This window comes from uncultured Friedmanniella sp. (assembly GCF_964244285.1).
GTDB lineage: Bacteria > Actinomycetota > Actinomycetes > Propionibacteriales > Propionibacteriaceae > Microlunatus.
On sequence record NZ_CAXTHT010000004.1, the window covers coordinates 400,889 to 442,662 of the forward strand.

13 protein-coding genes (1 of these 13 cut by a window edge) are annotated in these 41,774 nt (G+C 73.0%); 8 read left to right on the forward strand and 5 right to left on the reverse strand.

Translation table 11 applies throughout. The features are described from left to right. On the reverse strand, window positions 1–459 hold the start of the coding sequence (gene glgP, locus ACFE7W_RS13075) for an alpha-glucan family phosphorylase (protein ID WP_375425233.1). It extends 2,124 nt beyond the left edge of the window; 459 of the gene's 2,583 nt are visible here — the first part of the coding sequence; its start codon is at window positions 457–459; its stop codon lies off the left edge, out of view. A gap of 114 nt (window positions 460–573) precedes the next feature. Here glgP and ACFE7W_RS13080 point away from each other — a divergent pair, with 114 nt between their 5' ends. The 3 genes from ACFE7W_RS13080 to glgB are packed head-to-tail and all read left to right on the forward strand — an operon-like array spanning window position 574 to window position 6,350. After that, window positions 574–2,625, forward strand: a complete 2,052-nt coding sequence (locus tag ACFE7W_RS13080) for an alpha-1,4-glucan--maltose-1-phosphate maltosyltransferase (protein WP_375425234.1) — start codon at window positions 574–576, stop codon at window positions 2,623–2,625. Window positions 2,626–2,630: 5 nt separating this feature from the next. Next, window positions 2,631–4,187 carry an aminoglycoside phosphotransferase gene (locus ACFE7W_RS13085; protein WP_375425235.1) on the forward strand — a complete coding sequence of 519 codons (1,557 nt, stop codon included), beginning with the start codon at window positions 2,631–2,633 and terminating at the stop codon, window positions 4,185–4,187. 6 nt (window positions 4,188–4,193) lie between these two features. After that, entirely contained in the window at window positions 4,194–6,350 is a 2,157-nt protein-coding gene (glgB, locus tag ACFE7W_RS13090) for a 1,4-alpha-glucan branching protein GlgB (RefSeq protein WP_375425236.1), read from the forward strand. Window positions 6,351–6,546: 196 nt separating this feature from the next. On the opposite strand, the gene ACFE7W_RS13095 is transcribed toward glgB, so the two are convergent. After that, window positions 6,547–7,482 carry a tetratricopeptide repeat protein gene (locus ACFE7W_RS13095; RefSeq protein ID WP_375425237.1) on the reverse strand — a complete coding sequence of 312 codons (936 nt, stop codon included), beginning with the start codon at window positions 7,480–7,482 and terminating at the stop codon, window positions 6,547–6,549. Between the two features lie 64 nt (window positions 7,483–7,546). Between ACFE7W_RS13095 and pgm the strand changes: the two genes are divergently transcribed. The 5 genes from pgm to ACFE7W_RS13120 all read left to right on the forward strand — a co-directional run bounded on the left by pgm (window position 7,547) and on the right by ACFE7W_RS13120 (window position 12,284). Further along, window positions 7,547–9,178 carry a phosphoglucomutase (alpha-D-glucose-1,6-bisphosphate-dependent) gene (pgm, locus tag ACFE7W_RS13100; protein WP_375425238.1) on the forward strand — a complete coding sequence of 544 codons (1,632 nt, stop codon included), beginning with the start codon at window positions 7,547–7,549 and terminating at the stop codon, window positions 9,176–9,178. Between the two features lie 95 nt (window positions 9,179–9,273). Continuing rightward, window positions 9,274–10,383, forward strand: coding sequence for a spore photoproduct lyase family protein (locus tag ACFE7W_RS13105; protein WP_375425239.1), 1,110 nt, complete (start codon window positions 9,274–9,276; stop codon window positions 10,381–10,383). 97 nt (window positions 10,384–10,480) lie between these two features. After that, on the forward strand, window positions 10,481–11,680 hold the full coding sequence (locus ACFE7W_RS13110; RefSeq protein ID WP_375425240.1) for an anion permease: 1,200 nt from the start codon (window positions 10,481–10,483) through the stop codon (window positions 11,678–11,680). 10 nt (window positions 11,681–11,690) lie between these two features. Then, window positions 11,691–11,975: a hypothetical protein gene (locus tag ACFE7W_RS13115; RefSeq protein ID WP_375425241.1), complete on the forward strand. Its 285-nt coding sequence runs from the start codon at window positions 11,691–11,693 to the stop codon at window positions 11,973–11,975. Window positions 11,976–11,978: 3 nt separating this feature from the next. Further along, window positions 11,979–12,284, forward strand: coding sequence for a DUF3349 domain-containing protein (locus ACFE7W_RS13120; protein WP_375425242.1), 306 nt, complete (start codon window positions 11,979–11,981; stop codon window positions 12,282–12,284). A 78-nt stretch (window positions 12,285–12,362) separates the two neighbouring features. Here the strand turns inward: ACFE7W_RS13120 and ACFE7W_RS13125 are convergent, their stop codons facing one another. From ACFE7W_RS13125 to ACFE7W_RS13135, 3 genes are all read right to left on the reverse strand, one after another. After that, complete coding sequence (locus ACFE7W_RS13125) at window positions 12,363–14,009, reverse strand: potassium channel family protein (protein ID WP_375425243.1); 1,647 nt, start codon at window positions 14,007–14,009, stop codon at window positions 12,363–12,365. 115 nt (window positions 14,010–14,124) lie between these two features. Next, window positions 14,125–14,586: a hypothetical protein gene (locus tag ACFE7W_RS13130; protein ID WP_375425244.1), complete on the reverse strand. Its 462-nt coding sequence runs from the start codon at window positions 14,584–14,586 to the stop codon at window positions 14,125–14,127. Between the two features lie 9 nt (window positions 14,587–14,595). Next, entirely contained in the window at window positions 14,596–41,739 is a 27,144-nt protein-coding gene (locus ACFE7W_RS13135; RefSeq protein ID WP_375425245.1) for a hypothetical protein, read from the reverse strand. Between the last annotated feature and the right edge of the window lie 35 nt (window positions 41,740–41,774).

The following is a 41,774-nucleotide window of genomic DNA, read 5'->3' on the forward strand; positions in this document are numbered from 1 at the left end:
CAGGCCGACGCCGATGATGGGGACGCCGAGGTCGGAGGCGGTCTTGAGGTGGTCACCGGCGAGGATGCCGAGGCCGCCGGAGTACTGCGGCAGCACCTCCGTGATGCCGAACTCCGGGGAGAAGTAGCCGATGCCCTTGGGTGCGGTCGGGTTCTCCGCGGCGTAGGAGGAGTACCAGAGGTCGCCGGTCAGGTAGTCGGCCAGGTCGGCCTGCACCACCCGCAGGCTCTTGAGGAACTTCTTGTCCTTCGAGAGCATCTGCAGCCGCTCCCCCGGCACGTCGGCCAGCAGCCGGACCGGGTCACCCCCGCTCGCGTCCCACAGCTCCGGGTCCACCGAGCGGAAGAGGTCCTCGGTGTCGGAGTGCCAGGCCCAGCGCAGGTTGCGGGCGAGGTCGCCGAGAGGTTTGAGGACCTCGGGCAGGACGGGACGGACGGTGAACCGACGGATGGCGCGCACTCGGACAACCTAGGACATGTCCGCCCGTTCGCGCTCGCTGCTCGACAACCCCGGACCGGCGTCGCAGGAGGCGCGGCTGAACGACTGTCGGGCCGCACCGCTAGGTTGGGTCAGGTGACAGTGACCACCTCTTCCGCCGCAGGCACGCCGTTCGGCCGCATCCCTGTGACCAAGGTGTCGCCGGTGATCGAGGGGGGCGCCTACCCGGCCAAGGCCGCGGTGGGCGAAGCCATCCCCATCCGCGCCACCGTCTTCCGCGAGGGCCACGACGCCGTGAACGCCCACGTGGTGCTGACGGACCCGTCCGGGGCGGAGCGGGTGGAGCCGATGGCGCCGAGCACCCCGCTCGGCTTCGACTGGTGGGCCGCCGAGGTCACGCTGGAGACCGAGGGCGCCTGGACCTTCCGGGTCGAGGGCTGGGACGACCCGTGGGCCACCTGGGTGCACAACGCCGAGATCAAGATCCCGGCCGGGATCGACGTCGCCCTGGTCGGCACCGAGGGCAAGGCGCTCCTCGAGGCCGGCGCCCGGGCCGCGACCGAGGCGGACGACGACGAGGCCGCGACGCAGCTGCAGGACGCGCGGGCCGCGCTCGACTCCGACCAGCAGGTCGAGGACCGGCTCGAGGTGGTGCTGGCCGAGGACGTCCGCGCGGCCATGGCCACTCACGGACCCCGGCTGCTGCTCTCCCCCAGCCCGGAGTACCCCGTCTTCGTCGACCGCCGGACCGCCGTCTTCGGGTCCTGGTACGAGTTCTTCCCCCGGTCCCAGGGCGCCTCCTACGATCCCGAGACCCAGACGTGGGTCTCGGGCACCTTCGACTCCTCCTACGAGCGGGTCGAGGCGGCGGCGGCCATGGGCTTCGACGTCATCTACCTGCCCCCGATCCACCCGATCGGCACGGCGTTCCGGAAGGGCCCCAACAACACCCTGACCCCCGGCCCCGCCGACCCGGGCTCGCCCTGGGCGATCGGCAACGTCGAGGGCGGCCACGACGCCATCCACCCCGACCTCGGTGACTTCGACTCCTTCGACCGCTTCGTGGCCAAGGTGAAGTCGCACGGGATGGAGGTGGCGCTGGACTTCGCGCTCCAGGCCTCGCCCGACCACCCGTGGGTCAGCGACCACCCCGAATGGTTCTCGGCTCGGCCCGACGGCTCGATCGCGTACGCGGAGAACCCGCCGAAGAAGTACCAGGACATCTTCCCGATCAACTTCGACCGGGACAAGGAGGGCATCTACGCCGAGAGCCTGCGCCTCCTGAAGCTGTGGATGAGCCACGGCGTCCGGATCTTCCGGGTGGACAACCCGCACACCAAGCCGGTCGACTTCTGGGCGTGGCTGCTGGCCGAGGTCCGCCGCACCGACCCCGACGTCCTCTTCCTGGCCGAGGCGTTCACCAAGCCGGCGATGATGCACGCCCTGGGCAAGGCGGGCTTCCAGCAGGGCTACACCTACTTCACCTGGCGCAACGAGAAGTGGGAGCTCGAGGAGTACCTGACCGAGCTCACCGGGGAGTCCGACAGCTTCTTCCGGCCCAACTTCTTCGTCAACACCCCCGACATCCTGCCGATGTACCTCCAGACCGGCGGCCGGACGGCGTTCACGATCCGGGCGGTGCTGGCCGCGACCCTCGCGCCCACCTGGGGGGTCTACTCGGGCTTCGAGCTCTTCGAGAACGCGCCCCTGGGCCAGGGCCGCGAGGAGTACCTGGACTCGGAGAAGTTCCAGTACCGGCCGCGCGACTGGTCGGGCGCGGAGGCGAGCGGGCAGAACCTCAACCTGCTGCTCGGCACCCTCAACGCCATCCGCCGCGAGCACCCGGCGCTGCAGCAGCTGCGCAACCTGCACTTCCACCACGCGCCGAACGCCGACGTGGTCGTGTTCTCCAAGCGGGCCGGCGACGACGTGGTGCTGGTGGTGGTGAGCGTCGACCCGCTGAACACCCACGAGTCCGAGATCGTCCTGGACATGGCCGCGCTGGGTCTCGGGACCGCCGACGTCTTCCTGGTCCACGACGAGCTGACCGGGCAGACCTTCCGCTGGGGGCAGCGGGCGTTCGTCCGCCTGACGGTGGACGACCCGGCGCACATCCTGACCCTCGTCCGTCCCGGTCGGCGGAGCTCCGGGCAGCCCAGCGCCGCCCCGGCGCCCGAGGAGCAGTGACGCCGGTGCCGCCCACGACGTCTCTCGCTCCCGAGACCGCCGACCACCTGCTCGCCCACCTCTCCGCGGCCCGATGGTTCGGCGGCAAGGGCCGCCGGGCGGTGGTGATCGGCCTGACCCCGCTGCCGTGGCTCACCTCGACGGCGGAGTACCTCGACTCCGCCCACGGCCTGGCGGTCCGGCCCGAGGTGCTCGAGGTCGGCTACCCCATGGACTCCGGCTCGGGCAACGGCGGTGACCCCGGCCCGCGGGAGCTCTACCAGCTCGTCGTCGCCTACCGGCACGCGCCGCAGCCAGACCTGCAGCACGCCGAGATCGGACGTTGGACCGATCCCGAGCTCGGCGCGGTGGTGGCCTACGACGCGATGCAGGACCCGGAGGCCTCGTCGGTGGTGCTGCAGTCGCTGCTCGCCGAGCGCACCCTGCGACAGCCGGAGGCCCAGGTCGGGTTCCACCTCAGCGCGGCCGAGGGCCTGAGCGCGGACCTGCCGGCCTCGGTGTTCAAGGGCCAGCAGAGCAACACCTCGGTGATGTTCGGCGAGGTCGCCATGCTCAAGGTCTTCCGGCGGCTGGAGCTGGGCCGCAACCTGGACATCGAGGTTCACGACGCGCTGTCGCGGACTTCCATGGCTGACGTCGCCAAGCTCTACGGCTGGGTCGACGCCAGCTGGAGCCACACCGACCCCGCCACCGGCCACACCGAGACCCTCGACGCGGACCTGGCGATGGTGGTGGAGAAGCTCGCCGACGCCACCGACGGCTGGGGCCTGGCCCTGGACGTCCTCGGCCGGGGGACGAGCTTCGCCGAGCCGGCGCGGGAGCTCGGTCACGCGCTCGCCGAGACGCACGCGGCGCTGCGGACCGCCTTCCCCAGCGGTCTCCAGCCGGGCGCCGAGGTGGCCCAGGTGATGACCGACCGGCTGGGCGTCGCCGCCGCGATCGCTCCGGCTTTGGAGCCCTACGTCGCGGGGCTGCAGCACCTGTTCGCCGACCTGGGGGCGACGGAGCTGACCACCCAGCGGGTGCACGGGGACTTCCACCTCGGCCAGACCCTGCACACCCCCACGGGCTGGAAGATCATCGACTTCGAGGGCGAGCCGGCCAAGACCCTCGTCGAGCGTGCGGCCCCCGACAGCGTGTGGCGCGACATCGCCGGCATGCTGCGCTCCTTCGACTACGCGGCCGCCAGCGTTCCCGGCCCCGGGAGCCGGGAGTGGGCGCAGGAGTGCCGGACGGCCTTTCTCACCGGTTACGCGGGCGGTGAGCTGACGGCGGACGACGCCGAGACGCTGCGGGCCTACGAGGCCGACAAGGCCGTGTACGAGGTGGTCTACGAGGTGCGCAACCGACCGGAGTGGGTGGCGATCCCGCTGGGCGCCGTCGGCACGCTCGTCGGCGAGATCCAGCACGACCAGGCGCGGGACGCCGATCAGGACCAGGCGCGGGACGCCGATCAGGACCAGGCGCGGGACGCCGATCAGGACCAGGCGCGGGACGCCGATGAGGACCAGGCGCGGGACGCGACGCAGCGTCGCGGTGCGAGCAACCAGGTGAAGGAGTAGCGGGACATGGCGTTCGATCTCAGCGGTGGTCTGACGGGATGGGACCTGACCGGTTTCCACGCCGGCCACGACACCGAGTGCTGGCGCCGACTGGGCGCGGCGGAGACCACGGTCAGCGACTCCGAGCGCGGCGAGCTCACCGGCACCCGGTTCTCGGTCTGGGCCCCCAACGCGCAGACCGTGCGGCTGGTGGGCGACTTCAACCACTGGAACGGCGACTTCGGACAGATGCACCTCGTGCCGGGCTCCGGGGTCTGGGCCCTGTTCGTCGAGGGCGTGGGCACGGGGGCGCTGTACAAGTTCGAGGTGCTCGGCGTCGACGGCGTCTGGCGGCTCAAGGCCGACCCGATGGCCCGCTTCTGCGAGGCGGCGCCGCACACCGCGTCGATCGTCCACCAGTCCCAGTACCAGTGGCAGGACGACGAGTGGCTCTGGTACCGGGGCCAGAAGGCGCAGCACGCCGAGCCGGTCAGCATCTACGAGGTGCACCTGGGCTCGTGGCGGCACGGCCTGACCTACACCGAGCTGGCCACCCAGCTGGTGGAGTACGTCACCTGGCAGGGCTACACCCACGTCGAGCTAATGCCCGTCGCCGAGCACCCGTACGAGGGCTCCTGGGGCTACCACGTCACCGGCTACTTCGCGCCGGTCTCCCGGTTCGGCAGCCCTGATGAGTTCCGCCACCTCGTCGACGCGCTGCACCAGGCCGGCGTCGGGGTGATCGTGGACTGGGTCCCCGGCCACTTCGCCACCGACCCGTGGGCGCTGCAGCGCTTCGACGGCACCGCGCTCTACGAGCACGAGGACCCGAAGCTCGGCTGGCACCCCGACTGGGGCTCCTACATCTTCAACTTCGGTCGCAACGAGGTGCAGAGCTTCCTCATCTCCAACGCCTACTACTGGCTGGAGGAGTTCCACATCGACGGGCTGCGGATCGACGCCGTGGCCTCGATGCTCTACCTGGACTACTCCCGCAACGAGGGACAGTGGATCCCGAACAAGTACGGCGGCAACGAGAACCTCGAGGCCGTCTCGCTGCTGCAGCGGGTCAACCAGCACAACTACCAGCGCAAGCCCGGGATCATGATGATCGCCGAGGAGTCCACGTCCTGGCCCGGCGTCACCCGGGCGGTCGACGCGGGCGGTCTGGGCTTCGGCTTCAAGTGGAACATGGGCTGGATGAACGACTCGCTGCGCTACCTCGGCCGCGAGCCCGTCTACCGGCAGTACCACCACCACGAGATGACGTTCGCGATGGCCTACGCGTACTCGGAGAACTTCATCCTGCCGATCAGCCACGACGAGGTCGTGCACGGCAAGGGCTCGATGTTCGAGCGGGCACCCGAGGACGACTGGCGCAAGTTCGCCACGCTGCGGGCGTTCTACTCCTTCATGTGGTCCCACCCGGGCAAGCAGCTGCTCTTCATGGGCACCGAGTTCGGCCAGCGGCGGGAGTTCTCCGAGCAGCGCAGCCTGGACTGGGAGGAGTCGGGCAGCTGGGGGCACCGCGGCGTCCAGCGGCTGATCAAGGACATGAACGAGATCCAGCGGGCCAACCCGGCGCTGTACGCGGCCGACAGCGACCCGTCCGGCTTCTCCTGGATCAGCGCGGACGACCAGGGCGGCAACGTCTTCTCGTTCCTGCGTTTCGACGGCGAGGGCCAGATGATCGCCTGCGTCAGCAACTTCTCGGCCGAGCCCCGGTCGGACTACCGGATCGGGCTGCCGGCCGAAGGCATCTGGACCGAGATCTTGAACACCGACTCCGACGTCTACGACGGGTCGGGCAGGTTCGGCAACCTCGGCCAGGTGGTCGCCGGACAGGTCCCCTCCCACGGATATCCCGCGTCCGCGGCGGTCACCATCCCGCCGCTCGGCTCGGTCTGGCTGCGCTTCCTGCCGGTCACGTCGGAGGAGCAGCCCGACACCGCCTCGGTCGACCGCGGCGTCCAGGCGGCAGCGAAGCAGGCCTCACCGGCTCGAAAGAAGGCCAAGACCGCACTGGCGGCGACCGACGACTCCTCCTCGACGGCGCCGAAGCGCTCCCGCAAGCCGAAGGCGGACTCCAAGCCGTCCCAGCCGGCCGCCACGGCCGGCACCGCCTCCTCCGGTACGGCCGCCGCCACCTCGACCACCGACGACACCAGCACCCCCACCGCCTGACCCAACCCCCCGGCCCGCCCTAGCAGCCCCGGAACTCACCCGACGGTCACTTCACACCCCTGCGGTCCGCGACACAGCCCTCCGGGCGGGCGCAACGCGCCTCGCAGGGGTGTGAAGTGACCGTCGGGTGAGCCCCCCGCACGAGGGCGGCTGTGGGCGGGCAGGGCAGGCGAGGCGGGGCCGGGCGGGCGAGGGGTCAGAAGAGGGCGGCCATCAGCTGACGGCGGCCCTTGAGGACGCGCTCGTCGGTGTTGCCGAGGGTCTCGAAGAGGTCCAGCAGCCGGACGCGGGCGGCGTCGCGGTCAGCACCTGCCCGGCCGCGGACCAGGCCGAGCAGCCGGGTGAAGGCCTCGTCGACCAGGCCACTCAGCATCTCCACGTCCGCGGCGGCGAGCTGGTCGGCCAGGGCGTCCGAGGACGCGGCCGCCGCCAGGGCGGCTGGGGGGTCGAGGGTGGCGGCGCGGGCGAACAGGCCGGCCTGGGCGCGACCGGCCTTGGCCTCGGCGTCGTTGGGGTTGGCGGCCAGCAGCGTGTCGAACTCGGCCACGGCGGCGGCGAAGTCGCCGCGCTCCAGCGCCTCGTCTGCGGCGGCGAACCGCGGGTCGGCCGCAGCCTCGTCGGCGGCGTCGTCCGGGACCGCCCCGCCCACCGGCTCGGCCCGGCCGACGATGCCGTTGGCCACGGCGGCGGTGAGCAGCTGGTCGATCGCCGCCTGCACCTCGGCCGGGGGCAGCACTCCCTGGAAGAGCGGGGCGACCCGACCGCCGATCAGGGCGATCACCGTGGGCACGGCCTCCAGCTGCAGCGCCTGCACGATCCCCGGCGCGGTGTCGACGTTCAGCCGGGCCAGCAGGAACTTGCCACCGGCCGCGTTGGCGATCGCGGCCAGCGCGTCGCTCAGCTGCTGGCCGCTGGCGACCCGGGGCGAGTACAGCTCGACGACCACCGGGTGCTTGACCGAGCGTTGGATCGTCTCGGCCTCGAAGGTCTGCTCGGTCACCTCGACCACGTAGCCGGCGCCCGTACCCGCCCCGGAACGGCCGGGCGGGGCCGCGCTGGGCGCAGCCTTGGCACGGGCAGCGAGGGCGGAGAGGTCGACGGCTCCGGCGCGGGAGAAGCTGGACGAAGTCATGGCCCCATCCTGCCGCACCAGCCCGGCCGAGCCCGAACCCGTCCGTGTGGGCAGAATGGCCGGCATGGCCCACAGTCGCGCCGGTCAACCGGCCCTTCCCGAAGACCTCATCGACGTCGATGCCGTCGTCTCGGCGTACTACGACCTGCTCCCCGACCCGACGGACCCCGACCAGCAGGTCGTCTTCGGCACGTCGGGCCACCGGGGCTCGAGCCTGGACGCCGCGTTCAACGACCCGCACATCGCCGCCACCACCCAGGCGATCGTGGAGTACCGGGCCAGCCAGGGGATCACCGGACCGCTCTATCTGGGCAAGGACACCCACGCCCTGTCCGGACCGGCCTGGCGGACCGCCATCGAGGTGCTGCTGGCCAACGGGGTGAACGTGCGCTGCGAGGGCGACGACGACTACACCCCCACCCCCGCGGTCTCCCGGGCCATCGTGGTGCACAACGCGACGGCCTCCCCGGCCCAGCAGGCCGACGGCATCGTGGTCACCCCCTCGCACAACCCGCCCCGCGACGGCGGCTTCAAGTACAACCCCCCGCACGGCGGACCGGCCGACTCCGACGCCACCAGCGTGATCGCCGCCCGGGCCAACGCCCTGCTGGCCGACCCGACCGCGATCAGGCGGCGCCCGTTCGCGGCGGTGAAGAACGACCTGCACCGCTTCGACTACCTCAGCGCCTACTGCCAGGACCTGGCCAACGCGCTGAACCTGGACGCCGTCCGCGAGGCCGGGGTACGCATCGGGGCCGACCCGATGGGTGGCGCCAGCGTCCAGTACTGGGGCTACATCGCCGAGAACCTCGGGCTGGACCTCACGGTGGTGAACGAGAAGGTCGACCCGCAGTGGGCCTTCATGACCCTGGACACCGACGGCAAGATCCGGATGGACTGCTCGTCGCCGAACGCGATGGCCAGCCTGATCGGCAACAAGGACGCCTACGCCATCTCCACCGGGAACGACGCCGACGCCGACCGGCACGGCATCGTCACCCCCGACGCCGGCCTGATGAACCCCAACCACTACCTCGCCGTCGCCATCCAGTACCTCTACGGCCACCGCGACGGTTGGAAGCCCGACGCCGCCGTGGGCAAGACGCTGGTCTCGTCCTCGATGATCGACCGGGTCGCCGCGGGTCTCGGCCGGACGCTGCTCGAGGTGCCGGTGGGCTTCAAGTGGTTCGTGCCGGGGCTGCGCAGCGGCGACATCGCCTTCGGCGGCGAGGAGTCGGCGGGCGCGTCCTTCCTGGCCCTGGACGGCAGCACCTGGACCACCGACAAGGACGGCATCCTGCTGGCCCTGCTGGCCAGCGAGATCACCGCCGTGACGGGGAAGACTCCCAGCGAGCACTACGCCGCGCTGACCGCCGAGCACGGCTCCCCCGCGTACGCGCGGGTGGACGCCCCGGCCAACCGGGAGCAGAAGGCCAAGCTGGCCAAGCTCGACCCGTCGGCGGTCGATGCGACCGAGCTGGCGGGTGAGCCCATCACCGCCAAGCTGACCAGGGCCCCGGGCAACGACGCGGCGATCGGCGGCCTCAAGGTGACGACGGAGTCGGCCTGGTTCGCCGCCCGACCCTCGGGCACCGAGGACGTCTACAAGATCTACGCCGAGTCCTTCCGCGGCGCCGACCACCTCCGCCAGGTGCAGGACGAAGCGCGCGCCGTCGTCTCGGCCACCCTGGGCTGATCCCCTGCCGACTTGTCAGAAACCAGTTGTCCTCCGGGGTAACCCACTTCTGACAAGTCGGAAGATCGAGAGGGCGGGAAACGTTGTCAGGGGTGATGTCAGCAGCCACGATCGACCTGCCCGCCACCCCCACCCCCAGCCGGATCTGGACCCCCAAGCGCGTCCTGGTCACCCGCTCCGCCGCGGACCTGCCGCACACCGCCGAGATCCTGCGGCGCTGTGACGCGGCCGGGGTCGGCGACGTCACGATGCTCGCGAACGACCGGCTGACCGGCCTGCGCGGCGAGACCGAGCGCGAGACGTACGCCCGGTCGAAGACGACCCTGGCCGTGGTGGTGGCGCCGCCCAGCCAGCTGAAGCCCCAGCCGATCCCGCCCAGCGCTGACTGGCGGATCGACCTGGCCAAGGGCTGTCCGGCCCACTGCCAGTACTGCTACCTGGCCGGCTCGCTCTCCGGTCCGCCGGTCACCCGGGTCTACGCCAACCTGGACGACGTGCTGGCCCCCATCGCCACCCACGCCGGCCGGGGCACCATCACCAGCGGCACGCAAGCGCGCGGCCACGAGGGCACCACGTTCGAGCTGTCCTGCTACACCGACCCGCTCGGGATCGAGCACGTCACCGGCTCGCTGGCCGAGGCCGTCCGTCGGGTGGGGGCCGGCCGGTACGGAGACGACGTCTCGCTGAGGTTCACCACCAAGTTCGACGACGTGGCCGAGCTGGCCGGCCTCGACCACCGCCGCCGCAGCCGGGTCCGGTTCTCGGTCAACGCACCGGACCTGGCCCGCCGCTTCGACGGCGGCACCGCTCCGCTCGCGGGTCGGCTGAGCGCGCTCCGGACGCTCGCCCAGGCCGGCTACCCGGTCGGCCTGACCATCGCCCCGGTGATGGCCTACGCGGGCTGGCAGGCCGGCTACGGCGACCTGCTCGACCAGGTCGGGACCGCGGTGGCCGGTGTCCCGGACCTCGACCTGACCGCAGAGATCATCACGCACCGGTTCACCCCGGCCAGCAAGGACGTCCTGCTGGGCTGGTACCCGCAGACCAAGCTCGAGATGGACGAGGACGTCCGGACGCAGAAGCGCTCGAAGTTCGGCGGGGTCAAGTACGTCTACCCGCGGGCCACCATGGCCGAGATGCGGGCCTGGTTCACCACCGAGCTGCCCTCTCGGCTGCCCGCTGCGCCCCTCCTGTACTGGACCTGAGTCGCAACCTCTTCACCCAGATGAACTCTCGGTGAACCTATCCCTCGAGGGCCCTTCCTGGTTGGACCGGGAAGGGCGGAACGCCCAAGATTTTCCTGTGACCGAACCCCTGTTCATCTTGGCCATCGTCATCGTGACGGCACTGGCCTTCGACTTCACCAACGGCTTCCACGACACCGCGAACGCGATGGCCACCTCCATCGCCACCGGTGCCATCAAGCCCAAGGCCGCCGTGGCGCTGTCCGCGGTGCTCAACCTCGTCGGCGCCTTCCTGTCCATTCAGGTCGCTCTGACGGTGAGCAACAAGGTGGTGGCGATCCAGGGCACGAACGGCGCCCCCATCCCCGCCCTGATGGGCACCCCGATCCTGACCATCGTGTTCGCGGGCCTGGTCGGCGGGATCCTCTGGAACCTCGCCACCTGGCTGCTCGGGCTGCCCTCCTCCTCCTCCCACGCCCTGTTCGGGGGCCTGATCGGCGCGGCGATCGCCAGCCTCGGCTTCGGCGGCGTGAAGTGGGACGGCGTGGTCTCCTCGATCATCATCCCGGCGGTCGCCGCGCCGATCGTGGCCGCGCTGGTCGCCGCCGTCGGGACCCGCGTCATCTTCGCCCTGGTCAGCAAGGTCCCCGAGGAGCGGCGCGACCGCTCGTTCCGCTGGGGCCAGATCGGCTCCGCCTCGCTGGTCTCCCTCGCGCACGGCACCAACGACGCCCAGAAGACGATGGGCGTGATCACCCTCGCCCTGATCGCCTACGGCAGCTGGACCGACGTGCACTCCATCCCGCTCTGGGTCAAGGCCGTCTGCGCCCTGGCCATCGCCGGCGGCACCTACATCGGCGGCTGGCGGGTCATCCGCACGCTGGGCAAGGGCCTGGTCGAGATCTCCTCTCCCCAGGGCATGGCCGCCGAGACCGCTTCCGCCGCGGCCATCCTGTCCTCCAGCCACCTCGGTCTGGCCCTGTCCACCACCCACGTGGCCACCGGCTCGATCCTGGGCACCGGCCTCGGCCGCAAGGGCGCCCTGGTCCGTTGGGCCGTCGCCGGTCGGATGGTCATCGCCTGGCTCATCACCCTGCCGGCCGCCGCCATCGTCGGGGCCCTGTGCTGGGAGCTCTCGCACGTCATCAGCGGCTCGCTCGGCGTCGGCATCGTCTTCGCCATCCTGATCGCGGCTGCTGGGCTGATGTTCCGTCACTCGCGCAAGACCCCCGTCACCGCCGACAACGTCAACCACGAGTGGAAGGGTGGTCTGGCTCCGGTCGACGAGCCCGCCGCCCGCCAGACCGTGAACGCCTGAGGAGGCCGGCATGACCGACATCTTGATCAAGTCCCTCGACGCGCTCTGGCAGGTGGCCCTGGTGGGCCTCGTGCTCGGCGCCGGGCTGCCCGCGCTCTTCGCCCTGGGCGTCCGCTCGCTCAACACCGGTCGGCTCGTGACGGCCGGCGGTTCTGGCGCCGGTGCTGAGGATGCGACGAGCACCGCGTCCGCGGCCGGCAAGGCCGGAGCGGCCGTCTGCTTCGCGATCTGCATCCTCGCGGTGGCCTTCGGTATCGTGGTCATCGTCTACGGCAAGCAGCTGTTCGGAGTCTGAGCCATGTCGATGCCTGCATTCCTGTCCTCCGTGGTCGGCTGGCTCCGTGCCGGCTACCCCGAGGGCATCCCGGAGAACGACTACATCCCGCTGGTCGCTGTCCTGGCCCGCCGCCTCTCCCAGGAGGAGGTCCAGGAGGTGGCCGCCGCGCTGGCCCAGTCCGGCGACATGCCGATCGGCAACATCGACATCGGCACGCTGATCACCAAGGTGACCAACGAGCTGCCGCGCGAGGAGGACGTCACCCGCGTCCGCTCCAAGCTGGCCCTGGGCGGGTGGCCGCTGGCCGACCCCCGCCCGGCCCTCTGAGAACTGGTCGGAACTTCTTTCACCAGACCGGTAATGACCGGCCCCCGGGCCACGATGTAGCAGCTGAAGCCGGACGACTTACCTGAACCCCCGAGCAGGCAAATCGTCCGGCTTCGCTATGTCTCGAGCCGGGGTGTCTCGAGCCGGGATGTCTCGGGCTCGGTCGGGGTGAGCCGGGCGGACCGGTGACTTGGTGGCCCGCAGCATCCGGGCCAGGCCGGCCCGGGTGGCCACCAGCGCCAGCCGGTCCCCGCCCACCGCCGGCCGGTCGCTCCAGTCCCAGCGCCACTTCTCCCCCGGCGCGGCCACCGCCAGCAGTTTCGACGCCCCTTCCTCGGCCAGGCTGCTCAGCAGCCGGCCCGGCGCCGACGAGGCCGGGTTGACGGTCACCTCGGTGAACAGCAGCACCCGCCGGCCCACCGGGAAGATCACCTCGCGCCGCCGGCCCAGCGCGGCGGCCGCGAACGCCGGAGCCGCCAGCATCGACACGCTCCGGGTCGCCCCCAGCTCGAGCCGCCGCTCGACCCGCGCCGCCAGCTCGTGGTCGAAGACCCGGGCGACCACCCGGACCCGCGGGTTGACCCCCTTGGCGAGCAGGGCGATCTCCAGGTTCGCCGCCTCGTCGTCGGTCACCGCCAGCACGGCCACGGCCCGTTCGATGCCGGCCACGGCCTGCGCGCCGGCGTCGGTGGCCGGCGCGATCACCACGGGGATCCGTAGCTGCCGCGCCTGGAGCACCCCCGGCGCGTCTTCGGACCGCTCGATCGCCACGACCGGGACGCCGCGGGCCTTGAGCCGGGCCGCGACGGCGCTGCCCACCCGGCCGAGGCCGCAGACCACGACGTGGCGGCGCGGCTTGCCCCGGACCCCGCCCGTGAACGCCGCCAGCCGGGCGCTGATCAGGGCGTCCACGATCAGGGCGGTGATGCCGGCCGAGAGCAGCAGCCCGAACGCCTGGATCAGCACCGCCCCGAAGCGGAAGGCGACGGGTAGCGCGCTGAGATCGCCGCCGCCAGTGGCCGTGGACGCGGTCAGCGCGAGGTAGAGCGCGACCAGCCAGCTGTTGCCGCCGAGGTGGAAGTAGAGCGTGCTCAGGGCGGTCAGCGCGACCAGGCCGATGCCGACGGTACGGGCACGACGGTCCAGCAGCCGTCGCAGCGCCCCGACCAGGCCGCTGCGACGGGCGTCGCTGCGCGACTGCGGCACCAGCTCGGTGCCCAGCACGATGTCGCCGTCGCCGACGGGCAGCACGGCCTCGATGCCGGTCAGCTTGGTGTTGCCGATGACGGCGAGCCGCTCACCGGTGACCTGTTCCCGCGGTCCCGCGGCGACGGTCCGGCCGCCGATCTCGAAGGCCTGGACGTCGGCGGTGGCCAGCGCGGCCGCAACGAAGGCCGGCCCGGCCAGCTCGGCCGACGACAGCAGGGTGCAGTCCCCGATCAGCTCTGACAGCTTGCCGCCCAGCAGCGGGTGGTCATCTCGATCACCCAGCCGGACCCCGGGCGCCAGCTCCTCGATCATCAGCGCGAGCCGCAGCGCCAGCACGTCGTTGTCGCCGAGGATCACCACGGCCTTCGCGGCGCCGACGTCGACGCCGCGCAGGTCGGCCTCACCCACCCGGTGCCGGACGACCACGAGCTGCGCCCCCAGCGCGGAGATGTCGGTCACCGCGTCGAGGTCGACCGCTCCCGACGCCAGCACGACGAGCTGCTCCCCGGCGCGCACCAGCTCCTACACCAGCCGGACGGCCGTGGTGTCGGCACCCACCACCACGATGTGCTGGCGGGAGGTCGCGGGTGCCGTCATGGCCGTCATGCTAGGCCGGTCGGGCGTCCGGGGCTCAGGCCTTGGCGATCGCCCCGCGCCGGGCGGACAGCACGCACTGGACCTGCTGGTCGACCTTCACGTCACTGGCCACGGTCCACTTGTGCTCCGAGCCGGGTTCGGCGCCCTTGACCACAGCCACGCCCCGGGCCACCACGTCCGAGCCCTGCGGCACGATCCAGGAGACCACCACGACGAGGTCGCTGGACTTGCCGCTGGTGTTCTTCACCGTCCCGTTGGCCTTCACGGGCCCCTTGGCGGCGCTGCAGTCGGCCATCGTGGTGTCGGCCGCGATGCCCTTCTCCTTCTTGAGCGTGGGCACGGCGGTGAGCTTGGGCGGCGAGATCACCCCGGTCGACGCCGGGGCGGGCGCCGGGGCCGGCTGCTGGTCGGCCTTGCTGCTGGTACAGCCGGCCAGGCCGGCGACAGCGAGTCCCGCGGCGGCGGTGGCCGCGGCCATGCTCCTCAGTGATGTCATCGCGATCGACTACTCCTTCTTCTTCTTCCCGAGTCTTGTCCGCAGCCCGAGAACCAGGCCGCCTGCCAGCACCAGGAGCAGCCCCAGCACCGGAAGTCCAGGGCCGAACGGCGACCCGGTGTTGGGCAGGGTGGTCCCTGGCCCGGCACCGGACCCGTTCCCTACATCGCCGTTCCCGCCCCCACCGTTACCGTTGCCGCCACCCCCGCCATCTCCCCCGCGCAGCAGCAGGGTGAACGCCGAGCTGCTGAGCACGCCGGAGCCGGGCAGCCCGGCGGCCCGGACCGCGGCCGAGTTGCGGATCTGGCCGGCCGCTTCGTCGTCGTCGGTGATCGTGTACGGCTTCGACAGGCACACCAGCTGCTGGCCCGGTGCCAGCACGGTCGTCGGGCAGCTGGTACCCACTCCGGCGCCGCGCAGCATCGCGTCGTCGATCCGGACCCCGGTCAGGGTGAGGGTGCCGGTGTTGGTGACCGTGAACCGGAACCGGACCCGGTCCCCGGCGTCGACCCGACCGTCGCCGTTGTGGTCCTGGACGGGCAGCGCGTCCTTCTCGAGCGTCGCCGCGGCGGACCCTTGAGTGGCGGTACTGGTCCGGGCCGGCGAGGAGACCACGTTCCGGCCTCCCGGTCCGGTGCCGGTCGCCGTGGCCACGTTGGCGACGGCGCCGGCGTCCACGTCGGCCTGGGTGATCACGTACTCGGCGTCGGCGGCGCACTCGGTCGAGGTGCCGGCCCTCAGCGTGGTGGAGTCACAGCTGACCGGGCCGGCCTTGGCGTCGGACACGCCGACGGTGGTGACCAGGCTCGCCCCGGAGTTCGTGACGGTGAAGGTGTAGGCGATCGTGTCGCCCACGCCGACCACGCCGTCGTGGTTCTCATCGACCGGCTGGCCGGCCCGCTTGACCAGGGTCAGGCTGACCTCGGTCCCGACGGGCACGCTGACCGAGGACGCCGGGGAGGTCACCGGGCTGGCCTCCGAGCCGGTGGCCGCCGTGGCCGTGGCCGTGTTGTCGACCGTGCCGGCCCGCTCGTCGTCGACGGTGATCGTGTAGTCCGCGCTGCAGGTGGTGCTCGCCCCGGGCGCGAGGGCGGTCACCGCGCAGCTGGCCGGACCGTCGAGCCGGGCGTCCTGGACCTGCAGGTCGGTCAGGGTGGTCACGCCGGTGTTGCTCAGCGTGAAGGTGTAGCCGACGGTGTCGCCCGCCCCGATCGAGCCGTCGCCGTTGGTGTCGGCCGGCGTCGCCTGCTTGAGCAGGCCCAGGGCCGCCCGCGGGGACAGGGTCCGCGTCGCCGTGTCGCTCGCGGACTGCTGCGCCCCGTTGCCGTCGGTGGCCGAAGCCGTGCCCGGGTCGCTCACCGCACCGGCGTCGATGTCGGTCTGGGTGAGGGTGTAGGTCACGGTGCAGTCGAGGCTCGCCCCCGGTGCGAGGGTGGTGGCCGGGCAGGTCGCCGTCCCGGGCAGCGCGTCGGTGACCGCGACCCCGGTGAGGGTCGAGGTGCCGGTGTTGGTCACGGTGAAGGTGAAGACGACGGTGTCACCGGCGTCCACGCCGTTGCCGTCGAGGTCGACCGGCGTACCGACCCGCGCGGCCAGCGCGATCCCGCCGGTCCGGGGCACCTCGCTGGTCGTGCTGTCCGACGGCGAGCTGACGGCGGCGCCCGCGGGCCCGCTGGCCTCGGCGGTGGCGGTGTTGGTCACCGCGCCGGCGTCGACGTCGGCGGGCGTGAGGACGTAGGTCGCGGTGCAGGTGGTCGAGGCGCCCGGGGCCAGCGTGGTCTGCGGGCAGCCGGCCGGGGTGGTCAGCAACGCGTCGGAGATGCCCAGGCCGGTCACGGTCACCGGGCCCGTGTTGGTGACGACGAACCGGTACCCGATGGTGTCCCCCGGATCGGTCACGCCGTCGCGGTTCGCGTCCACCGGGGCGCCCGCGGACTTGTCGAGGGTCAGCGACGCGGTCGAGGTGAGCGGCGTGGCCACCGTGCCCGGGTTGGAGCGGACCGGCGCGCCGGTGGGGTCGGTGCCGTCGGTGACCACCGTGGTCACCACCCGGCCGGCGTCCACGTCGGCCTGGGTCACGGCGTAGGTGGCGGTGCAGGTGGCCGAGGCGCCGGGGGCCAGCGAGGTGGCGTCGCAGCTGAAGCCGGAGGGGAGCCTCGCGGAGCGGGTGTCCAGCCGGTCCACGGTCACCGCGCCGGAGTTCGTGACCACGACGGTGTAGGTGATCGTGTCGCCGACGTCGGTGACCCCGTCACCGTTGCTGTCGTCTGGACCCGACGCGGACAGCTCCAGGCCGAGCGTGGCGGTGCGGTCGAGCGTGGTCTCGGTGCTGTCGCCGGGCGCCCCCACCGGGTGGCCGGCCGCGTCGGTGCCGCTGGCGTTCGCGGTGTTGAGGACCGAGCCCGCGTCCACGTCGGCCTGGGTGAGGACGTACGCGGCGGTGCAGACGACGGTGGCGCCCGGTGCGACGTCGGTGGCCGGGCAGGTGACGCCCGCGATCCGCGCGTCGGTCACGGTGAGGCCGGTGACCGAGGAGGTCCCGGTGTTGGTGACGGCGAAGGAGTACCGGAGGAGGTCCCCGGCGTCGGCCCGCCCGTTGCCGTTCACGTCGACCGGCGCGCCGACCGTCTTGTCCAGGGCCAGGCCGGACGCGCTGCTGATGGCGGTGTCGGTCGTGTCCCGGTTGGAGGTCGTCGGGCCTGCGGGGCCGGTGCCGGTGGCCACGGCGGAGTTGCGCACGGTGCCGGCGTCGACGTCGGCCTGGGTCAGCACGTAGGTCGAGGTGCAGGTGGTGCTGGCCTGGGGAGCCAGCGTGGTGGCCCGGCACGTCGGGTCGGTGAGGGTGGCGTCGACGCTCACCCCGGTCAGGGTCACGGCGCCGGTGTTGGTCAGCAGGACGGTGTAGCTGACGGTGTCGCCCGCGTCGGTGACGCCGTTGCCGTTGGCGTCCACCGGGACCCCGGCCCGCAGGTCCAGGGCCAGCGCGGCGCTCGAGCTGGTCGGGGTGTGGGTGAGATCGCTCACCGAGGTCACCAGGGCGCCGCGCGGGGTGGTGCCGGACGCGTTCGCGGTGTTGTCGACCGCGCCGGCGTCCACGTCGGCCTGGGTGATCCGGTAGCTGGCGGTGCACGTGGTGCCCGCGCCCGGGGCGAGCGCGGTGCTCGGGCAGCTGACGGTGCCCACCTTGAGGTCGGCGACGGTGACGCCGGTGAGGCTGACCGTGCCGACGTTGGTGACCGCGAACGTGTAGGCGATGGTGTCCTGGGCGTCCACCCGGCCGTTGCCGTTGACGTCGACCGGCGTGCCGGCCCGCTTGTCGAGGCTGATAGCGCCCTGCTCGGCCAGCGGGCTGGTCGCGCGGTCGCCGTTGGAGGTCACCGTCGTCCCGCCCTGACCGGTGCCGGTCGCCGTGGCGCTGTTGCTCACCGCGCCGGCGTCCAGGTCGGTCTGGGTCAGGGTGTAGGTGACGGTGCAGGTCGTCCGGGCGCCCGGGGCCAGCGTGGTGGCCGCGCAGCGGACGGTGCCCGGCAGCGTGTCGGTGACGGAGACCCCGGTCAGGGTCGCCCCACCGGTGTTCACCAGGGTGGTGGTGTAGGTGATGGTGTCGCCAGCGTCGAGCCTGCCGTCGCGGTTGGCGTCGGCCGGGGCGGCCGCGGACAGGTCGAGCTGCAGGGTGGCGACGACGGCGACCCGGGTGCTGGTGCTGTCCGGGGCCGAGCGCACGGACGCACCGGCCGGACCGGTCGCGGTCGCGCTCGCGGTGTTGTCCACGGTGCCGGTGTCGAGGTCGGCCTGGGTGATGACGTGCGAGGCGGTGCAGACCACCGTCGCGCCCGGGGCCGCGATGGTGGCACCGCAGGTGATGGTGCCCACCGACGGGTCGGCGATGGCCACCCGGGTCAGGGTGAGGGTGCCCGGGTTGGTCACGGTGAACGTGTAGTCGATCCGGTCGCCGGCCTCCACCCGGCCGTTGCCGTCGGTGTCGGTCGGCGCCGCTGCCGCCTTGTCGAGGGCGAGCCGGGCGGTGCCGGCCAGCGGCGTCGTGGTGTCGTCGGGGTCGGAGGCGGTGCCGGCCCCGGTCGGCGTGGTCGCGGCGGCCGTGGCGGTATCGGTCACCGTGCCCGCGTCGAGGTCGGCCTGGGTGAGGGTGTAGGTGCCGGTACACGTGGTGGCCTGGCCCGGGGCCAGCGTCGTGGTGGCGCAGGCCTGCGCCCCCAGCCGCTGGTCGGTGAGCACCAGGCCGGTCAGCGTGACCAGCCCGGTGTTGCGCACGGTGGAGGTGTAGGTGACCGTGTCGCCCGCGTCCAGCCGGCCGTCGCCGTTGCTGTCGGCCGGCGCCCCGGCCCGCAGGTCGAGGCTCAACGAGCTGGCCGGGGTGAGCAGGGTGGTGGCGTCGTCCGGCAGCGCGGCGACGGCGGACCCGTCCGGTGCGGTCCCGGCCGCCTCGGCCCGGTCGGTCACCGCTGCGGCGTCGACGTCGGCCTGGGTGATCGTGTAGGTGGAGGTGCAGGTCAGGGACGCGCCCGGGGCGAGCGTGGCGGTCGGGCAGCTGACCGGGCCGAGCGCGGTGTCGCTGACCGCGACGCCCGCCACGGTGACCACGCCGTCGTTGCGGACGACGTAGGTGTAGGCGATGGTGTCCCCGGCCCCGATCCGGCCGTCCCCGTCGACATCGGTGGGGGTGCCAGCGCGCAGGTCGACCTGCAGCGAGGCCGTGGTTGCCGTCGGCGTGCTGGCGGTCACCGGCGGCGAGGTCACCGCGCCCCCGCCCGGACGGGTGCCCGTGGCGGTGGCGGTGGTGACCACGGCACCGGCGTCGACGTCAGCCTGGGTCACCACCGTCGAGCCGGTGCAGACGGTGGAGGCACCCGCGGCCAGCGTGGTGCGGGCGCAGCCGGCCGGACCCGTGAGCCGCGGGTCGACGACGCCCAGACCGCTCAGGGTGAGCGTCCCGGCGTTGGTGAGGGTGAACCGGTACGGCAGCACGTCGCCGGCGTCGAGGACCCCGTTGCCGTTGGTGTCGGTGTAGGGGCCAGCGGCCACGTCGAGGGCCAGGGCGGCGGTCCCGCTCGTCGTCGTGGTGACGGTGTCGGCCGGCGAGGTGACGGTCCGGCCGCCCGGGTCGGTGGCGACGGCGGTGGCCGTGTCGACCACCGAGCCGCGGTCCACGTCGGCCTGGGTGATGGCGTAGAGCGAGGTGCAGGTGATGGTGCCGCCCGGGGCCACCGTGGTCGCCTCGCAGCGCAGGCCCGGCACGCCCAGGGTGTCGGCCACCCGGAGCACGCTGAGGGTCACCGTGCCGGGGTTGGTCACCCGGTAGGTGTAGGCGATGGTGTCACCGGCGTCCACCGCACCGTTGCCGTTGGTGTCCGTCGGCGCCGCGGCGAGCAGGTCCAGGCCGAGCGCGGCGTCGGAGGTGAGCGGTGTGCTGGTCGAGTCCGCGGGCGCCCCGACCGGGTCCCCGGTGGTGGTGCGCGCGGTGGCGGTGGCGGTGTTGACGACCGAGCCCGCGTCGACGTCGGCCTGGGTGACCACGTACGCGCCGGTGCAGGTGGTGCTCGCCCCCGGCGCCAGCGCGGTGGCCGGGCAGCCGACGGTGCCGGCGGTCGGGTCGTCCACGACGAGGCCGGTGACGCTCACCGTGCCGACGTTGGTGACCACGAAGGTGTAGCCGATCACGTCCCCGGCGTCGGCCCGGCCGTCACCGCTGGTGTCGGCGGGCGCGCCGGCCCGCTTGTCCAGGGTGAGACCGCTGAGGGTGCTGAGCGCGGTCGCGGTGCTGTCGGGCGCCGAGCGCTGGACGGCGCCGTCCGGGCGGGTGCCCTGGGCCGTGGCAGTGTTGGTCACCGACCCGGCGTCGACGTCGGCCTGGGTCACCGTGTAGCTGCCGCTGCACGTCGTCGCGATCCCGGGCGCCAGGGTCGTGGTCGGGCAGGTCGCGGTGACCCGGCTGTCGGCCACGACCACCGCACGCAGGCTCAGCGACCCGGTGTTGGTGACCACGAACGTGTAGCGGATGGTGTCGCCGGCCGAGGTGCGGCCGTCGCCGTTCGCGTCGACCGGGGCGGCCGCGGACTTGTCGAAGGCGAGCGCCGAGGTCGGCGTGAGGGGGGTGCTGGTGCGGTCGGTGTTGGAGGTCACCGGGTCGCCGGCGGGCGAGCTGCCGCGCGCGGTGGCGCTGTCGTCGACCCGGCCGAGGTCGAGGTCGGCCTGGGTCAGGGTGTACGTCGAGGTGCAGGTGGCCTGCCGACCCGGAGCCAGGCTGGTGGCGTCGCAGCTGAGCCCTGCGCCGACCAGCGCGTCGCGGGTCGCCAGGTCGGTCACGGTCGTCGTCCCGGTGTTGGTCACCACCACCGTGTAGCCCAGGGTGTCCCCGACGTCGGTCCGGCCGTTGCCGTTCGCGTCCACCGGCGTGCCCGCGGTGAGGTCCAGCCGCAGGCTGGACCGACGCGCGGTCGGGGTGGTGGCGGAGTCAGGCGCCGAGGTGACCCGGACGCCGTCCGGCCTAGTGCCGCTCGCGGTCGCCGTGTCGACCACGGCTCCGGCGTCGACGTCGGCCTGGGTGATGGTGTACGCGACGGTGCAGGTGGTGGCGGCGCCGGGGGCGAGCGCTGCGGCCGGGCAGAGGGGCGTCCCGGTCACCGAGTCGTCGACGGTCAGGCCAGTCAGGGTCTGCACCCCGGTGTTGGTGACGAGGTAGGAGTAGTCGATCCGGTCACCGGCGTCGACCAGCCCGTTGCCGTTGGCGTCGACCGGCGTGCCGGCCCGGACGGCGAGGCCGACCGAGGCGGCGCTGCTGGTCCGGGTGGTCACGGTGGCGGCCGGCGAGGTGGCTGTCGACCCGTTCGGCGCAGTGGCCGCCGCGGTGGCGGTGTTGGTCACCCCACCCGCGTCCACCTCGTCCTGCGTGATCGTGTGCACGGCCGTGCAGGCGGCGCGCAGCCCCGGGGCCAACGTCGTGGTGTCGCAGTCCACGGCCCCCACCCGGGCGTCGCGGATCTCCAGCAGGGAGAGCGTCACCGCCCCGGTGTTGGTGGCGACGAAGGTGTAGCCGATGGTGTCCCCGGCGTCGGCCCGGCCGTCGCCGTCGACGTCGGTCGGGGTGCCGGCGGTCTTCAGCAGGCTGAGCGTGGCCGTGCCGTCGGTCGGCGTCCGGGTGGACGAGGCCGCGGAGACGACCGCCGCCCCGGCCGGGTCGGTACCTGTCGCGGTCGCGCTGTTCAGCACCGCCCCGGCGTCCACGTCGGCCTGGGTGATCGCGTACGTCGCGGTGCAGCCGGTCGAGGCGCCCGGGGCCAGCGCCGCGGTCGGGCAGGTCACGGAGCCGATCTTGGCGTCGCGGACGCCCGGGTTGGTGAGCGTCACCGTCCCGGTGTTGGTGACGGCGAAGGTGTAGGCGATCCGGTCGCCGGCGTCGACCCGGCCGTCTGCGTTGGCGTCCACGGGGGCGCCGGCGGTCTTGACCAGGCCCAGCGAGGCGGCGGCGGAGGTCGGGGTGGTGGTGGTGTCGGCCGCTGAGACGATGCGCACGCCGCCCGGCGTGGTGGCGGCCGCCGTGGCCCGGTTGTCGACGCTGCCGGCGTCGGCGTCGGCCTGGGTGATGGTGTAGGTGGCGGCGCAGGTCGCGGTGGCGCCCGGGGCCACCGTCACGGTGTCACAGACCGCCGCGGCGGCGATCAGCGTGTCGGTGATGGCCAGCGAGCTCAGGGTGACCGAGCCGGTGTTCATGACGGCGAACGAGAAGCGGACGGTGTCACCGGCGTCGACGCGGCGGTCGCGGTTGGCGTCGACCGGGGTCCCGGCCGTCTTGTCCAGGGTGAGCGAGCCGACCGTGGTCGTCGGGGTGCTCGTGGCCCCTGGGTTGGAGGTCGTCGTCGTCCCCGCCGGGGTGAGCGCGGTGGCGGTGGCCGCGTTGGCCACCGCACCCGCGTCGACGTCGGCCTGGGTGACCGTGTGGGTCAGCAGGCAGCTGGTCGCCTCGCCCGGGGCCAGCGTGGTCCGGCTGCAGGTCGGCGTACCGGGCAGGTCGTCGCCGACGGCCAGCGTGGCCAGGCTCAGGACGCCGGTGTTGGTGACCACGTAGGAGTAGGTGATGGTGTCGCCGGCGTCCACCCGGGCGTTGCCGTTGACGTCGGTCGGCGTCCCCGCGGTCATCGCCAGCAGCAGGGAGGAGGCCGTCGAGGTGGCCGTCGAGGTGCTGTCCGGGGCGGAGGTGAGCAGTCGGCCGTCGACGGTGCGCACCGAGGCGGTGGCGGTGTTGGCCACCGTGCCGCGGTCCACGTCGGCCTGGGTGATGGTGTAGCCCGCCGTGCAGGTGAGGGTGGCTGCCGGCGCCAGGGTGGTCGAGGGGCAGGCGACGGTCCCGGCCTTCGGGTCGGACACGCTCAGGGCGGTCTCGGTCGTGGCGCCGGTGTTGGTGACCGCGAACGAGTACGGGATGCGGTCGCCCGCGTCGACGCGGGAGTTGCCGTTGACGTCGACCGGGAGGCCCGCCGTCTTGTCGAGGACCACCGTGGTCACGCCGGAGGTCGCCGTGGTGGTGGAGTCCGAGCCGGAGGTGACGCGGGCGCCGTCGGGACCGGTGCCGGCCGCGGAGGCGGTGTTGGTGACGGCGCCGGCGTCCACGTCGGTCTGGGTGATCCGGTACGTCGCGGTGCAGGTGGCCACCGCTCCCGGGGCCAGCGTGGTCGCGTCACAGCGGACGGCGCCGGTGATCTTGGCGTCGGTGACCGCGATGGCCGCGACGGTCCGGCTGCCCGAGTTGGTGACCACGAAGGTGTAGGGGACCCGGTCGCCCGCGTCGACCCGGCCGTCCCCGTTCGTGTCGGTCGGGGTGCCGGCCCGCTTGTCCAGGCTCAGCGCCGCCAGGCCCGAGGTCCCGGTCGTGGTGCTGTCGGTCGCCGTCGGCACGGCGGTCCCCCGCGGGTCCACGCCGGTGGCCGTGGCGGTGTTGGTCACCGCACCGGCGTCGACGTCGGCCTGGGTGACGGTGTAGCCGGCGGTGCAGGTGAGGGTGTCCCCCGGCGCCAGCGAGGTGGCCGGGCACGGGACTCGGCCGCCGAGCCGGGAGTCGGTCAGGGTCACTCCGGCGACGGTCTGCACCCCCGGGTCGGTGAGCACGAAGGTGTACTGCAGACGGTCGCCGGCGTCGACGCGGCCGTTGCCGTTCACGTCCGCGGGGGTGCCGGCGCGCTTGTCGAGGTCGAGTCGGGCGCCGGTGTCGGTCGGCGTGGTCACCGTCGCCCGGTTGGAGGTGACGGCGGCGGTCGTCGGGTCGACGGCCCGCGCGACGGCGGCCTCGACCACGCGGCCGGCGTCGACGTCGGCCTGGGTGATCGTGTACGTGGCCAGGCAGGTCGTGCTCGCCCCCGGCGCCAGGCTCGTGGCCGGGCAGGTCAGGCCGGGGACGCCCGGGTCCTCGCTCAGCCGCAGCGCGCTGAGGGACTTGCTGCCGGTGTTGGTGACCAGGTAGCGGTAGGTGATGGTGTCGCCGGCGTCGACCGTCCCGTTGCCGTCCAGGTCGGCCGGCGTGCCGGCGGTGAGGGCGAGGGTGAGGGCGGCGCTCCGGTCGGTCGGGGTCGAGGTGGTGTCGGCCGCCGAGGTCACGGGCCGGCCCTGCGGGTCGCTCGCCGCCGCGAGGGCCGAGTTGTCGACCGTGCCGGCGTCCACGTCGGCCTGGGTCAGGGTGTAGGTCGCCGTGCAGGTGGTCGAGCGGCCGGGGAGCAGGGTGCCGGACGGGCAGCTGACGCCGGCGGTCAGCAGGCTGTCCCGGACGGCGACGTCGGACAGGGTGACCGTCCCGGTGTTGGCCACCACGAAGGAATAGGGCACGGTATCGCCGGCGTCCAGCCGGCCATCCGCGTCGACGTCGGTCGGCGTGCCGGCGGTCTTGTCGATGGTGCTCGTGGCCACTGTCGTGGTCGGGGTGTTGGTGCTGTCCGGCGCCGAGGTGACGGGTGCGTTGGTCGGGTCGGTGGCCCGGGCCGTGGCGGTGTTGCGGACCGTGCCGGCGTCCACCTCGGCCTGGGTGACGGTGTGGCTGCCGGTGCAGGTCGTGCTGGCCCCGCCGGCCAGGGTGGTCCGCACGCAGGAGGCCGGCGCGGCCAACCGGCCGTCGAGGATGCCCAGCCCGGTGACGGTGACCGAGCCGACGTTGGTGACGGCGAAGGAGTACGGCACGGTGTCGCCGGCGTCCAGCCGGCCGTCGGCGTCCACATCGGTGGGGGTCCCGGCCGTCTTGTCCAGGGTCAGGCCCTGCTGGCCCAGGACCGGGGTGGTCGTCGAGTCCGGCAGCGAGCGGACCAGGCCGCCGCCCGGCCGGCGGGCGGTGACGGTGGCGGTGTTGGCGACCACGCCGGCGTCCACGTCGGCCTGGGTGATGGTGTAGGTCGCGGCGCAGCCGATCGTCTGGCCGGGCCGCAGCGTAGTGGTGGCACACGGCGCGGTGACCAGGCTGTCGACGACGGCGAGCACGGTCAGGCTCTGGGCGCCGGTGTTGGTCGCCGTGAAGGTGAAGGCGATCGTGTCGCCGGCGTCGGTCCGGCCGTTGCGGTTGACGTCGACCGGGTCCCCGGCCTGCTTGTCCACCACCAGCGCGGCGGCGGTGGAGGTCGGCGTGGTCGTGCTCGAGGCGTTCGAGTCGACGCCCTGGCCGGACGGGGTGCTGGCCGACGCGGTCGCGGTGTTGGCCACCGCGCCGCTGTCGACGTCGGCCTGGGCGATCGTGTACGAGCCGGTGCAGGTCGTGCCGGCGGCGGGGGCCAACGTGGTGACGGAGCAGGAGGCCGGCGTCCCGAGCCGTGCGTCGGCGATGCTCAGGCCGGTGAGGGTGACCGCACCGGTGTTGGTGGCGGCAAACGAGTAGGGCAGGAGGTCGCCGGCGTCGGTGCGGCCGTTGCCGTTGACGTCGACCGGGGCTCCGACGGACTTGACCAGGGAGAGCGTCGCGACCGACGAGGTGGCCGTGCTGGTGCTCGAGGGGGTCGAGGTGCGCACCGTGCCGGCCGGGTCGGTGCCGGTCGCCCGGGCGGTGTTGTCCACCCGGCCTGCGTCCACGTCGGCCTGGCTGAGCGTGTACGTCGCGGTGCAGGTCGTCGAGCTGCCCGGGGTCAGGGTGGTGACCGGGCAGGCGGCCGGCGTGACCAGCCGCGGGTCGACCACCGCCACCGAGCGCAGCGTGACACTGCCGGTGTTGGTCACGCGGAAGCTGTAGAGGATGGTGTCGCCCGCGTCGACGCGGGAGTCGGCGTTGACGTCGGCCGGGGTGCCGGCGGTCTTGGTCAGGCTCAGCGCCCCGGCGGCGGTGACCGCGGTGGTGGTCGAGTCGGCCGCCGAGGTGAGCGTCGAGCCGTCCGGTCGGCGCAGCGCGGCGCTGGCGGTGTTGGACACCGCACCCGCGTCCACGTCGTCCTGGGTGATCACGTAGGTCGCGGTGCAGGTGGTGCTGGCCCGCGGGGCGAGGGTGCTGCTCGGGCACGCCGGCGTCACCAGCAGGTCAGTGACCGTCAGCCCGGTCAGGGTCTGGACGCCGGTGTTGGTGACCTGGAAGGAGTACAGCAGGCTGTCGCCGGCGTCCACGCGGCCGTCGGCGTTGGCGTCCACCGGGGTCGCCGCCCGCTTGTCGAAGGTCACGCTGGTCAGCGTCGAGGTCAGGGTGGTGGTGCTGGAGCTGGCCGAGACGACGGCGCCGCCCCGGGGGTCGGTGCCGCGCGCGGAGGCGGTGTTGCGCACGCTGCCCGCGTCGACGTCGGCCTGGGTGAGGGTGTAGCTCGCCGTGCAGGTGGTGCCCACCCCCGGCGCCAGGATGGTGGCCGGGCAGCTCGGCCCGCCCGGGACCAGGGCGTCGACCACGGTCAGGCCGCTCACCGTCTGGGCACCGGCGTTGGTGACCGCGAAGGAGTAGGGCACGGCGTCGCCGGCGTCGACCCGGCCGTTGCCGTTGACGTCGACCGGCGTCTGCGCGCTCTTGGTCAGGGTCAGCGCGACCAGGCTGCTGGTCGGGGTCGCGGTCGTGTCGGCGGCCGAGACCACCCGGACGCCGGCCGGGGTGCGGCCGCTCACCGTGGCGGTGTTGGCGACCGAGCCGGCGTCCACGTCGGCCTGGGTGATCGCGTAGGTGGCGGTGCAGGTGGTCGTCGCCCCCGGCGCGAGCACGGTCGCCGGGCAGGTGGCGCCGACCAGGCTGTCCGCGACGGCGACCGCGGTCAGGGTGACGTCACCGGTGTTGGTGAGGACGAAGGAGTACGGCAGGGCATCGCCGGCGTCGATCCGTCCGTCGGCGTTGCTGTCGGTCGGGGTGCCGGCCTGCTTGTCCAGGACCACCCGGGCGGTGCCGCTGGTCGGGGTGCTGGTGCTGGCGGCCGGTGAGGTGACGGTGGCGCCGGCCGGGGTGCGGCCGCTGGCCGTGGCGGTGTTGGCGACCGAGCCGGCGTCCACGTCGGCCTGGCTGATCGGGTAGCTGCCGGTGCAGCTGGTCGAGTCCCCCGGCGCCAGCACGGTCGCGGGGCAGCTGGCCGCGCCGCCGCCGCTCGCGAGCTTCGCGTCTACCACCCGCACGGTGCTCACCGTGAGCGCGCCGGTGTTGGTGACCACGAAGGTGTACGGCACGACGTCGCCCGCGGTGACCCGGCCGTCGGCGTTGGTGTCGACCGGGGTGCCGGCGGTCTTGGTGAGGGTCAGGCTGGTCGCGCTGCTGGTCGCGACGGACGCGCTCGAGGCCAGCGAGGTGACCTGCGCCCCCTGCGGGTCGCGGCCGGCGACGGTGGCGATGTTCTCGACCGAGCCGGCGTCCACGTCGGCCTGGGTGATGGTGTAGCTGGCCGTGCAGCTCGTCGCGGCCGCCGGGGACAGCGTGGTGGTCGGGCAGCCGACGGTGACCCCGGCGGCCGTGAGCCTCGCGTCGGTGACGGCCAGCCCGGTCAGCGTCGTCGTGCCGGCGTTGCTGGCCGCGAAGCGGTACGTGATCCGGTCCCCGGCGTCGACCCGGCCGTCGCCGTCCACGTCGACCGGTGTCCCGGCGGTCTTGCGCAGCGACAGCGAGGAGCTACCCGCGGTCGTCGTCGTGGTGCTCGCGTCCGGGGAGGTGACGGTCGCGCCGGCCGGGTCGGCCCCGGTCGCGTGGGCGGTGTTGCTCACCGCGCCGGCGTCGAGGTCGGCCTGGGTGATCGGGTAGGCCTTGGTGCAGGTGATCGCGGCGGCCGGCGCGAGGGTGGTGGCCGGGCAGCTGACGGCTCCGACCTTCGGGTCCACCACGGCGACGGAGGCGACGGTCACGGTACCGGTGTTGGTGAGCGTGAAGGTGTAGGTGATCCGGTCCCCGGCGTCGACCCGGCCGTTGGCGTTCACGTCGCTCGGGACGCCGGCGGCCTTGGTGAAGCCGAGGGTGGCGGCACCGGTGAGCGGTGTCGAGGTGGTGGCGGTGTTCGAGGACACCGCCAGGTCGCCGGGGGTCCGGCCCGTGGCCCCGGCGCTGTTGTCGTGGCGGCCGCGGTCGAGGTCGGCCTGGGTCAGGGTGTAGGTGCCGGTGCAGGTGGTGCTCTGCCCGGGGGCCAGGGAGACCGGGGCGCAGCCGGGCAGCTGGGCGTCCGAGGCCACCACCCGGGTCAGGGTGACGGCACCGGTGTTGGTGGTGACGAGGGTGTAGCCCACGGTGTCACCCGCGTCGATCCGGCCGGAGGCGTTCGCGTCCGCGGGCCGACCGGCCGTCTTGGCCAGGGTCAGCGTCGCGGTCGTCGAGGTCGGGGTCCGGGTGCTGGAGGCCGGCGACGTCACGGTCGCTCCCCCGGGGCCAGTGGCCGAGGCGGTGGCCGAGTTCAGCACGGCGCCGCCGTCGACGTCGGCCTGGGTGATCACGTAGGTGGCGGTGCAGGTGGTCGCGGCGCCGGGGGCCAGCGTGGTGGCCGGGCAGCTCACCGCCGCGACCTTCGCGTCGGCCACCGTGACGTTGCGCACCGTGGTGGCGCCGGTGTTGGTGACCGCGAACGTGTACGGCAGGCGGTCGCCGGCGTCGACCCGGCCGTCGGTGTTGGCGTCCACCGGGGCGCCGGCGGTCTTGGTCAGGGTCACCGTGGTGGCGGTGGCCGTCGGGGTCGCCGTGCTCGAGGCGTTGGAGGTGACGGTGTTCCCCGCCGGGTCCACGGCCCTGGTGGTGGCGGTGTTGCTCACCGCACCGGCGTCCACGTCGGCCTGGGTGATGGCGTAGGCGACCGTCGTCGTGCAGGTCGTCGACGCGCCGGGAGCCAGGGTGGTCGTCGGGCAGCTGGTCGCCGCCCCCGCACCGGTGAGCTTCGGGTCGACCACGGTCACGGTCCGCAGGGTCTGGGCCCCGGTGTTGGTGACGGCGAACGTGTACGGCACCCGGTCGTCGGCGTCGACCCGGCCGTCGGCGTTCGTGTCCACCGGGGCGCCCGCGGTCTTGGTCAGGGTCAGCGTGGCCACGGTGTTGGTCGGGATGGTCGCGGTGGAGGTGTTCGAGGCGACGACGGAGCCGGCCGGGTTGCGGCCGGTCGCGGTGGCGGAGTTGGCGACCGAGCCGGCGTCCACGTCGGCCTGGGTGAGGGTGTACGGCGTCGTGGTGGTGCAGGTGGTGGAGGCTCCCGGGGCCAGCGTGGTGGCCGGGCAGCTGGTCGCCGCTCCCCCGCCGCTGAGCTTGGTGTCCGTGATGCCCACCGAGCTCAGCGTCTGGGCGCCGGTGTTGGTGACCGCGAAGGTGTAGGGGACGCGGTCGCCCGCGTCGACGCGGCCGTTGCTGTTGAGGTCCACGGGGGTGCCGGCGGTCTTGGTCAGGCTGAGCCCGGTCAGGGTGGTCGTCGCGGTGCTGGTGCTGTCGGGGTTCGACATCGTCGTGGCCCCGGCAGGGGTCCGGCCCGTGGCGGTCGCGGTGTTGTCCACGGTCCCGGCGTCCACGTCAGCCTGGCGGAGGGTGTACGTGGCCGTGCAGGTGGTGCTGGCCGCCGGGGCCAGGCTGGTGGGGTTGCAGACCGCGGTGACGCGGGCGTCCGCGATGGCCGGGTTGGTGAGGCTGACGACGCCCGTGTTGGTGACGGCAAACGTGTACGGCACCCGGTCGCCGACGTCGGTGCGGCCGTTGCCGTTGACGTCGACGGGGGCGCCGGCGGCCTTGTTCAGCCGCAGCCCAGCCGTGGTGGAGGTCGGCGTCGCGGTCGAGGAGGTGGCCGAGGTGATCGCCGTGCCGGCCGGGTTGCGGCCCGTCGCCCTCGCGGTGTTGGCGACCGTGCCGGCGTCCACGTCGGTCTGGGTGATCACGTACGGGGTCGTCGTGGCGCAGGTCGTGCTCGCCCCCGGCGCCAGCGTGGCGGCCGGGCAGGTGGTGGCGCCCACCTTGACGTCGGCGATCGCCACGGCGGTGATGGTCTGGCTGCCGGTGTTGGTGACCAGGAAGCGGTACGGCAGGGCATCACCGGCGTCGGTCCGGCCGTTGCCGTTGACGTCCACGGGGGTCCCGGCGGACTTGGTCAGGCTGAGGGTGGCGATGGCCGCGGTGGGCGTGGAGGTGGAGGCGGGGTTCGAGGTGACCGTGCCTCCGGCCGGGTCCTGGGTCGTGGCCGTGGCCGTGTTGGCCACGGCTCCGGTGTCGGTGTCGGCCTGGGTGATCACGTAGGGGGTGGTGGTGGCGCAGGTGGTCGAGGCGCCGGGGGCCAGGGTGGTGGCCGCGCAGGTCGTCGCCACCCCGCCGGCCGCGAGCTTGGCGTCCACGATGGTCAGCGTCGTCAGCGTCAGGGCGCCGGTGTTGGTGACGGCGAAGGTGTACGGCAGCTGGTCGCCGGCGTCGACCCGCCCGTTGCCGTTGACGTCGGTGGGCGCCCCGGCGGTCTTGGCCAGCAGGATCGTCCGGGCCGTCGAGGTCGGCGTGGCCGTCGACGAGGCGTTCGAGGTGACGGCGGCCCCGGCCGGGTTGCGCCCGGTCACCGTGGCGGTGTTGGCGACGGTGCCGGCATCGACGTCGGCCTGGGTGATCGAGTACGCCGCAGCCGTGGCGCAGGTGGTGCTCGCCCCGGGCGCCAGGGTCGTCGCGGGGCAGGTCGTCGCCCCGACCTTCCCGTCGACCACCGCCAGCGACGTGACCGTCTGGGCGCCGGTGTTGGTCACGGCGAAGCGATAGGTGATCCGGTCGCCCGCGTCGACGCGGCCGTTGCCGTTGGGGTCGGTCGGGGTCGTGGCGCTCTTGGTCAGGCTGAGCGTGGCCAGGGTGGAGGTGGCCGTCGACGTGGCGGACGCGTTGGTGGTGATGGTGGCCCCGGCCGGGTTCCGGCCGGTCGCGGTCGCCGTGTTCTGCACCGCCCCGCCGTCCACGTCGGCCTGGGTCACCGTGTAGGCGGTGGTGGTGGTGCAGGTCGTGGTGGCACCCGGGGCCAGGGTGGTGGCCGGGCACGTCGTCGCGGCCCCGCCACCGGACAGCTTGGCGTCCACGATGGCCAGCGCGGTCAGGGTCTGGGCGCCCGTGTTGGTGACGACGAAGCTGTACGGCAGGCGGTCGCCGGCGTCCACGCGCCCGTTGCTGTTCACGTCGGTGGGCGTGCCGGCGGACTTGGTCAGCGTCGCGGTGGCCAGGGTCGAGGTGGGGCTCGAGGTCGAGGAGCTGTTCGACGTCACCGTCGCGAGGGCGGGGTTGCGCCCCGTCGCGGTCGCGGTGTTGTCCACCGTGCCGGCGTCCACGTCGGCCTGGCTGACGGGGTAGGCGGTGGTCGTCGTGCAGCTGGTGGTCGCCCCCGGGGCCAGCGTCGTGGTGGGGCAGGTGGTACCGCCGACCTTCCCGTCCGCGATCGCGAGACCCGTGACCGTCTGGGTGCCGGTGTTGGTGACCACGAAGGTGTAGGCGATCCGGTCCCCGGCGTCGACCCGGCTGTCGCCGTTGACGTCGGTCGGGGTGCCGGCGGACTTGGTGAGCGTCAACGTCGAGGTCGTGGTGGCTGAGGTGGAGGTCGAGTCGGCGTTCGAGGTGACGGTGGCGCCGGCGGGGTTGCGGCTGGTCGCGGTCGCGGTGTTGTCGACGGTGCCGGTGTTCACGTCGGCCTGGCTGATCGTGTAGGTCGCGGTGCAGGTCGTCGTCGCTCCGGGCGCGAGGCCGGCGACCGGGCAGGACGGGGTGACCCGGTCGTCGGCCACCGCGACGCTGCGCAGGGTGACCGCTCCGGTGTTGGTGAGGGTGAACGTGTAGGCGATCCGGTCGCCCGCGTCCACCCGACCGTCGCGGTTCACGTCGGTCGGCGGGGCCGCGGCCTTGTCCAGCCGCAGCGTCGCCACGGTCGAGGTCGGGGTGGAGGTGGTCGAGGCGTCGGAGGTGGTGGCGGCCCCGGCCGGGTTGAGACCTCTCGCGGTCGCCGAGTTCGCCACTGCGCCGCCGTCGACGTCGGCCTGGGTGATCGCGTACGGCGCGTCCGTGGTGCAGGTGGTCGAGGCCCCGGGCGCCAGCGTGGTGGCCGGGCAGCTCGTGCCGACCCCCGCGCCGGAGAGCTTGGCGTCGACGATGGCCACCGCGGTCAGCGTCTGGGCGCCGGTGTTGGTGACCACGAAGGTGTACGGCAGCCCATCGCCGGCGTCGACCCGGCCGTCGGCGTCGACGTCGGTCGGGGTGCCGGCGGTCTTGACCAGGCTCAGCGCGGACGCCGTCGAGGTCGACGTCGACGTGGCGGAGGCGTTGGTGGTCACCGTCGCACCGGCCGGGTTGCGGGTGGTCGCGGTCGCGGAGTTCAGCACCGCACCGGCGTCCACGTCAGCCTGGGTGACGGTGTAGGCGACGTCGGTGGTGCAGGTCGTCGAGGCCCCCGGCGCCAGCGTGGTGACCGGGCAGCTCGTGGCGGCCCCCGCACCGGAGAGCTTCCCGTCCACGATGGCCAGCGCGGTCAGCGTCTGCACCCCGGTGTTGGTGACGGCGAACGTGTAGGCGATCCGGTCCCCTGCGTCCACCCGGCCGTTGGCGTTCACATCGGTCGGCGTGCCCGCGGTCTTGGTCAGGGTCGCCGTGGCCAGCGTCGAGGTCGGCGTCGAGTCGACCGAGACGTTCGAGGTGACCAGCTGGCCGGCCGGGTTGCGACTCGTCGCGGTCGCGGTGTTGTCCACCGTCCCGGCGTTCACGTCGGCCTGGGTGATGACGTACGGGTCGGTGGTGGCGCAGGTCGTGCTCGTCCCTGGTGCCAGGGTCGTGACCGGACAGGTAGTCGCGCCCACCCCGCCGGGGAGGGCGCCGTCGACGATGGCCAGCGAGGTCAGCGTCTGGGTGCCCGTGTTCGTGACCAGGAACGAGTACGCGATCCGGTCTCCGGCGTCCACCCGGCCGTTGGCGTTGACGTCGGTCGGGACGCGGTGCGACTTGGCCAGGGTGCTCGTGCTGGTGAGCGTCGTCGGGGTCGAGGTGGACGAGCCGTCCGAGGTGACGGCGCCGCCGGCCGGGTCCCGGCCGGCCGCGGTGGCCGTGTTGTCCACCGAGCCCGCGTCCACGTCGGCCTGGGTGATCAGGTACGGGCTCGTGGTGCTGCAGGTGGTCGAGGCTCCGGGGGCCAGGGTGGTGGCCGGGCAGGTCGTCGCCACCCCGGCGGCCGTGAGCTTGGCGTCCATGACGGCGACCGCGGTCAGGGTCTGGGCGCCGGTGTTGGTGACCACGAAGGTGTAGGACAGCGCGTCCCCGGCCTCGACGCGACCGTCGCGGTCGACGTCGGTCGCCGCGGAGGCGGTCTTGGTCAGGGTGAGGGTCCGGGCCGTCGAGGTCGGGGTGGAGGTGGTGGAGACGTTGGAGGCGGTCCGGACGTTCGCGGGGTTGCGGCCGGTCGCCGTGGCGGAGTTCAGCACGGCGCCGGCGTCGACGTCGGCCTGGGTGATCGTGTAGGGCGCGACCGTGGTGCACGTGGTCGCGGCGCCGGGCAGCAGCGTGGTGGCCGGGCAGCTGGTGGCACCGACCTTCGCGTCGGTGATGGCCACCGCGGTCTGGGTCTGCGCGCCCGTGTTGGTGACGACGAAGGTGTACGGCAGCCGGTCACCGGCGTCGACCCGGCCGTTGCCGTTGACGTCGGTCGGCGTCCCGGCCGTCTTGGTCAGGCTCAGCGTGGCGATGACCGACGTCGGCGTCGACGTCGAGGACGCGTTGGCGGTGACGGTCGCGCCGGCGGGGTTGCGCAACGTCGCCATCGCCGTGTTGTTCACCGCGCCGGCGTCGACGTCGGCCTGGGTGACCACGTACGGGGCGGTCGTCGTGCAGGTGGTGCTCGCCCCGGGCGGCAGCGTGGTGGCCGGGCAGGTCGTCGTCCCCGCCTTCGGGTCATCGACGACGAGGGCGGTCAGCGTCCGGGCCCCCGTGTTGGTGACGGCGAAGGTGTACGGCAGCCGGTCGCCGGCGTCGAGGCGACCGTTGCCGTTGACGTCGGTCGGGGTCCCGGCGCTCTTGGTCAGCGTGGCCGTCGCCGCCGTCGAGGTCGGGGTGGTCGTGGACGAGGCGGCGGAGCTGACGGTCGCCCCGGCCGGGCTGAGCCCGGCAGCGGTGGCGGAGTTGTCGACGGCGCCGGCGTCCACGTCGGCCTGGGTGATCACGTACGGGCTCGAGGTGGTGCAGGTGGTCGAGGCTCCCGGGGCCAGCGTGGTGGCCGGGCAGGTCGTCGACCCCACCAACGGGTCGGTGATCGCGACTCCGGTGACCGTCTGGGAGCCGGTGTTCGTCACGAAGAACGAGTAGCCGACGGTGTCACCCGCGTCGACGCGGCTGTCGCCGTTCACGTCGGCCGGAGTGTTGGCGGCCTTGGCCAGGCTGAGGTTGGCGTCCGGGACGGCGGTCGAGGACGTGGAGTCGCTGTTGGACGTGACGGTGGTCCCGTCAGGGCGCCGGGCGGTCGAGGAGGCGGTGTTGTCACCGGCCCCGGCGTCGGCTTCGGCCTGGGTGATGACGTGGACGCCGGAGCAGGCGGTGGTGGCTCCCGGCGCCAGGGTGGTGATCGGGCAGGTGGCCGTGGAGCGGTTGTCGGCGACCGCGAGCTGGGTCAGGGTCTGCACCCCGGTGTTGGTCACGGTGAAGGTAAATCGAACCTGGTCGCCGGCGTCGATCCGGCCGTTGGCGTTGGTGTCGTTCGGGGTGCCGGCGGCCTTGTCGAACAGCAGGCTGGTCGCGGTGCTGGTGGCGGTACGGGTGGTCGAGACGTCGGACGTGACCACCTCGTTGGCCGGGTTCCGCCCCGCGGCCGTCGCCGCGTTGAGCACCGCCCCGGCGTCCACCTCCGCCTGGGTGATCAGGTAGGGGTCGACGGTGGTGCACGTGGTCGAGGCTCCCGGGGCCAGCGTGGTGACCGGACAGGTGGTGGCGACGCCCGCGGCGGTGAGCTTGGCGTCGGTGATCGCCACCCCCGTCAGCGTCTGGACGCCGGTGTTGGTGACCTCGAACGCGTATGGCAGCCCGTCGCCCGCGTCGATCCGGCCGTCGGCGTCGGTGTCGACGGGGGTGCCCGCGGTCTTGGCCAGGGTCAGCGTCGCCGCCGTGGAGGTCGGCGTCGAGGTCGAGGACGCGAGGGTGGTCACCGTCGTCCCGGCCGGGTTGCGGCTCGTCGCGGTGGCGGTGTTGTTCACCGCACCCGCGTCGACGTCAGCCTGGGTGACCACGTACGGGTCGACCGTGCGGCAGGTGGTGCTCGCGCCGGGCAGCAGGCTGGTGGCCGGGCAGGTCGTCGTCCCCGCCTTCGGGTCATCGACGACGAGGGCGGTCAGCGTCTGCGCCCCCGTGTTGGTGACGGCGAAGGTGTACGGCAGGCGGTCACCGGCGTCGAGGCGACCGTTGGCGTTCACGTCGGTCGGGGTTCCGGCGCTCTTGGTCAGCGTGGCCGTCGACGCCGTCGAGGTCGGCGTGCTGGTCACGGATGCGTCGGAGCTGACGATGTCTCCGGCGGGGCCGCGACCGGCGGCGATGGCGGAGTTGTCGACGGACCCGGCGTCCACCTCGGCCTGGGTGATGGTGTAGGCGGTTGTCGTCGTGCAGCTGGTGCTCGCGTTCGGGGCCAGGGTGGTGGTCGGGCAGGTCGTCGAGCCCGCCTTGGGGTCGGTGATGGCGAGGCCGCTGATGGTCTGGGAACCGGTGTTTCTGACCAGGAAGCTGTAGCCGATCCGGTCGCCGGCATCGACCCGGCCGTCGGCGTTGGTGTCGACGGGGGTGTCCGCGGACTTGGTCAGTCTGAGGGTGGCGTCGGGGATCGTGGCCAGGGAGGTGGAGTCACTGTTGGAGGTGACCGTGGACCCGTCGGGGCGCCGGGCGGTCGAGTAGGCGGTGTTGTCACCGGCGCCTGCGTCGACGTCGGCCTGGGTGATCAGGTGGGCGCCGCTGCAGACGGTGGAAGCGCTGGGCGCCAGCGTGCTGACCGGACAGGTGGCCGTGGACTTGGTGTCGACGACGGCGAGCTGGGTCAGGGACTGCACCCCGGTGTTGGTGACGGTGAAGGTGAAGGGGACCTGGTCGCCGGCATCGATCCGGCCGTCGGCGTTGGCGTCGACCGGGGTGCTGGCCGCCTTGTCGAACAGCAGGCTGGTCTCGGTGCTGGTCGTTGTGGAGACCGCGGACGCGTTCGAGACGGTCACGACGTTCGCCGGGTTGCGGCCGGTCGCGGTGGCGGAGTTGTCGACGGTGCCGGCGTCGACGTCGGCCTGCGTGATCACGTAGGGAGCCACCGTGGTGCAGGTGGTCGATGCCCCGGCCGCCAGGGTGGTGGCCGAACAGGTGGTCGCGCCGACCTTCGCGTCGGTGATGGCGATCTGGGTCTGGGTCTGCGCGCCCGTGTTGGTGACGACGAAGGTGTACGGCAGCCGGTCACCGGCGTCGACCCGGCCGTCGCCGTCCACGTCGGTCGGGGTGCCGGCCGTCTTGGTCAGGCTCAGCGTCGCCGCCGTCGAGGTCGCCGTCGACGTCGAGGACGCGTTCGCGGTGACGGTCGCGCCGGCGGGGTTCCTCGTCATCGCCATGGCCGTGTTGTTCACCGCGCCGGCGTCCACGTCGGCCTGGGTGATCGGGTAGGGGTCGACCGTCGTGCAGGTGGTCGACGCGCCCGGGGCCAGCGTCGTGACCGGGCAGGTCGTCGGCCCCACCTTGGCGTCGACGATGGCGAGTGAGGTCAGGGTCTGGACCCCGGTGTTCGTGACCAGGAACTCATAGGAGATCCGGTCCCCGGTGTCGGTCAGCCCGTTGCCGTTCATGTCGACCGGCGTGCCGGCGGTCTTGGTCAGGGTCGCCGTGGCCAGCGTCGAGGTCGGGGTCGAGGTCGAGGAGCTGATCGACGTCACCAGCTGGTCGGCCGGGTTCCGACCCGTTGCGGTGGCCGTGTTGTCCACCGTGCCGGCGTTCACGTCGGCCTGGCTGAGCGCGTACGGGTCAGTCGTGGTGCAGGTGGTGGACGCCCCCGGCGCCAGCGTCGTGACCGGGCAGGTGGTGGGCCCGACCTTGCCGTCCACGATCGCGACCCCGGTGATCGTCTGCACGCCGGTGTTGGTGACGAAGAACGAGTAGGAGACCGCGTCACCCACGTCGACCCGGCCGTCGTTCCCGGTGTCGGTGGGCGTGCCGGCGGACTTGGTCAGGCTCAGCGTCGACGTGGTGGTGGTCGAGGTGGTGGTGGTGTCACCGTTGGAGGTGACCGACGTCCCGTCGGGGCGGCGAGCCGTGGCCGTGGCGCTGTTGCTCACCGCGCCGGCGTCGACCTGGGCCTGGGTGATCACGTAGCTGCCGGTGCAGGTGGAGGTGGTTCCCGGCGCGATCGTGGTGGCCGAGCAGGCGGCGGTGACCCGGTTGTCGTTGACCGTCAGCAGGTTCAGGGTCAGCGTGCCCGTGTTGGTGGCGGTGAAGGTGTAGGTGATCCGGTCGCCGGCGTCGGTCTGGCCGTTGCCGTTCACGTCGACCGGCTCGCCGGCGGACTTGTCGAACAGGAGGGTGCCCACCGCGCTGGTGGGCGTGCTCGTGGAGCTGCTCGCGGTCACCGTGCCGCCGGCCGGGTTGCGCCCGGTCACGGTGGCGGTGTTCGTGACGGCTCCGGCGTCCACGTCGGCCTGGGTGATCAGGTAGGGGTCCGTGGTCGTGCAGGTGGTCGAGGCCCTCGGCGCCAGCGTGGTGTCCGGGCAGCTCGCCTGGACCCCCGCGGCGGAGAGCTTGGGGTCGGAGACGGCGACGCCCGTGACCGTCTGGCTGCCCGTGTTGCTGACGGTGAAGGTGTACGACAGGCCGTCGCCGGTGTCGACCCGGCCGTCGTTTCCGGTGTCGGTGGGCGTGCCGGCGGTCTTGGTCAGGCTCAGCGTCGCCGTCGTGGAGGTCGGCGTCGAGGTGGCGTCGGCGTTCGAGGTGATCAGGGTGCCGAGCGGACCGCGTGCCGTCGCAGTCGCGACGTTGTCGATGGTGCCGGCGTCGACGTCGGCCTGCAGCACGACGTACGGGTCGGTCGTGGTGCAGGTGGTGCTGGCGGTGGGCGCCAGCGAGGTGACCGGGCAGGTTGTCGGCCCGACTCGAGCGTCGTTGATGGCCAGCGTCCCGATGGTCTGCAGACCCTGGTTCGTGACGACGAAGCGGTAGGCGATGGTGTCGCCGGCGTCGACCGAGCCGCTGATGTTGACGTCGACGGGCGTGTCGGCGATCTTGTCGAGCAGGATCCGCCGCAGGGTGCTGGTCGGGGTGCTGGTCGAGGAGGGGTTCGAGGTGACCGCGCCGCCGCCCGGCGCGGTGGCCGAGGCGGTGGCGGTGTTGTTCACGACCCGGGCGTTGGAGTCGGCCTGGGTGATGACGTACGGCGAGACGGTCGTGCAGCTCGTCGACGCGTCGGGCGCCAGGGTGGTCGTCTGGCAGGAGGTCGGACCGACCTTCGCGTCGGTGATGGACAGCCCGGTGAGGGTCTGGGCACCGGTGTTGGTGAGGGCGAAGCTATAGGCGATCGTGTCGCCGGCGTCGACGTAGCCGTTGCCGTTGACGTCGACCGGGGCGCCGGCGCTCTTGGTGAGGCTGAGGGTCGAGGTGGTCGCGGTCGACGTCGAGGTCGACGAGGGCTCGGAGGTGACGGCGGCGCCGGCCGGGTCGCGGCCCGTCACCGTGGCGGTGTTGTCGACCGACCCGGCGTCCACGTCGGCCTGGGTGATGACGTACGGGGTGGTCGTCGTGCAGGTGATCGCGTCGCCGGGGGCCAGCGTGGTGGCCGGGCAGCTGGTGGTGACTCCCTCACCCGCGAGCGACGGGTCGGCGATGGCCACCGCGGTGACGGTCTGCGTGCCGGCGTTCTCCACCACGAAGCTGTAGGCGAGGGTGTCACCGGCGTCGATCCGGCCGTTGCTGTTCACGTCGACCCGGCTGTTGACGCTCTTGGTCAGCTCCAGGGCGGTCGTCGCGGCCGTGGGCACGGTCGCGCTCGAGCCGGCGGAGCTGACGGTCGTGCCCGCCGGGTTCTTGGCCCGCGCCGTGGCGGTGTTGGTGACGGCGCCGGAGTCCACGTCGGCCTGGCTGATCGCGTACGGGACGCTCGTGGCGCAGGTCGTGGAGGCTCCGGGGGCCAGCGTGGTGACCGGGCAGGTCGCCATCGCCCCGCCGGTCGCGAGCTTCGCGTCCACGATGGCCAGGGTGTTCAGGGTGACCGCACCGGTGTTGGTCACGGCAAAGCTGTACGGCACCTGGTCGCCGGCGTCGGTCAGGCCGTTCCCGTTCACGTCGGTCGGCGTCCCGGCGGACTTGACCAGGCTCAGGCTCGAGGTGGTCGAGGTCGGGGTGCTGGTGCTGGCGGGGTCGGAGGTCACGACGACGTTCGACGGGTCGCGGCCGGCCACGGTGGCGGTGTTGGCCACCGCACCCGCGTCCACGTCGGCCTGGGTGATCGTGTACGGGGCCGTGCTGCAGGTGGTTCCGGCTCCGGCAGCCAGGGTGGTCACCAGGCACGTGGCGGCGCCCGCTCCGCCGGTCGCGAGCTTGGCGTCGGTGACGGCCACGCCGGTGATGGTCACCGAGCCGGTGTTGGTGACGCCGAACGTGTAGGAGATGCGGTCCCCGGCGTCGACCCGGCCGTTGCTGTTCACGTCGACCGGGGTTCCCGCGGTCTTGGTCAGGCTCAGGCTCGAGACGGCGGAGGCCTGGACCGCGGTCGAGGACGCGTTCGAGATGACCGGACCGCCGGTCGGGTTGCGACCGGTGGCCGTCGCGGTGTTGGTGACCGCACCGGCGTCCACGTCGGACTGGGAGATCGAGTAGGCCGTCGTCGTGGTGCAGGTGGTGCTCGCCCCGGGCGCCAGCGTCGTGGCCGGGCAGGTCGTGGCCACTCCCCCACCCAGCAGCTTCGCGTCGGCGACGGCCACCGAGGTGATGGTCTGCGCGCCGGTGTTGGTGACGGTGAAGCGGTAGGAGATCGTGTCGCCGGTGTCGATGCGACCGTTGGCGTTGACGTCGACGGGCGTACCGGCGGCCTTGGTCAGGCTGAGGGTGGCCACGGTCGAGGTCGGGGTGGAGGTGCTCGAGGCGTTGGAGGTGACGGCCGCTCCGGCGGGGTTGCGTCCGGTCGCGGTGGCGGTGTTGGCGACCGAGCCGGCGTTCACGTCGGCCTGGGTGATCACGTAGGGGTCCGTGGTGGTGCAGGTGGTCGAGGCGCCCGGGGCCAACGTGGTCGCCGGGCAGCTGGTGGCCCCGACCTTCCCGTCGGTGATGGCGAGACCGGTGACGGTCTGGGCGCCGGTGTTGGTGACCAGGAAGGTGTAGCCGACCGTGTCGCCGGCGTCGACCCGTGCGCTGGCGTTGACGTCGACCGGGGTGCCCGCCGACTTGGTGAGCAGCAGCGTCGAGCTGGTGGAGGTCGGGGTGGAGGTGGCAGCGCTGTTCGAGGTCGCGGTCGCGGTACCGGCCACGTTGCGCGCGGTCGCCGTCGCGGTGTTGTTCACCGCGCCGGTGTCGACGTCGGCCTGGGTGAGCGTGTAGTCGGTGCTGGTCGCGCAGGTGGTGCTCTGGCCCGGGGTCAGCGTGGTCGCCGCACACGTCGTGGCGCCGACCTTCAGGTCCACGATCGCCACCGTCGTCGCGGTCACGGCGCCGGTGTTGGTGACCGTGAACGTGTAGCCGATCCGGTCCCCGGCGTCGGTCCGACCGTCGCCGTTGACGTCGGTCGGCGTTCCCGCCGTCTTGGCCAGGCTGAGGGTGAACGCCTGCGAGGTCGGCGTGCTGGTGCTGGACGCGTTCGAGGTCACGCCGACGTTCGCGGGGTTGCGCCCCGTCGCGGTCGCGGTGTTGGCCACCGTGCCGGCGTCGACGTCGGCCTGGCCGATGGTGTAGGCCGCCGTCGTGGTGCAGGTGGTGGACGCCCCCGGCGCCAGGGACGAGGCCGGGCAGCTGGTCGCGCCCACCTTCACATCCACGATCGCCACGTTCGTGATCGTCTGGGCGCCGGTGTTGGTGACCAGGAAGCTGTAGGCCACCCGGTCCCCCGCATCGACGCGGGCGTTGGCGTTCACGTCGCTCGGGGTCCCGGCCGTCTTGGTCAGGCTCAGCGTCGAGGTGGTCGAGGTCGTGCTCGAGGTCGAGGCCGGATTGGAGGTGACCGTGGCCCCGGCCGGGTTCCTCGACGTCGCGCTCGCGGTGTTGTTGACCGCACCGCCGTCCACGTCGGCCTGGGTGATGGTGTAGGCCGCGGTGGTCGCACACGTGGTCGACGCTCCGGGGGCGAGCGTCGTCGCCGCACACGCGATGGCGCCGGCCCCCCCTCCTGACAACTTGGCGTCGACGACCGCCACCGTGGCCAGCGTCTGGTCGCCGGTGTTCGTCACCCCGAACGTGTAGGAGATCCGGTCCCCGGCGTCGACCCGGCCGTTGGTGTTGACGTCGACCGGGGTCCCGGCGGTCTTGGTCAGGGCGAGCGTCGCCAGCGTGGAGGTCGGGGTGGCCGTGGCAGAGGCGTTCGAGCTGATCAGGGCGTTGGCCGGGTTGCGGCCCGTCGCCGTGGCGGTGTTGGCCACGGAGCCGGCGTTCACGTCGGCCTGGGTGACCACGTACGGGGCCGTGGTGGTGCAGACCGTGCTGGCCCCCGGGACCAGGGAGGTGACCGGGCAGCCGGTGGCTCCGACCTTGGCGTCCACGATCACCAGGCCGCTCAGCGTCTGCGCACCGGTGTTGGTGACGGCGAAGCTGTACGCGACGGTGTCGCCGGCGTCCACCCGGCCGTTGCTGTTCACGTCGACCGGGGTGCCCGCCGACTTGGTCAGGCTGA

What these genes read in the sequence shown, in the direction of transcription:
- glgB (WP_375425236.1), top strand. Translation starts at nt 4,194, where the DNA reads ATGGCGTTCGATCTCAGCGGTGGTCTGACGGGATGGGACCTGACCGGT.
- ACFE7W_RS13095 (WP_375425237.1), bottom strand. Translation starts at nt 7,482, where the DNA reads ATGACTTCGTCCAGCTTCTCCCGCGCCGGAGCCGTCGACCTCTCCGCC.
- pgm (WP_375425238.1), top strand. Translation starts at nt 7,547, where the DNA reads ATGGCCCACAGTCGCGCCGGTCAACCGGCCCTTCCCGAAGACCTCATC.
- ACFE7W_RS13105 (WP_375425239.1), top strand. Translation starts at nt 9,274, where the DNA reads ATGTCAGCAGCCACGATCGACCTGCCCGCCACCCCCACCCCCAGCCGG.
- ACFE7W_RS13115 (WP_375425241.1), top strand. Translation starts at nt 11,691, where the DNA reads ATGACCGACATCTTGATCAAGTCCCTCGACGCGCTCTGGCAGGTGGCC.
- ACFE7W_RS13120 (WP_375425242.1), top strand. Translation starts at nt 11,979, where the DNA reads ATGTCGATGCCTGCATTCCTGTCCTCCGTGGTCGGCTGGCTCCGTGCC.
- ACFE7W_RS13130 (WP_375425244.1), bottom strand. Translation starts at nt 14,586, where the DNA reads ATGACATCACTGAGGAGCATGGCCGCGGCCACCGCCGCCGCGGGACTC.